Origin of the sequence: Mesorhizobium sp. LNHC209A00 (assembly GCF_000502915.1) — a bacterium.
Classification (GTDB): Bacteria; Pseudomonadota; Alphaproteobacteria; order Rhizobiales; family Rhizobiaceae; genus Mesorhizobium.
Window position 1 is genome coordinate 1 of sequence record NZ_AYWT01000017.1, and the last position, 57,061, is coordinate 57,061.

At 60.7% G+C, this 57,061-nt stretch carries 56 protein-coding genes and 2 pseudogenes; 37 read left to right on the forward strand and 21 right to left on the reverse strand.

Annotation, left to right across the window (positions count from 1 at the left end; genetic code table 11):
- The 4 genes and pseudogenes from X739_RS0135425 to X739_RS140890 all read left to right on the forward strand — a co-directional run.
- Positions 1-233, forward strand: a pseudogene (locus X739_RS0135425) (5-aminolevulinate synthase); the annotation flags it as partial.
- Positions 234-352: 119 nt separating this feature from the next.
- Positions 353-787, forward strand: a complete 435-nt coding sequence (locus X739_RS140900) for a DUF2267 domain-containing protein (RefSeq protein ID WP_023795796.1) — start codon at positions 353-355, stop codon at positions 785-787.
- A 3-nt stretch (positions 788-790) separates the two neighbouring features.
- Positions 791-1,477 (forward strand): phosphoribosyltransferase, encoded by a 687-nt coding sequence (locus X739_RS140895; RefSeq protein ID WP_023795797.1) that lies wholly within the window; start codon positions 791-793, stop codon positions 1,475-1,477.
- A gap of 19 nt (positions 1,478-1,496) precedes the next feature.
- Positions 1,497-1,943, forward strand: coding sequence for a pyridoxamine 5'-phosphate oxidase family protein (locus X739_RS140890; protein ID WP_023795798.1), 447 nt, complete (start codon positions 1,497-1,499; stop codon positions 1,941-1,943).
- 82 nt (positions 1,944-2,025) lie between these two features.
- On the opposite strand, the gene X739_RS140885 is transcribed toward X739_RS140890, so the two are convergent.
- Positions 2,026-2,862, reverse strand: a complete 837-nt coding sequence (locus X739_RS140885; protein WP_023795799.1) for a universal stress protein — start codon at positions 2,860-2,862, stop codon at positions 2,026-2,028.
- Positions 2,863-3,028: 166 nt separating this feature from the next.
- On the opposite strand from X739_RS140885, the gene X739_RS140880 reads away from it, so the two are divergent.
- Entirely contained in the window at positions 3,029-3,430 is a 402-nt protein-coding gene (locus tag X739_RS140880) for a cytochrome c (RefSeq protein ID WP_023795800.1), read from the forward strand.
- A 50-nt stretch (positions 3,431-3,480) separates the two neighbouring features.
- Complete coding sequence (locus X739_RS140875) at positions 3,481-5,034, forward strand: bifunctional aminoglycoside phosphotransferase/ATP-binding protein (RefSeq protein ID WP_023795801.1); 1,554 nt, start codon at positions 3,481-3,483, stop codon at positions 5,032-5,034.
- 23 nt (positions 5,035-5,057) lie between these two features.
- Here X739_RS140875 and X739_RS140870 read toward each other — a convergent pair whose 3' ends face one another.
- Positions 5,058-7,739: a bifunctional acetate--CoA ligase family protein/GNAT family N-acetyltransferase gene (locus tag X739_RS140870; RefSeq protein WP_023795802.1), complete on the reverse strand. Its 2,682-nt coding sequence runs from the start codon at positions 7,737-7,739 to the stop codon at positions 5,058-5,060.
- 154 nt (positions 7,740-7,893) lie between these two features.
- Between X739_RS140870 and X739_RS140865 the strand changes: the two genes are divergently transcribed.
- From X739_RS140865 to X739_RS140840, 6 genes are all read left to right on the forward strand, one after another.
- Positions 7,894-8,280, forward strand: coding sequence for a DUF302 domain-containing protein (locus X739_RS140865; RefSeq protein ID WP_023795803.1), 387 nt, complete (start codon positions 7,894-7,896; stop codon positions 8,278-8,280).
- A gap of 32 nt (positions 8,281-8,312) precedes the next feature.
- Positions 8,313-10,166 carry a heavy metal translocating P-type ATPase gene (locus X739_RS140860; RefSeq protein ID WP_031252347.1) on the forward strand — a complete coding sequence of 618 codons (1,854 nt, stop codon included), beginning with the start codon at positions 8,313-8,315 and terminating at the stop codon, positions 10,164-10,166.
- 28 nt (positions 10,167-10,194) lie between these two features.
- Positions 10,195-10,644: a thioredoxin TrxC gene (gene trxC, locus X739_RS140855; RefSeq protein ID WP_031252348.1), complete on the forward strand. Its 450-nt coding sequence runs from the start codon at positions 10,195-10,197 to the stop codon at positions 10,642-10,644.
- A gap of 13 nt (positions 10,645-10,657) precedes the next feature.
- Positions 10,658-11,908 (forward strand): MgtC/SapB family protein, encoded by a 1,251-nt coding sequence (locus tag X739_RS140850; RefSeq protein WP_023795806.1) that lies wholly within the window; start codon positions 10,658-10,660, stop codon positions 11,906-11,908.
- Positions 11,909-11,995: 87 nt separating this feature from the next.
- Positions 11,996-12,382: a hypothetical protein gene (locus tag X739_RS140845; RefSeq protein ID WP_023795807.1), complete on the forward strand. Its 387-nt coding sequence runs from the start codon at positions 11,996-11,998 to the stop codon at positions 12,380-12,382.
- Positions 12,383-12,414: 32 nt separating this feature from the next.
- Entirely contained in the window at positions 12,415-13,005 is a 591-nt protein-coding gene (locus X739_RS140840) for an NAD(P)H-dependent oxidoreductase (protein WP_023795808.1), read from the forward strand.
- 173 nt (positions 13,006-13,178) lie between these two features.
- On the opposite strand, the gene X739_RS140835 is transcribed toward X739_RS140840, so the two are convergent.
- Positions 13,179-13,676 (reverse strand): sulfocyanin-like copper-binding protein, encoded by a 498-nt coding sequence (locus tag X739_RS140835; protein WP_031252349.1) that lies wholly within the window; start codon positions 13,674-13,676, stop codon positions 13,179-13,181.
- 257 nt (positions 13,677-13,933) lie between these two features.
- On the opposite strand from X739_RS140835, the gene X739_RS1000000168510 reads away from it, so the two are divergent.
- The 8 genes from X739_RS1000000168510 to X739_RS140795 all read left to right on the forward strand — a co-directional run bounded on the left by X739_RS1000000168510 (position 13,934) and on the right by X739_RS140795 (position 21,091).
- A complete protein-coding gene (locus X739_RS1000000168510; protein WP_023795810.1) occupies positions 13,934-14,212 on the forward strand; it encodes a PepSY domain-containing protein in 279 nt (92 codons plus the stop codon).
- Positions 14,213-14,255: 43 nt separating this feature from the next.
- A complete protein-coding gene (locus tag X739_RS140825) occupies positions 14,256-14,786 on the forward strand; it encodes a cytochrome b/b6 domain-containing protein (protein WP_031252350.1) in 531 nt (176 codons plus the stop codon).
- 269 nt (positions 14,787-15,055) lie between these two features.
- Entirely contained in the window at positions 15,056-16,522 is a 1,467-nt protein-coding gene (gene arcD, locus X739_RS140820; RefSeq protein ID WP_023795812.1) for an arginine-ornithine antiporter, read from the forward strand.
- Between the two features lie 13 nt (positions 16,523-16,535).
- Positions 16,536-17,750 carry an arginine deiminase gene (locus X739_RS140815; RefSeq protein ID WP_023795813.1) on the forward strand — a complete coding sequence of 405 codons (1,215 nt, stop codon included), beginning with the start codon at positions 16,536-16,538 and terminating at the stop codon, positions 17,748-17,750.
- Positions 17,751-17,767: 17 nt separating this feature from the next.
- Entirely contained in the window at positions 17,768-18,769 is a 1,002-nt protein-coding gene (argF, locus tag X739_RS140810) for an ornithine carbamoyltransferase (RefSeq protein ID WP_023795814.1), read from the forward strand.
- A 1-nt stretch (position 18,770) separates the two neighbouring features.
- Positions 18,771-19,694 carry a carbamate kinase gene (arcC, locus tag X739_RS140805; protein WP_031252351.1) on the forward strand — a complete coding sequence of 308 codons (924 nt, stop codon included), beginning with the start codon at positions 18,771-18,773 and terminating at the stop codon, positions 19,692-19,694.
- A gap of 122 nt (positions 19,695-19,816) precedes the next feature.
- On the forward strand, positions 19,817-20,464 hold the full coding sequence (locus X739_RS140800) for a helix-turn-helix domain-containing protein (protein ID WP_023795816.1): 648 nt from the start codon (positions 19,817-19,819) through the stop codon (positions 20,462-20,464).
- Positions 20,465-20,569: 105 nt separating this feature from the next.
- Positions 20,570-21,091 (forward strand): GNAT family N-acetyltransferase, encoded by a 522-nt coding sequence (locus X739_RS140795; RefSeq protein WP_031252352.1) that lies wholly within the window; start codon positions 20,570-20,572, stop codon positions 21,089-21,091.
- On the opposite strand, the gene X739_RS140790 is transcribed toward X739_RS140795, so the two are convergent.
- From X739_RS140790 to X739_RS140770, 5 genes are all read right to left on the reverse strand, one after another.
- A complete protein-coding gene (locus tag X739_RS140790) occupies positions 21,092-22,297 on the reverse strand; it encodes an acetate/propionate family kinase (RefSeq protein ID WP_023795818.1) in 1,206 nt (401 codons plus the stop codon).
- A gap of 51 nt (positions 22,298-22,348) precedes the next feature.
- On the reverse strand, positions 22,349-24,772 hold the full coding sequence (locus X739_RS140785) for a phosphoketolase family protein (RefSeq protein WP_023795819.1): 2,424 nt from the start codon (positions 24,770-24,772) through the stop codon (positions 22,349-22,351).
- 106 nt (positions 24,773-24,878) lie between these two features.
- Positions 24,879-26,486, reverse strand: a complete 1,608-nt coding sequence (locus X739_RS140780) for an MBL fold metallo-hydrolase (protein WP_031252353.1) — start codon at positions 26,484-26,486, stop codon at positions 24,879-24,881.
- A gap of 11 nt (positions 26,487-26,497) precedes the next feature.
- Entirely contained in the window at positions 26,498-27,334 is an 837-nt protein-coding gene (locus tag X739_RS140775) for a universal stress protein (protein WP_023795821.1), read from the reverse strand.
- A gap of 475 nt (positions 27,335-27,809) precedes the next feature.
- Positions 27,810-28,559 carry a GntR family transcriptional regulator gene (locus tag X739_RS140770; RefSeq protein ID WP_051410637.1) on the reverse strand — a complete coding sequence of 250 codons (750 nt, stop codon included), beginning with the start codon at positions 28,557-28,559 and terminating at the stop codon, positions 27,810-27,812.
- Between the two features lie 279 nt (positions 28,560-28,838).
- Between X739_RS140770 and X739_RS1000000170755 the strand changes: the two are divergent.
- From X739_RS1000000170755 to X739_RS140755, 5 genes and pseudogenes are all read left to right on the forward strand, one after another.
- Positions 28,839-29,172: pseudogene (locus X739_RS1000000170755) on the forward strand (IS1 family transposase); the annotation flags it as partial.
- 457 nt (positions 29,173-29,629) lie between these two features.
- Complete coding sequence (locus X739_RS1000000167250; protein WP_023795824.1) at positions 29,630-31,525, forward strand: PAS domain S-box protein; 1,896 nt, start codon at positions 29,630-29,632, stop codon at positions 31,523-31,525.
- Entirely contained in the window at positions 31,522-31,908 is a 387-nt protein-coding gene (locus tag X739_RS140765) for a response regulator (protein WP_023774691.1), read from the forward strand. The genes X739_RS1000000167250 and X739_RS140765 overlap by 4 nt, the downstream gene beginning before the upstream one ends.
- 52 nt (positions 31,909-31,960) lie before the next feature.
- Complete coding sequence (locus tag X739_RS140760) at positions 31,961-33,331, forward strand: sensor histidine kinase (protein WP_023795825.1); 1,371 nt, start codon at positions 31,961-31,963, stop codon at positions 33,329-33,331.
- 180 nt (positions 33,332-33,511) lie between these two features.
- Complete coding sequence (locus tag X739_RS140755; RefSeq protein WP_023795826.1) at positions 33,512-33,913, forward strand: response regulator; 402 nt, start codon at positions 33,512-33,514, stop codon at positions 33,911-33,913.
- Between the two features lie 531 nt (positions 33,914-34,444).
- Here the strand turns inward: X739_RS140755 and X739_RS140745 are convergent.
- On the reverse strand, positions 34,445-35,650 hold the full coding sequence (locus X739_RS140745) for a cation:proton antiporter (protein WP_031252357.1): 1,206 nt from the start codon (positions 35,648-35,650) through the stop codon (positions 34,445-34,447).
- Positions 35,651-36,017: 367 nt separating this feature from the next.
- Here X739_RS140745 and X739_RS01000000166565 point away from each other — a divergent pair, with 367 nt between their 5' ends.
- Positions 36,018-36,452 carry a gluconate 2-dehydrogenase subunit 3 family protein gene (locus X739_RS01000000166565; protein WP_280940064.1) on the forward strand — a complete coding sequence of 145 codons (435 nt, stop codon included), beginning with the start codon at positions 36,018-36,020 and terminating at the stop codon, positions 36,450-36,452.
- A 35-nt stretch (positions 36,453-36,487) separates the two neighbouring features.
- Here X739_RS01000000166565 and X739_RS140740 read toward each other — a convergent pair whose 3' ends face one another.
- The 10 genes from X739_RS140740 to X739_RS140695 all read right to left on the reverse strand — a co-directional run bounded on the left by X739_RS140740 (position 36,488) and on the right by X739_RS140695 (position 44,752).
- On the reverse strand, positions 36,488-37,132 hold the full coding sequence (locus X739_RS140740) for a hypothetical protein (protein ID WP_348625777.1): 645 nt from the start codon (positions 37,130-37,132) through the stop codon (positions 36,488-36,490).
- Between the two features lie 107 nt (positions 37,133-37,239).
- Positions 37,240-38,685: an adenylate/guanylate cyclase domain-containing protein gene (locus tag X739_RS140735; RefSeq protein ID WP_023795832.1), complete on the reverse strand. Its 1,446-nt coding sequence runs from the start codon at positions 38,683-38,685 to the stop codon at positions 37,240-37,242.
- A 121-nt stretch (positions 38,686-38,806) separates the two neighbouring features.
- Positions 38,807-39,616, reverse strand: a complete 810-nt coding sequence (locus tag X739_RS140730; protein WP_023795833.1) for a DUF2182 domain-containing protein — start codon at positions 39,614-39,616, stop codon at positions 38,807-38,809.
- 60 nt (positions 39,617-39,676) lie between these two features.
- Positions 39,677-40,315 (reverse strand): DUF1326 domain-containing protein, encoded by a 639-nt coding sequence (locus X739_RS140725; protein ID WP_023795834.1) that lies wholly within the window; start codon positions 40,313-40,315, stop codon positions 39,677-39,679.
- Positions 40,316-40,645: 330 nt separating this feature from the next.
- Positions 40,646-40,888, reverse strand: coding sequence for an NAD(P)H-dependent oxidoreductase (locus X739_RS1000000167255; RefSeq protein WP_051410632.1), 243 nt, complete (start codon positions 40,886-40,888; stop codon positions 40,646-40,648).
- 235 nt (positions 40,889-41,123) lie between these two features.
- Positions 41,124-41,603 carry a DoxX family protein gene (locus X739_RS140715; protein ID WP_023795836.1) on the reverse strand — a complete coding sequence of 160 codons (480 nt, stop codon included), beginning with the start codon at positions 41,601-41,603 and terminating at the stop codon, positions 41,124-41,126.
- An 11-nt stretch (positions 41,604-41,614) separates the two neighbouring features.
- Entirely contained in the window at positions 41,615-42,400 is a 786-nt protein-coding gene (locus tag X739_RS140710; RefSeq protein WP_023795837.1) for a DNA-binding domain-containing protein, read from the reverse strand.
- Positions 42,387-43,415, reverse strand: a complete 1,029-nt coding sequence (locus tag X739_RS140705; protein ID WP_023795838.1) for a DUF692 domain-containing protein — start codon at positions 43,413-43,415, stop codon at positions 42,387-42,389. The genes X739_RS140710 and X739_RS140705 overlap by 14 nt, the downstream gene beginning before the upstream one ends.
- Before the next feature lie 42 nt (positions 43,416-43,457).
- Complete coding sequence (locus X739_RS140700) at positions 43,458-43,727, reverse strand: DUF2282 domain-containing protein (protein WP_023795839.1); 270 nt, start codon at positions 43,725-43,727, stop codon at positions 43,458-43,460.
- Positions 43,728-43,957: 230 nt separating this feature from the next.
- Positions 43,958-44,752 carry a patatin-like phospholipase family protein gene (locus X739_RS140695; protein ID WP_245273947.1) on the reverse strand — a complete coding sequence of 265 codons (795 nt, stop codon included), beginning with the start codon at positions 44,750-44,752 and terminating at the stop codon, positions 43,958-43,960.
- Between the two features lie 304 nt (positions 44,753-45,056).
- On the opposite strand from X739_RS140695, the gene X739_RS140690 reads away from it, so the two are divergent.
- The 5 genes from X739_RS140690 to X739_RS140670 all read left to right on the forward strand — a co-directional run bounded on the left by X739_RS140690 (position 45,057) and on the right by X739_RS140670 (position 48,937).
- A complete protein-coding gene (locus X739_RS140690; protein ID WP_023795841.1) occupies positions 45,057-45,311 on the forward strand; it encodes a hypothetical protein in 255 nt (84 codons plus the stop codon).
- A gap of 240 nt (positions 45,312-45,551) precedes the next feature.
- Positions 45,552-46,466, forward strand: a complete 915-nt coding sequence (locus X739_RS140685) for a LysR family transcriptional regulator (protein ID WP_023795842.1) — start codon at positions 45,552-45,554, stop codon at positions 46,464-46,466.
- A 193-nt stretch (positions 46,467-46,659) separates the two neighbouring features.
- Positions 46,660-47,142: a cupin gene (locus X739_RS140680; RefSeq protein WP_023795843.1), complete on the forward strand. Its 483-nt coding sequence runs from the start codon at positions 46,660-46,662 to the stop codon at positions 47,140-47,142.
- Positions 47,143-47,232: 90 nt separating this feature from the next.
- On the forward strand, positions 47,233-48,435 hold the full coding sequence (locus X739_RS140675) for an MFS transporter (protein ID WP_023795844.1): 1,203 nt from the start codon (positions 47,233-47,235) through the stop codon (positions 48,433-48,435).
- Between the two features lie 76 nt (positions 48,436-48,511).
- Positions 48,512-48,937 carry a DUF302 domain-containing protein gene (locus tag X739_RS140670; RefSeq protein WP_245273948.1) on the forward strand — a complete coding sequence of 142 codons (426 nt, stop codon included), beginning with the start codon at positions 48,512-48,514 and terminating at the stop codon, positions 48,935-48,937.
- Between the two features lie 62 nt (positions 48,938-48,999).
- Here X739_RS140670 and X739_RS140665 read toward each other — a convergent pair whose 3' ends face one another.
- Entirely contained in the window at positions 49,000-49,911 is a 912-nt protein-coding gene (locus X739_RS140665) for a LysR family transcriptional regulator (RefSeq protein WP_023795846.1), read from the reverse strand.
- A 272-nt stretch (positions 49,912-50,183) separates the two neighbouring features.
- Here X739_RS140665 and X739_RS140660 point away from each other — a divergent pair, with 272 nt between their 5' ends.
- The 4 genes from X739_RS140660 to X739_RS140645 all read left to right on the forward strand — a co-directional run bounded on the left by X739_RS140660 (position 50,184) and on the right by X739_RS140645 (position 54,637).
- Complete coding sequence (locus X739_RS140660; RefSeq protein ID WP_023795847.1) at positions 50,184-50,966, forward strand: 3-hydroxybutyrate dehydrogenase; 783 nt, start codon at positions 50,184-50,186, stop codon at positions 50,964-50,966.
- 23 nt (positions 50,967-50,989) lie between these two features.
- Entirely contained in the window at positions 50,990-52,147 is a 1,158-nt protein-coding gene (locus X739_RS140655) for a patatin-like phospholipase family protein (protein ID WP_023795848.1), read from the forward strand.
- A 36-nt stretch (positions 52,148-52,183) separates the two neighbouring features.
- A complete protein-coding gene (locus tag X739_RS140650; protein WP_023795849.1) occupies positions 52,184-53,578 on the forward strand; it encodes an NAD(P)/FAD-dependent oxidoreductase in 1,395 nt (464 codons plus the stop codon).
- Between the two features lie 354 nt (positions 53,579-53,932).
- Positions 53,933-54,637, forward strand: coding sequence for a peroxiredoxin-like family protein (locus tag X739_RS140645; RefSeq protein ID WP_023795850.1), 705 nt, complete (start codon positions 53,933-53,935; stop codon positions 54,635-54,637).
- Here X739_RS140645 and X739_RS140640 read toward each other — a convergent pair.
- Positions 54,621-55,526, reverse strand: a complete 906-nt coding sequence (locus X739_RS140640) for a LysR family transcriptional regulator (RefSeq protein ID WP_023795851.1) — start codon at positions 55,524-55,526, stop codon at positions 54,621-54,623. The two genes, X739_RS140645 and X739_RS140640, sit on opposite strands and share 17 nt — an antisense overlap.
- Positions 55,527-56,382: 856 nt before the next feature.
- Here X739_RS140640 and X739_RS04185 point away from each other — a divergent pair.
- Both X739_RS04185 and X739_RS0135455 read left to right on the forward strand, forming a co-directional pair.
- Positions 56,383-56,703, forward strand: a complete 321-nt coding sequence (locus X739_RS04185; RefSeq protein ID WP_023795853.1) for a hypothetical protein — start codon at positions 56,383-56,385, stop codon at positions 56,701-56,703.
- Between the two features lie 65 nt (positions 56,704-56,768).
- A complete protein-coding gene (locus X739_RS0135455) occupies positions 56,769-57,023 on the forward strand; it encodes a hypothetical protein (RefSeq protein WP_023795854.1) in 255 nt (84 codons plus the stop codon).
- The last annotated feature ends 38 nt before the right edge of the window (positions 57,024-57,061 follow it).

A 57,061-nucleotide genomic window follows, 5' to 3' on the forward strand; every position in this document is an offset into this window, starting at 1 on the left:
GCGTCCACGGCATCTACATCCAGCCGATCAACTACCCGACCGTGCCACGCGGTACCGAACGGCTGCGTATCACGCCGACGCCGTTCCATTCCGATGCGTTGATCGCCGAACTGCAGGACGCGCTGGTCGAAACCTGGGACGCGCTCGGTATCCCTTACGGTTCGGCGGGACGGCCCTCAGTGGCCAAGAGCGACCGGATTATTCCGCTGCTGGTGCAGAAATCCGGCGGCTGAAAGCTGCCGCCTGCTCAAACGGCCTTCATCTCCTTTGCCTATGGGCAATTTGATCCTGCTCAATGCTCAAAGCCTTTCGATGCCTGAGAATGGGATTCAAATATTCGAGGAGCATCGCCATGGGTCATATTTCCCACACGTCCTTTGCTGACTTCACGCACGCCGGCCAGCAGGCGCAACAATGGGTCAAGGAGCTCGCCAAGGATCTTTGCTGGAGCGAGCCGAGCGCGTGCCGTCTCCTGAGATCTGTCCTGCACACCGTGCGGGATTGGCTGTCGCCGGCGGAAATGGCCGATCTCTCGGCGCAACTGCCTGTTTTGGTCCGCGGCATCTATTTCGAAGGCTGGAATCCCTCGGCGCCTGCGCGTGAACGCACGAAGCGCGACTTCATTGTCAGCGTCAGAAACAGTTTCGGCTATGATGAGGAGATCGATTTCGATGTCGCGATCAGCGCCGTGTTCAAGCTTCTCGACCGTCACATTTCGCATGGCGAGATCGTGCAGGTCAGAAACTCGATGAAGAAGTCGCTGCGAAAACTGTGGCCGGTGGATTGATCGATGTTCAGTGACCGGGAAGACGCTGGAGTGAAGCTTGGCCTGGAATTGAGCAGGCTTCAACTGCATCGGCCCGTCGTACTGGCATTGCCACGTGGCGGCGTGCCCGTCGCTGTGGAAGTGGCCAAAGCCCTCAACGCTCCTCTTGACCTGCTTATCGTCCGAAAGGTGAGCGCCCCGGGCAATCCCGAGTTGGCTGTTGCCGCAATCGTCGATGGCGACCCTGGGGAGGTCGTGCTGAACCGTGAAATTGTCGAGACCTATGGCCTCAACGATGACGCTTTACGTGTCTTGATTGCAAATGAGCGGCCTGAACTCGAACGCCGGCGCGTTGCCTATCGAGGTAAGAATAAAGCGATGTCGATCGCGGGAAGGATCGCGATCATCGTCGATGACGGGGCCGCAACCGGTACGACCATGAAAATCGCGATCCGCGCCCTCAAGCGCCGATCACCGAGGGAAATCGTCGTGGCAGTTCCCGTTTCACCGCAAGAGACGGTCGCCGCGCTGGAGCAGGAAGCGGACCGTGTGGTCTGCCTTAGTCAGCCGGGACAGTTCCGGGCCTTGAGCCATCACTATCTGCGGTTCCCACGACTCTCTGACAACGACGTTGTCTACGCTATGGACGCGGCTGCCCAGCTGTACAAAACTGGCCAGCGGCACGTTTCCGGCCTGATACAAAAGCCGTGAAGAACAGGAGATCGCACTGATGCAAATCCGCACGCTTTCTGCTTTGGAATGTACCAAATTGCTGACGGCCAATCGCGTGGGCCGTCTTGCATGCGCGAAGGATGGCCAACCCTATGTTGTGCCCTTCTACTACGCCCATTCGGACGCTCATCTTTACGCGTTTTCCATGCCGGGCAAAAAGATCGAATGGATGCGGGCCAATCCGTTGGTGTCCGTCCAGGTCGATGAACATGGCCGGGGGCGAGGATGGAAAAGTGTCGTTGCCGACGGCCGATACGAAGAGTTGCCGGATCGAATAGGCCACAAGCTTGAGCGGGATCATGCTTGGTCGGTCTTGAGTAAGCACGCCGACTGGTGGGAGCCTGGCGCACTCAAGCCAGTTGTTCCTCCTACAACCGACAGTGCACCGCACGTTTTCTTCCGGATCCTGATCGAGCAGGTGTCTGGACGAGAAGCAAGCGAGTAGTCGCCCCATCTCGTCGTTCGAGAAAAGAACTGAAAGGGCCGGCGCAATCTGCACCGGCCCTCTTTTCTTTACCGTTGAATTGCTATCGCGCCATCAAGACCGGCAGCGATTGACCCTCGAGCATCGACTTGGTGACCCCGCCGAAAATCCGCTCGCGCAACCGGGAATGGCCATAGGCGCCCATGACCATCAGCTCGGCCGCAATGTCGCCGGCATGCTGGCGAAGGACGTCGGCAACCGAATGGTTCGCGCTCGGCAGCCGCTCGACCGTAACCTTCACGCCGTGTCGGGCAAGATAGGCCGCGGCATCTGCACCTGGCTCCTCGCCATGATGGAACTCATCTTCAATTGGATCGACGATGACAAGGCGCACATCTTCGGCACCTTTCAGCATATGAAGCGACTCACGAACGGCGCGCGATGACTCAAGGCGGGCGTCCCACGCAACGAGGATGCGTTTCGGCTTCAGCGTCGGGCGCGAGCCCTCGGGAACGAGCAGAATGGGCTTTCCCGACGAAAACAGCGTGCCCTCGATGACTTTGTTCTTCAGCGTGTGGCTTGCCAGCAAATCCGGTCCGAGAATGGTCAGATCGGCGTAGCGGGCACGCCTTCCGATAACGTCGTCCGCCCATCCCATGTCGGGATAGTCGTCGCTCAGATCGGCCGATACGGCGGTCTGGGAGAGAAAGCCGGCGACGTCTGAAATTCGTTTCTCGAGCCTTTTCAGTTCGGCCTGGCGTTCCTCCAGCCAGGCCGGTGAGACGACAGCCGCATACTCACCGCCAGAGGGCGGTGCGGCCAGCTCGAGAACGAGCACGGAGAGATGAGCGCCGATCTGTTCGCACAGATTGGCGGCGAGCTTCAGGTCGCCCTCGCCCTGTTTCGGTCCGGTAACCGTAAGCAGAGTCTTGAAAGTCACGGCGGCAACTCCTGTAGGTTCAATCGTTGCTGAAGCGTAGGCGAGAGGGGCCGGTGCGTTCCTTGCGCTGGATCAAACACGTTGGCTCCGACGGGCATTTGATCCGCATCAACGTGAAGGCAAACCAAGGTTGTAGGGTCGCGCTGATCAATCGGGGGAAACGCAGATGAAATTCCTGCTCGCGGCTGCTCTTGCAGGCATGACCTTTCAGGCGGCCGCCGGCGCAAAGGAACTCGGCAACGGCGAGACGGAATACATGAACTCATGCGCTGTCTGCCACGGTCCCGACGGCAAGGGCGATGGACCGCTGGGCGATGAATTGGTTAAACGCCCGGCTGACCTGACGCGTCTTTCGAAAGACAATGGCGGCGCGTTCCCTTACTGGCGCGTTTTCGCGGTGATCGACGGCCGCACCATGGTGCCAGAGCATGGCGATCGCGACATGCCGGTCTGGGGCCGGCAATTCCTCCCCGATGACGTCCGGAAATACGGCCCGAACGCCGGAGAAATCGTCACCCAGGAACGGATCCATGAGTTGGCAGGTTATGTCCAGACATTGCAGCAATGAGCTACAGATCACGGAAACGGGTTGCGCAAGACACATCAAGGAGGCAGGCCATGATCGTTGACGACCAGCAAGCCGCTGCCGCGCTTTTGCTCGATCCTGCTTCGTATGGCGCGACCGGACCTGTCGAGGCGATCGAGACTCACATTTCGCGTATCTTCCTCGTTGGCGAACGCGCCTACAAGATGAAGCGGGCCGTAAAGCTGCCCTATGTCGATTTCTCGGCGCCGGCCCTCAGGCTGGCCGCTTGCGATAAAGAGGTGGAACTCAACTCGAAGACCGCACCCGGCCTCTATCTGAGGGTGCGTCGCATCACGCGCGAAGCCGACGGCAAACTGGCTTTTGACGGCATGGGCCAAATGGTCGACGCAGCGATCGAGATGGTCCGCTTCGACCAATCGAAGCTTCTCGATCGCATGGCAGCCGTCGGAGAATTGACGCCGGCGCTGATGACTGCGGTTGCGCGCATGATCGTCGGCTACCACCGTACCGCGCCAGCAATTCACAATGGCAGCGGATCGTCCAATCTGGCGGGCGTGCTCGACATCAACGAGGCCGGCTTTGCCACCAGCCATGTTTTCAAGAAATCGGAGATGGACAGCTTTGCCGAAGCCTGCCGCTCTTCCCTCACCCGACATTCCGGATTGCTCGACCGCCGCGAAGCAGCGGGCAAGATCCGCCGGTGCCATGGCGATCTGCATCTGCGCAACATCTGCCTTTTCGACGGTGAGCCACGCCTCTTCGATTGCATCGAATTCAACGACCAGATCGCCAGCATCGACGTCCTGTACGACCTTGCTTTCCTTTTGATGGACCTGTGGCATCGCGGTTTTCCGCAGCTCGCCAATCTTGTGATGAACCGCTATCTCGACGAAGCCGATGACGAGGATGGTTTCAACCTGCTGCCCTTCTTCATGGCCGTACGAGCTGCTGTTCGTGCGCATGTCACCGCAACGCAGATCGCGGAAGGCAGTGCCAATTCCGACAAATTGACTGCCGAGGCCCGGTCCTATTTCGACCTTGCCCGAACATTTCTCCACGAAACACCGCCGCGGCTCGTTGCCATCGGCGGCCTCAGTGGATCCGGCAAGACGACCGTTGCCGAGGCGCTGGCCGCTCACGTCGGTGCGCCGCCCGGTGCCCGAATTGTCGAGAGCGACCGCATCCGAAAGGCGATGCATGGGGTGCCCGCGGAGACTAGGCTTCCGGACAAGGCTTATCGGCCGGACGTTTCGGACCGCGTCTATCGCGAAATGGCCTGGCGCGCCGGCCTGATCCTTTCGGAGAGCGGTTCGGTTGTCGTTGATGCCGTGTTTGACAAGCCTGCTGATCGTGAGCGGATCGAGAAAGCGGCGCGCAGCCGGGCTATCAGATTCTCCGGATTTTGGTTGGAAGCGGACCCGCTCGTCCTTTGGCAGCGGGTCAGTGAACGCAAGGGCGGTCCTTCAGATGCAACGATAGATATCCTCTCGCGGCAATTGCAGCGAAATGCCACCCAGTCTAGTTGGCAGAAGATCAACGCCGATGGAAAGCTCGCCGACACTGTCGCGGAGTTGAGAAGGTTGTCCGAGAGCGATGCGCCCGAAATCCTGCGCACAGCCTCCTGACTGGTGCGGCAAGGCGATCGGCCTCAACGGAGTTCGAGAATAGCCTCGACAAGGCCAGGTTCACTCGGATGACGCCTTATCGAGAAGCCGAACTCGCGGCACATGGCCAGCATCCTCGTGTTCTCGCTGAGCATTATCCCTTCAATTCGACATATCCCATCGGCCTTCGCATAATCGACGATCTGCCTGAGCAATTCCCAGCCCAGACCATGACCCTGCAGATCAGTGCGCACCAGCAAGGCGTATTCGGCGACGGCGTGGTCCGCATCGCAAGACAGGCGGCTGATGCCGCCCAGTGCGCCGGAGCTTGTCTCCAGGGCGACGAAAGCCATGTTGCGGTCATAGTCAAGCTGGGTGAGCCGCTTCAACATCTGGTCGGAAAAGCTTTTGCGCGGCGACAGAAAACGCAGGCGCAGATCGTCAGGCGAAATTCTATCAAGGAATTCCGGATAGAGCGCGATGTCGACCGGCTTGATCGGCCGGATGTGATAGCCAGCGCCGCCTGCCGAAAACGCCTTCTCCCAACCCGCGGGATAGGGCCTGATCGCAAGCGCCGGGTTTGGCCCTAGCTCCTCCACGCTTCCTGGCTCGATCTCGATGCGGGCGTCGAGTGCAATCACGCCGTCGGCATCGGCTAGCAGCGGATTGATGTCCATCGAAACGACGCACGGAAAGTCGACGATCATCTGCGACAGGCCGTTGAGGGCTGCAATGATGGGCTGCCGGTGCGCCGGCCTGCGGTCGCGGAAGCCGGCCAGCAGGCGACCGATCCGCGTTTGCCCGATCAGGTCACCGGCAAGAATGTCGTCGAGCGGCGGCAATGCTATCGCTGTATCGTCCATCGCCTCGACGGAGACGCCGCCTGCTCCAAACAGAATGGCCGGCCCGAAGATCGGATCCCGGCTCATGCCGAGAATGAGTTCCTGCGCCTGTTTCCGCACCAGCATCGGCTGAATGGCATAGCCTTCAATATGGGCTTGCGGTGCGTGCTTGCGCACGCGCGCCTCGATAGCGCGCGCCGCCTCCCCGGCAGCGGCGGCGTCGGCAATGCCAAGCACCACCCCGCCAATGTCCGACTTGTGCGAGATCGCCTTGGACAGCAGCTTGACGACGATCTGTTCAGACGTCTTGAGGAGCCGATCGGCCGCTGCTTCGGCTTCGGCGGGAGATCTGGCGACGATCGTCTCGGGTACCGGGATGCCGTAGGCGGAAATCGCTGCCTTGGCTTCGGGCTCGGTCAGCATTCGCCGCCCGTCCTTCGCGACCTGACTGAATATGGCAAGCACAGCCTCCCGATCGCTCGTCACATCCTCGCTGCTGCTTGAGGGCGTGCGCATCAATGCCCGCTGGGCACGCGACCATTCGCTCAGATAGGAGACTGCCGTTGCAGCATCAGCGGGCGTTTCGAAACTGGCAATGCCGGCATCTTGCAGGATTTGCCGCCCGGCGCGCGCCGTGTGTTCCCCGAGCCAGCAGGTCAGGACCGGTTTGCCGGCGATCATCCCTTCCCTTGTGAGTTCCGCCACCGCGCTTGCCGCGGCAAGCGGCGAGCCCAGACCAGTTGGGCAATTCATCACCAGAACGACGTCCGTTCCGGGGTCGGCCGCTGCAGCTTCGACGGCGGCCTTGTAGCGCTCCGGCGAGGCATCGCCGATGATGTCGACCGGATTGGCGTGCGACCATGTTGGAGGCAATACGGCATTCAGGCGTTCGATGGTGGCGGGTGATAGCGCGGCCAGTTCCCCTTGGCAGTCCATGAGTTGATCGACAGCCAATACCCCTGCCCCGCCGCCATTGGTGACGATGCCGACGCGGGCTCGTTTGAGCGGAGTGAAGCGGGCGATCGTTTCAGCGGCATCAAACAGCTCGGTCAGGCCCTTGACACGCAGGATGCCTGCGCGCAGCAATGCCGCATCGACGACACGATCGGCCCCCGATAGCGCTCCGGTGTGGGTCGCAGCCGCTTTGGCCGATTGCTCGTGCCGGCCCGACTTAATCGCGATCACCGGCTTGATCCGCGCCGCCGCACGGGCGGCCGAGATGAACTTGCGCGGATTGGGAATTGTTTCAAGATACATCACGATGGCGCGTGTGTGTGTATCGCCCGCCAGCATGTCGAGACAATCTCCCACGTCGACATCCGCCATGTCACCGAGGGAGACGATCTGCGAGAAGCCGACATTGTTGTCCGCGGCCCAGTCGATCAGCGATGTGGCGATGGCGCCGGATTGCGACAAAAGCGCGATGTTGCCAGGCTTGGCAGCCATATGCGCAAATCCCGCATTGAGTTTGATGGGCGGGATCATCAATCCGACTGTATTCGGCCCGATGATCCGGAAAAGGGTGGGCCTGGCGGCGTCAAGCATCGCCTGGCGATGGCCGTTTTCCCGTGTCAGCCCTGCCGTGATGACCACGGCCGCTCGCGTACCCTTGTCACTGAGGTCGCGCACGATGCCGGGAACAGTCTCTGGCGGCGTGACGATAACACCAAGGTCTGGAATACCTGGAAGATCGGCCGCTTTGGCATAGCAGCGTCGCCCAGCCACTTGCGAATATTTCGGGTTGACCGGCCAGACCGTGCCCTCGAAGCCGCCGCTGACGATGTTGTCGAAGACGACACGGCCGACGGAGCCGTCGCGCACCGACGCTCCGAAGACCGCAACCGACTTCGGGGCGAACGCATGTTCGAGATTCCGGATCGTCACCCCTGGTGCCTCCTATTCGTGGCGATCATCGCCGGTCGATCTTGCCCGTTCGTTGCGGTGGATCAAAGCGTTCGCCGCTTATCGCGATTAGCTCTGGCGCGAGGTCGCTCGCAAAGGGGCGACGAGCTGTCGGGATCAACGATCGGAGAGTTAGGTGAGCTACTATTTCAGCAAGACCGTCGCCATGCCGTTCACAGCGGCAATCAACCACGTGACCAACAAGCTCGCAAGCAAGGGGTTTGGCGTTCTGACCTCGATCGATGTCCAGCAGACCATGAAGGCCAAGCTTGGCGCAGAGTTCAGGCCCTACGTGATCTTGGGGGCTTGCAATCCGCATTTCGCGTGGCGTGCGCTTCAGGTCGAGGACAAGATCGGAACCATGCTGCCCTGCAACGTCATCGTGACGGAGGTCGAGCGAGGAAAGGTGGAAGTCGCAGCGGTGGATCCGGTCGCTTCAATGGGCGCTATCGGCAATCCCGAGCTTGCGCAGGTCGCGAACGATGTGCGTCGCCTGCTCGAGGAGATGGTCCGCGAACTCTAGCCAAGGGGGCCATCATGATTGAGGGACATCGCATGAACGAGTCTGCTCTACGACGCGCATTGCTGATAATCGCCATTATGGGCCTCGCCGTTGGAATCAGCGTCTGGCGAACCGGGCTCGGCCCCCTTGAGGCCGACACGATCTGGACCGTGGCGACTTTGCCCGTGGTGGCGGCCCTTGCCATCTCCATTCTGCGTGACTTCTGGATCGGCCGCTTCGGTGTTGATGCGATTGCGCTGGTGTCGATGTCCGCGGCGCTGCTGCTCGGACAACCCCTGGCGGCCGTTGTGGTTGCGATCATGTATGCCGGCGGCACGGTGCTTGAGGATTTCGCTCGCGGCCGCGCGGAACGGAGCCTCAAAGCACTGACCGACCGCTCGCCGCGTGTCGCGCATCGGACGTCAAAACTGGGGACAGAGACCATCTCCGTCAAAGACGTTGCTGTCGGCGACGAGCTGTCGGTCAGGGCTGGTGAGCTGCTCCCCGTCGATGGTATCCTGATTGACGCTTCGGCCACGCTCGACGAGTCCGCGGTAACCGGAGAACCACTGCCGGAACGGCGGAGCGCTGGGGATGTGCTGCGCAGCGGCACACTCAACGCCGGTGAGTCCTTCAGCATGCGGGCTTCGGCCGTGGCAGAACAAAGCACCTATGCGGCGATCGTGCGCATGGTGGCTGCGGCGCAAACCGCGAAGTCCCCGTTCATCCGCATGGCCGATCGCTTTGCGTTGTTCCTGCTGCCGGCCACTTTGCTGGTTTCCGGTGCCGCCTGGTACATCTCCGGCGATCCGATCAGAGGATTGGCAGTGCTGGTCGTCGCGACACCTTGCCCGCTCATCCTGGCGGCACCGGTTGCTTTCATCGGCGGCATATCGCGCGCCGCGCGAGCCGGCATCCTTATGAAGGGCAGCGCGGCTCTGGAGGCACTTGCGCAAGTCCGAACCGCGATCTTCGACAAAACGGGGACCTTGACCATTGGCGGCGCCGAGCTCATCGAGATCGAAGCAGCACCCGGCAGCAACGCCGACCATCTGCTGCAACGACTGGCATCCTTGGAACAGGCTTCGCACCACGTGCTCGCCGATTCGATCATCCGGGCTGCGCGTGGCAAGCAGCTCATGCTTTCCCACCCGCATGATGTGTACGAGACCCGCGGTGCTGGCCTCAAAGGTCAGGTCGACAACATGTCGATCGCGGCAGGTTCTCGGGCTCTTGTGCTGGCCGGCAAACCGCTGCCCAGATGGGCGAAAGGCGGTGAGGTTCGATACCAGGACCAGCCAGTGCTGAGGGTTTTCGTTACACTCGACAATCGTCTTGCCGGCATCTTTACCTTCGGCGATGCGCTTCGTCCTGATGCACGCGACACCCTCGCCGATCTGCGCTCAGCTGGCATCACGCGCATGATCATGCTGACAGGTGATGATGGTGCGGCAGCCAAGCGTATCTCTTCCAAGCTGGGTCTGGATGTCATCGTCGCCGATGCCAATCCTGCGTACAAAGTCGCGACGGTAGAAGCCGAGAAAGCAATCGCTCCAACAATGATGGTCGGCGATGGCATCAACGATGCACCCGCCCTTGCCGCCGCTACGGTCGGCCTCGCCATGGGTGCGCGCGGTGCGACAGCTTCTTCCGAGGCGGCGGATGTCATTGTTCTCGCCGACCGGCTGGAGCCTGTTGCCGCGGCGGTGCGGATTGCCCGACATACGCGCGCGATTGCCCTGCAAAGTATCATTGCCGGGCTGGCGCTGTCGGGGCTAGCAATGGTTGCAGCGGCCTTGGGACAGATTACCCCCGTTGCCGGAGCGCTGCTTCAGGAAGGGATTGACGTGGTTGTCATTCTGAATGCGCTGCGCACTCTTGGCGACGGACATCTGTGGCGCGCATAGTGGACGACAGCAAAATCGGTGAATGGCCATGGCACAGCAGAATCTGGTGGTTTGCAGCAAATGCGGTGGGGTCAACCGTCTGCCGCCGGCCCGCAATGCCAAGGAGGCGAAATGCGGAAAGTGCGGGACCAAGCTGTTCTCGGGGCATCCTGAAGACGTCGACGCAGCGACTTTCGATCATCAGGTTTCGCGCAGCAGCCTGCCCGTTGTCGTCGACATCTGGGCACCCTGGTGCGGCCCCTGCAAGATAATGGCGCCGGCATATGAAGCGGCGGCAAATGAACTGGAGCCGCATGTTCGCCTGATCAAGCTCAATTCCGAAAACGAGCAGGCTGTCGCCACAAGGCTCGGAATTCGCAGCATCCCAACGATGATCCTCTTCCATGGCGGGCGCGAGATTGCACGCAGATCCGGCGCAATGACGGCAGGCCAGATCGTCAGGTGGGTTCGCGACCGTCTGCCGACGGTCGCCGCCTGAAGTCGCCGCGCCAATGGATCCGCTCATCGCCCGGCTTGGGCTCGCCCTGGCAATAGGTCTGCTTGTCGGTTTGGAGCGTGGCTGGCAAGAAAGGGATGCACCCGATCGCAGCCGCACGGCCGGCATTCGGACATTCGGCATATCCGGCCTACTCGGCGGTGTTCTCGCCGCCTTGGCCAACGCGCTCGGCGCGGTATCCGTGCTGGTCGGCGGTTTCGTTGCCTTTGCGGCAATTTTCGCCTGGTACAAGGCGCGTGAGGCTGCCCATGATGAGGATTTCAGCGTCACGAGCGTGATCGCTGGCCTTGGCGTTTTCGCGCTTGGCGCGCTTTCCGTCGCCGGCGATTATCGCGCGGCTGCTGCCGGTGGGGCGGCATTGGCGGCAATCCTGGCCAGCCGAGAGGTCCTGCACGGTCTTTTGAAGCGACTGACCTGGATTGAACTCCGTTCGGCGCTGATCCTGGCGGTGATGACGGCAATCGTCTTGCCCTTGCTGCCAAACCGGACGATGGACCCGTGGGGCGGTTTCAATCCCTGGGAAATCTGGTTCCTGACGGTGCTGATGGCCTCGATGTCTTTCGCCGGCTATGTGGCCGTTCGCATCCTGGGAAATACGCGTGGTCTGCTGGTCAGCTCGCTCGCCGGTGCGGTCGTCTCTTCCACCGCCGTGACCTTGGCGCTTGCCCGCAACGCCGCCTCGGCAAGCAATCCACTGCCACTCGCCGGGGCGGCATCGCTGGCTGCAATGGTTTCGTTGCTTCGGGTCTGCGCCGTGGTCTTGATCGTCGAGCCAAGCGTGTTCGCTTCGGTCGGTATACCGGCGATTGGTGCTGCGCTCGCCTTCGCTTCCTGCGGAGCATTGCTGCTGGCTCGCGACAGCGGGGGTGGCGAAAGTAGCGCTATCGTGCGCAATCCATTCGAACTGGGCCCGTTGCTGCTCTTCGCCTTGCTCTTTGCGATCGTCGCAACCGCGAGCGCTGGATTGGCAGCTCAATTCGGCGGCCGTGGCTTGCAGGTAACCTCGGCGCTGGCAGGCACGTTCGATGTCGATGTCTCGGTGCTCAGTGCCTTGCGGCTGGTCAAGCAGTCGGTCCCTGTCGAGACTATCGGTCAGGCAGTGCTTGGCGCGCTGGCGGCAAATGCGATCGTTCGCCTGCTGCTCGCAATCTCCACCGGTCCGTTCCGGTTCTGGTTGCCGCTGGCCGGCGCAACCCTCGCCGCCGCGACCGCGGGCACCTGCGCCATGTTGTTGCTCAGCCCTTGATTGAAACGTTTTCTTGAGCCTTCCTTGATGCGGATCAAGGGCCAGGGTCTGCGACCGCTCTATGGAATTCCTTGAAAGGAGTTCGCCATGACAGATTTGAAAGACCTCACCCCGAAATTCCGACATGTTCGGCTGCTGCTTGCCCGCGAGAAAGATCATCCGGAAGGTGACCGTGAGGAGGGCTACGACGTGCTTGCACCGCTGACCGGCGAAGGCCGGCTCGATGCGGAAGAGTGGAAATCGCACAGGGCCTCTTGTCGCGTTCGCCGGTTTCGCACCGGCGAGCAGGATCTGATAGGCAAGCTCCGGCGTAAGCCCGGCGGCCAGTGGTTTTTCGACTACGCCGAAGGCGATCGTGACGACGAGATTGGCTTCCATCTCAGCGACGAACGGTTCGTGACCGGTGAATATGTGTCGATCGAGCGCAACGGCGCCATGCACACCTATCAGGTAGCAAGGGTCGAGCGTCCCTAACGCTGCAACGCCAGGCTCCCCCGGGGCACACCATGTCGCGACGCATCCTCATCGTCGTCGGTCATCCCGACCCGTCTCCTGACCGGCTCTGCCGTGGTCTTGCGAAGGCTTATAGGGAGGGCGCGGAACAGTCGGGACATGTCGTCCGCCGAGTCGATCTGGCAGGGCTCGATTTTCCGATTCTGCGAACGATGCAGGAGTTCGAACACGGCGCGATCCCGGGCAGTCTCAGGGATGCCGTTGAAGCGATCGTCTGGGCCGAGCACATCGTGTTTGTTTTTCCGCTGTGGCTCGGCACCATGCCGGCAATGCTCAAGGCATTTCTAGAGCAGGTGATGCGACCAGGAGCGGCGTTTGCCTACCCAGAAAAGGGCGGCGGGTTCACCAAAACGCTGCTTCGCGGCCGCTCTGCTCGCGTCGTGGTGACCATGGGCATGCCTTCCGTTCTTTACCGGTTATGGTTCTTAGGACACGGCGTCGCTGGCATGCGGCGAAGCATCCTCCATTTTGTCGGTATCACACCGGTGCGGCAGACCCTATTCGGGACGGTCGCGGGCGCCAGTGATGCGAGGCGGGCGAAGTGGATCCGGCAAATGCGCAAGCTCGGCGAGCGAGCGCTTTAGCTGGCGATCCAGAAACCGGGACAGCGGTTCAAAGCCATTTTTTGCCGGCGTCGCAAACAAAGCCAGAGCCACCAGGCCCTATGCAGCGCCCAAACCGGCAAGACGGCGACCCAGGCAAGCTTCGAAACTGCGACGGTCGCAGGTTCCGGCCAAGAGGCTGCCAACTCTAGTGCCTATGGCTCGACGGTGAATTCGGCCCACATGCCGGCGCCATAGTGGCCTGGCACGTTGCAGATAAGCAGGTATTTTCCAGCCTTCAGATCGACGGTCAATGTGCCTGATTTGCCGGGATCGAGCTCCGACACCTCGCCCTTGTCGCCGGCCTTGTCCTCGTCGACCCGGTTCTCGGCCTCAACGTAAGGAAGCGGCTTGCTCGGATCGGCAAGGTACATCACGATCATCTCGTGAACGGCGTCCTTGGAGTCATTTTTCACATTGAATGTGACCGCTCCGGCCTTCACCGCACCGGGCAAAGCCTTGATGCCCATAGTCGCCTTGGCGAGATCGAGTCCTGGCGCTGCATATGCAAGCCCCATCGGCATCTCCGTACTCGCGCCCTTGTCCCACAGCGAGACCTGTACAAGCGAAGCAGCGTAGACGGCGCCGGCACTGCCGGCCATGAGCATTGCGGCAGCAAACCCGAGCACTACTCTCCTGGATATGGTTTTCATAGCGATCCTCTTTTCAGGACGGCAGCAGAAGCGCTCGTCATCCTGCCGTCATCCTGCTTGCGGTGTCACCCGCCGTCCTTGCGCCAGATCAAATCGTCCGGCGCGAGCCCGATCGGTGACGCCGATCGAGCTGTCAGCCAGTTGTCAGGTTGAATTGGTTATGCCGCACCAATGACGGTCGTGTCGCCGTCTGACTGAAGCCCGAAATCCCATCCACAGGCGCAACATCCGCGCCCACTCTTGAAAATGGAGCCATCATGTACCGCACTCTTGTTCTAGCCGCCCTCGCGGGCTTGATTGCAGGGCCAGCACTCGCCGCCGGCGGTAGCTGCAGCACTGCCCCGAAATCACAGTTCAAGCCGAAAGCAACTCTCGAGGCGCAGTTGACCGGCGAAGGCCTCACTGTCCGACAGATCAAGGTGGAGAAGGGCTGCTACGAGGTCTATGCGGTCGACAAGGCCGGCAAGAAAGTAAACCTGGCCTACAATGCCGAGACCCTTGAAAAGCTCGACAATGCCGAAGCCGGCGAAAACTGATCTGAGCGCTTCGGCAGCCGCGGACGCGCAGCTATCTCCTGAGATGGTGCGGGTCTGGGATCGGGTCGTGCGAAGTTTCCACTGGACACTGGTGCTCAGCTTCGTCACGGCCTGGCTCACCTCTCATTCCTCGGAGAATATCCATCACTGGGCTGGATACGCCGCTGCCGGGCTGGTCGCGATGCGGCTCGTGTGGGGCGTTCTGGGCTCGCCCTATTCGCGTTTCTCACAATTCGTGCGGCATCCGGCGACGGTGCTACGCTACCTCTTAGCGTTGCTGAGCGGTCGCGAAGCCCGCTACATCGGCCACAATCCGGCTGGCGGCGCGATGGTAGTTGTGTTGCTGGCTGCAATGGCTTTAACCGCGCTGACCGGCTGGCTGATGACGACGGACACCTATTTCGGCGTGGCGTGGGTCGAAACGGCGCACAGCCTGAGCGCGCACTGCTTACTTGTGCTGGTCCTTTTTCATATAGGCGGCGTCGCGCTGGCAAGCTTCCGCCATCGCGAAAACCTGGTACGTGCCATGATCACGGGGCGAAAACGCAAAGCCGAGCCGGCGGACATCGCCTGACGACCTACCAATAGACCAAATCCGATTTGCGCTGGCCGATTTCGGGGGCGCAAGTCGGTCGCTCCTTGTTCAACATGGCCTGGAAGCGCGCGATGTGACGTGGGCGGAGCGGACAAGATAAGAGCAGGCATTGGTGCGGCGACCCAGAAACCGGAACACCAACGCCCACTCTTTTTATTCAGCAACTGCTTATTGACCCGCATCAAAGCTGCCTCCCCAATCTCCTGTTAATTGCCTCCCATCAGAGCTTTCAAATTGGGGAGAGCATCATGACTACGGCTGACATCAACATCCCTGTTCCGAAAGTAGCGACCGAGGCGCCAACGAAACTTCGACTGGGTTCCCTGACCGCATTGGTGATCGGTTCCATGGTCGGCTCCGGGGTGTTCAGCCTGCCGCAGAACATGGCAGCCGGTGCCGGTCCTCTCGCCATCCTGATTGGCTGGGCGATCACCGCAGTCGGCATGCTGGCACTGGTCTTCGTCTATCAATCGCTTGCGACCCGCAAACCCGAGCTCGATGCCGGGCCCTACGCTTACGCCAACGCCGGCTTTGGACCCTTTATCGGTTTCAACAGCGCCTGGGGCTACTGGATCAGCGCCTGGGTCGGCAACGTCTCGTACGCGGTGATCGTGTTCAGCGCCCTGTCCTATTTCCTCCCAGCTTTCGGCGACGGAAACACCTGGCAGGCGGTGCTCGGCGCTTCGATCCTGCTGTGGCTGATCCACGTCCTGGTTCTCGCCGGTATCCGGCAGGCTGCCGTCGTTAACCTCATCGTCACGGTCGCAAAGATTGCTCCGATCGTCCTGTTCGTCGGAGTTGTTGCCGTTGCTTTCAAGCTTCAGGTCTGGTCTCTCGACTTCACTGGCCTCGGCAATGCCAGCCTCGGCTCGATCACCGCGCAGGTCAAAAGCACCATGCTTGTGACGCTCTGGGTGTTTATCGGCATCGAGGGCGCCAGCGTCTTCTCTGGTCGGGCGGAACGCCGCAAGGATATCGCCATGGCGACAGTACTCGGCTTCGTCACTTGCCTCGCGCTCTATGCCCTGGTGTCGTTGCTCTCGCTTGGCATCCTGAGCCAACCCGAACTTGCCGCGCTGAAGAACCCATCAATGGCGGGTGTCCTGGAGGCGGTTGTCGGCCCCTGGGGCGCCATCCTGATCAACGTCGCGCTTGTCGTGTCCGTGGTGGGCGCCTTCCTCAGCTGGACGCTGCTGGCCGCCGAAATCCCGCATGTCGCCGCCAAGGATGGCACGATGCCCAAATTCTTCGGCCATGAAAGCGAGCGCGGCGTGCCTTCGACCTCGCTTCTGATCACCAATCTGCTCGTCCAGGCCTTCCTGGTGATCACGCTTTTCGCCCAAAGCACCTACCAGGCGCTGTTCTACATCGCGTCGGCCGCAATCCTGGTTCCTTACATCTTTTCCGGAGCTTACGCGGCCAAGCTCGCGCTGACCGGCGAGAGCTACGAAAGTGGCGAGCAGCGCATCGGACCGCTTTTTGCCGGATTGCTAGCAACCGTCTACGGGCTGTGGCTCGTATACGCGGCGGGACCTGCCTACCTGTTCATGTGCGCGATCCTCTATGCGCCTGGCATTATATTCTACATCTGGGCGCGCCGCGAAACCAACCAGCGCGTGTTCCATCCTGCCGAAGCAGCCCTCGCCGGAACCCTCATCGCTGTCGCCATCCTCGCCGTCTACGAGATGTGGACCGGCGCCATCAGCCCGCTGTGAGAGGATTGGCGCGATGACAAGCCTGGGTGTGCATTCAGAAGTCGGCCGCCTGCGCGAGGTGATGGTCCACCGTCCGGACCTCAGCCTACGCAGGCTGACACCGGAAAACTGCAAGGCGCTGCTCTTCGACGACGTACTGTGGGTCAAGCGAGCCCGCCAGGAACACGATGTTTTCGTCGATGCGTTGCGCGAACGCGGCGTACTGGTGCATTCCTTCGGGGACCTCCTGGCCCAGACGATGAGCCTTGCCAAGGCCCGCGACTGGCTTCTCGACCGCCGGGTTCATCCAGGCGTCGTCGGGCTCGACATGGTCGACGAGCTGCGCGGATGGCTCAACGAGATGCCATCCGACCTGCTGGCGTCTTACCTCGTCGGGGGTATTGCCCGGGCCGAGCTTCCCTTTGAGCCCAAAGGCCTGACTGGAAGAACGCTGGCGCCCCAGGATTTCGTGCTGCCGCCGCTGCCGAACCAGCTTTTCACCCGCGACAGCTCCTGCTGGATCTACGGTTCTGTTTCGGTCAATTCCATGTACTGGCCGGCACGGCGCCCTGAAGCGGCCAATGTCGAAGCCGTCTACCGCTTCCATCCCCGCTTTCGCGAAAGTGGGATACCCTTCGTGTCGCCAGACTTGGGTGCCGGTACCAGCCTTGAAGGCGGCGATGTCATGCCGATCGGGGGTGGAACGGTCCTCGTCGGCATGGGGGAGCGCACCACGCCGCAAGCCGTGGGCGGCCTCGCGCGCAGCCTGTTCGCGGCTGGTGAAGCCACGCGCGTGATTGCCGCACTGATGCCGCGCGACCGCAGTTTCATGCATCTCGATACCGTCTTCACCTTCTGCGATCGCGATCTGGTGACCATGTACCCGCCTGTGGTCGACCGGCTGCGCACCTTCTCGCTGCGGCCGGGGGATGGAGAGGCAGCGGTCGAGGTCACCGATGAGACAAAGCCGTTCACGACGGTGGTCGCCGAAGCCCTTGGGCTGAAGTCGCTGCGGATCATCGCCACTGGTGGCGACCGATACGAGGCCGAGCGCGAGCAATGGGATGATGGCAACAATGTCGTTGCGGTCGAGCCCGGCGTGGTCATTGGTTACGACCGCAACGTCTACACCAACACACTTTTGCGCCGTTCCGGAATTGAAGTGATCACCGTCGAGGGCGCCGAGCTCAGCCGCGGCCGTGGTGGCGGGCACTGCATGACCTGTCCGATTGTCCGCGATCCGAATTGACTCGAAAGGAAATCTCCATGTCGATCAACCTTCATGGCCGCTCCGTCTTGACCCTGGACGATCTCACGGCAGACGAGATCCGCTTTCTTCTCAGGCTGGCGGCCGATCTCAAGGCGGCCAAGCTCGCCGGTCACGAAATCCCGCGGCTTGCCAGAAAGAACATCGCCCTGATCTTCGAAAAGGATTCGACACGCACGCGGACGGGGTTCGAGGTGGCGGCCTATGACCAGGGTGCCCACGTCACTTACTTCGGCCCAACCGGCAGCCACATCGGCCACAAGGAATCCATGAAGGACACGGCGCGCGTACTCGGCCGCATGTATGATGCGATCGAGTATCGCGGCTTTGGCCAGCACCAGGCCGAACTGCTTGCCACGTATGCGGGTGTGCCCGTCTACAACGGTCTCACCGACGAGGCGCACCCGACGCAGATCCTCGCCGATTTCATGACCATGCGTGAATTCACGCACAAGCATCTTTCCGACATGACCGTCGCCTTTGTCGGCGAGGGCCGGGACAATGTCGCGCTGTCGCTGGCGCTGGGTGCCGCCAAGGTCGGCATCGACATGCGCATCGCCTCGCCGAAGGAGCTCTGGCCCGACCGGGAGTTCTGCGCTCACGTCCAGGACCTGGCGGAACGCAGTGGTGGACGCTTCCGGCTCGACGAAGACGTGAAGGGCTGCGTCCAGGACGCCGATTTCATCTACACCGACGTCTGGATGTCGATGGGCGAGGACAAATCCGGCTGGGCCGACCGTATTCGTCTCTTGACGCCGTATCGTGTCAACAGCGAGGTGATGGCTGCCGCCGGCAACCCCCACGTCAAATTCATGCATTGCCTGCCGGCATTCCACGACACCGATACAGAGATCGGCGCCTTCGTTGCGAAGGAATACGGTATCGACTGCATGGAGGTTACCGACGAGGTGTTCGAGTCGGCTGCGTCGATCGTCTTCGACCAGGCGGAGAACCGCATGCATACGATCAAGGCCTTGCTCGTCGCCACGATCGGCAACTGAGATGCTTATCGTCGTTGCGCTCGGCGGAAACGCACTGCTACGCCGTGGAGAACCTATGACGGCCGGGAACCAGCGCGCCAACATCGTGCGCGCTGCGGCTGTATTGGCCAAACTCGTCGGCGAAGGGCACTCGATCGTAGTCACGCACGGCAACGGTCCGCAGGTGGGACTTCTGGCCCTGCAGGCAGCGGCCACTTCGGATGGCCGGACATTTCCACTCGACGTGCTCGGCGCCGAAAGCGCAGGCATGATCGGGTACGTCGTTGAGCAGGAACTCGGCAACCTCCTCAAAGAGAGGCTATTTGCGACCCTGCTGACGCAGGTGAGGGTCGATCCGCATGATCCTGCTTTCGCTCATCCGACGAAGCCAATCGGCCCGGTCTACGATCAGGCAACGGCCCGCGGGCTTGCCGAGGAACGCGGCTGGCAGATTGCGCCCGATGGCGACAAATGGCGCCGTGTTGTGCCCTCGCCCAAGCCGCTGGAGATCCTGGAAGCTTCCGTGATCTCGTTCCTTGTCGAACACGGTGTGATCGTCATCTGCACCGGCGGCGGCGGGGTTCCGGTGATAGCCCGGGATGACGGCAGTCTCCGCGGAGTCGAGGCCGTTATCGACAAGGATCTGGCAAGTTCGCTTCTTGGACGTCAATTGAGGGCCGACATGCTGCTGATGCTGACTGACGTCGACGCCGTTTATGTCGATTACGGAACAGCGACTGCTCGGGCGCTCCGGCGCGTGAGCCCCGGGGAAATATCTGAAAGAAATTTTCCAGCGGGCTCTATGGGGCCGAAGGTCCGTGCCGCATTCGAGTTCGCTAAAGCAATGGGCAAGCCTGCCGTCATCGGCAAGCTGGATGACGCCATCAAAATTGTCAAAGGCGAGTGCGGAACGTGGTTCGAAGCCGGCGCGCCGCCTCACCCGTGACATCGATGTTTTCAACCCGACGTCCGCTCCGTCCTAAGTAGTTTCCCGTAGGGATATAACCGAATTTCGCGGCCTGCGGATTCGCGCGATTGCTGTGTCACGGAACAACCGGGAAAACAGCCATGCACGCCTACACAGCCTCCAGGATTTCGTTGTCGTCGCACTCTGCTCAGCCAAGCCTGCCGGACGCGTTCGACCCCGCGCCTCTGCAGCCGGTCAGCTTTTTTCCCGCCGGCGCGGAAATCTATGCCCAGGGTGAGAAGGCCGGTGCCTTCTATCAGGTGGAGTTCGGCGCCGTGCGCATCTACCGCCTGCTTGCCGACGGCCGCCGGCAGATCAGCGCCTTTCACCTGGCTGGAGAGACATTCGGCTTCGAGGCTGACACGACACATCATTTCTTTGCAGAGGCAATCAACGCGACCGCTGTCCGTGTCTTGCGACTCACTGCCGGCGCGGACATATCGCGCCAGCTGCTGCCCTTGGCGCTCAAGGGTTTGACCCGGGCCCAGGAACACCTGCTGGTTCTCGGTCGCCAGAACGCCATCGAACGCGTGGCTGCATTCCTTATCGACATGGCGGAGCGCCAGGGCGGCTTGCGGCAGGTGGAACTGCCAATGTCGCGTATGGACATCGGTGACTATCTCGGCCTCACCATCGAGACCGTCTCACGGGTCTTCACCCGGCTGAAGGACAAGGGCGTCATCCGCCTCCTCAACCTGCGCAGCATCGAAATCGTCAAGCACGACGCGCTCCATTGCATGAGCGAATGACAAGACATCGTCGAACGGTGGTACCGAGATATCCATAGGAAGCCATATCCACTTGATTCCGCGGCATCCGGCCATTCAGAACAACTCAGGATTAGAGTTCCACCCATGTCCACGAACGGCGCAATTACCACACGTACTGGATTTCGTTTCGGAGTACGCCTTGCTCGGCCCGAGGACGAGCCAACCCTGGCGGAATTCTTCACCCATGTGACTCCGGAAGACCTGCGCTTCCGCTTCCTCGGCGCCATGAAGGAAGTTTCGCATGAACGGCTGGTGGCGATGACGCGTTCAGACGACGCGCATATCCATAATTTTCTGGCCTTCTCGACCGACGGGATGCTGATCGCCGTTGCGACGCTGGCAAGCGATCGTGCCGACCGAACCGGTGAGGTCGCGATCTGCATTCGCGCGGATCGCAAGCATCTGGGCGTTGGCTGGGAGTTGCTCGCCTATATCGCGAAATATGCCGAAGACCTTGGCCTCGAAGCCATCGAGTCGATCGAGAGCCGTGAGAATCGTGCCGCGATCGAGGTCGAGCGCGACATGGGTTTCACCGTCACGACCGATCCCGACGATGCCACGCTTGTTCTGGTTCGGCGGGAGTTGGGGGCGCGATCAGCGGCTTAGCTAACGCGGTCCTTCGCGGGCCATTGTGGACGCGGCAGATCGAAAGACGAGAATTTCCGCGGCCACAGCTCTTTCTTCATCCGCTGGAATGACAAGGACATCGACGCGGGAAGTCGCATTGCTGACCACCTCCTCGCCTTCTCGGTTTCGCTCCTCGTCGAGACCGACTCCAAGCCAGGCAGCGGCAACGCAAATCCTCTCCCGGATCAACGGCGCGTTTTCTCCGATGCCGGCCGTGAACACCAGCGTGTCCAGTCCTCTCATGGCAGCGGCCAGCGATCCTATCTCACGTCCGATTCGATAAACGAATAGATCGACAGCCTGGGCGGCGGCGGGATCCTCTGAGGCGATCAGTGTTCGCATATCACCCGATATTCCAGACACTCCAAGCAGTCCGGATTGCTCGTAGAGAAGCGTGACCAATCCTTCTGCAGACATCCGCCGTTCCTGCAGCAAGTGAAGGATGACGCCTGGGTCGAGCGCGCCGCAACGCGTGCTCATCACCAGGCCGTCGAGCGTCGCAAACCCCATCGTCGTGGCGACGCTTTGTCCGGCGTGCATAGCGCATAGGCTGGCGCCGCTGCCGAGATGGGCGACGATGGCCCGACCGCCGGCCCGTGCGCCATATCGGCCACGCAGCTTCGCAGCGACGTGGCTGTAGGACAGCCCATGAAAGCCGTAGGAAACGATGCCCGTCTCAGTCATCGCGCGCGGCAGCCCGTAGATTTTGGCGAGCTCCGGCCGGGCTGAATGAAACGCCGTGTCAAAGCACCCTATCTGGAGAGCCTGCGGCAAGAGTTTCGTGGCCAGCGCGACAATCTCGAGATTGATCCGTTGATGGATAGGCGCCATCGGCTCGAGCAGGCGCAGTGCTTTGAGCGTGCGTTCGTCAAGCAGCGTCGCTTCGGTGAAGTCACGGCCACCGTGAACGATCCTGTGTCCTACCCTGGCGATGCGACGCAGGAAACCGCTATCGGCGAGCACGGAGGCGACCGCCGCGAACGCCTTGTCCATGTCGATCGGTGCGTCACCCAGGCTTCTGTCGATCTCGGACCTGTTGGCCGCGGCCTCGACGCGCAGCCGCGGTTGTTGACCGAGAGAGGAGACATTGCCGCGCAGCAGCAGCGGTAATTGCTCACGTCCCTCGAAGACGGCGAACTTCAGGCTCGAAGAACCGCCGTTCAGGACAAGGATCGCACCCGTCATGAAGCCATCCGATACGTTGCCGTCCCTGTGTGCTTGCCGACGGGCATCCGCTCAATCTGGACGCTTCGGCGCCGCATCAGGATCCTGTTCCCACTTCCACTCAAGGATCTCCGGCATATCCTGTCCATGGGCGCGAATATAGGCTCGATGTTCAAGCAGCTTGCTGTCCATCGCCTGCTTCAGGCCGACCCGCATGCTCTTCAATCGCGGAACCCAGTCGAGGACGCTTTTGACGATATGAAACCGGTCGAGGCCATTCAACACCGTCATGTCGAAGGGTGTCGTGGTCGTGCCCTCCTCGTTGTAGCCGCGGACATGGATGTTGTCATGGTTGGTGCGTCGATAGGTCAGGCGGTGGATCGTCCAGGGATAGCCGTGATAGGCAAAGATGACCGGCTTGTCGGCGGTGAACAGCGCATCGAAATCGCGATCCGACAGACCGTGCGGATGATATTCCTTTGGCTGTAGCGTCATCAGGTCGACGACATTGACCACCCTGATCCTGAGATCAGGAACCTGTTGCCTGAGGATCTGCACGGCGGCCAGAGTTTCGAGGGTTGGAACATCGCCGGCGCAAGCCATTACGACGTCAGGCTCAGCCCCATCATGTGTCGACGCCCAGTCCCAGATGCCGATCCCTGCCCTGCAGTGAACGATTGCCTTGTCCATCGACAGCCACTGCCATGACGGTGGCTTGCCGGCGACGATGACGTTGATGCGGTTCCATGTCTGCAGCAGGTGGTCGGTCACGCACAGCAAGGTGTTGGCGTCCGGCGGCAGGTAGACCCGCACGACATCGGCCTTCTTGTTGAGAGCAACGTCGATGAAGCCGGGATCCTGATGGCTGAAGCCATTGTGTTCCTGATGCCAGACATGGCTCGACAACAGATAATTCAGCGATGCGATCGGCCGCCGCCAAGGGATGTCGCGGCAAGCATCCAGCCATTTCGCATGCTGGTTGAACATGGAATCGACGATGTGGATGAACGCCTCGTAGCAGGAAAACAGGCCATGGCGCCCGGTGAGCAGGTAGCCCTCCAGCCAGCCCTGGCAGGTGTGCTCGGAGAGGATTTCGAGCACCCGGCCATCACGCCCGAGATGAACGTCTTCGGGCAGGGTTTTTTCCATCCAGCCACGCTCGGTCACTTCAAACACGTCCTGAAGGCGGTTTGAGGCAGTCTCGTCCGGGCCGACGATCCTGAAGTTCTTCGAGGCCTCGTTCAACTGCATGACATCACGCAGGAAGCTGCCCATAACCCGCGTCGACTCGGCCTTGATGGCGCCAGGGCGCCCGAGCGCAATCGCGTGATCTTGCAACGCCGGCAGATCGAGAGACCTGCGCAGCAGGCCGCCATTGGCATGCGGGTTGGCGCTCATCCGTCTTGATGCCTGCGGTGCCGTGGCGCTGATCGAGGCGACAGGAGCGCCGGCGGCATCGAACAGCTCTTCTGGGCGGTAGCTTTTCAGCCACTCCTCAAGCAGCTTGAGATGGGCGGGGTTCTCCGCAAGACTTGACAACGGAACCTGGTGGGACCGCCAAAAGCCCTCGGTCTTCAGGCCGTCAACCTCTTTCGGCCCCGTCCACCCCTTGGGGCTGCGCAGCACGATCATCGGCCATCTCGGCCGTGACGCGATCGCCGCAGATCCTTTGCGTGCCGCATGCTGGATAACCTGGATCCGATCAAACGCATCGTCGAGCATGCTCGCCATTCGCTCATGCATAAGGGCCGGCTCATAGCCCTCTACGAACAACGGCTCATAGCCGTAGCCAACGAACAGCGACCGCAATTCGTCTTCGGGAATGCGGGCCAGGATGGTTGGATTGGCAATCTTGTAGCCGTTCAGGTGCAGGATCGGCAGAACCGCCCCGTCGCGCGCGGGGTTGAGGAATTTGTTGGAATGCCATGCGGTGGCGAGTGGCCCTGTTTCCGCTTCACCGTCGCCGACAACACAGGCAACGACCAGATCGGGATTGTCGAAGGCGGCGCCATAGGCATGCGAGAGCGAATAGCCCAGCTCGCCGCCCTCATGGATCGAGCCGGGCACGTCTGGTGCGGCATGGCTCGGGATGCCGCCGGGAAACGAGAACTGCCGGAACAGTTTGCGCATTCCCTGCTCATCCATCGAAATATCGGGATTGAGCTCACTATACGTGCCCTCGAGATAAGTGTTCGCCACCATTGCCGGGCCGCCATGGCCGGGGCCGCAGATGTAGACCACATTCGTGTCCCTGAGGCGGATGATGCGGTTGAGGTGCGCGTAAATGAAACTTAGACCCGGCGACGTTCCCCAGTGGCCGAGGAGACGCGGCTTGACGTGCTCCAGCCGCAACGGTTCCCGCAGCAGCGGATTGTCGAGCAGATAGATCTGGCCGATCGTCAGATAGTTGGCGGCGCGCCAATAGGCATCAATGTCGCGCAGCTGGCGCTCTGAAAGCCGGTCGCCGGAAGCTGGTATTGTCTTATGCTCGGTCATGTCTGGCTCCCATCGCCTGTTAGCGCCCTGTCGCCTGGACTGCGACATGAGCCAGTGTTCGTCGATCTGCAGCGAATGGACACCAACGCGCGCGCGCGCGCGGCCCCTACGCGTCCTTGTCCTCAAGCGCCCTGCGCATCCTCCTGATCATCGCTGCGCGACCCCGTTCGTCGGCTGCGGCGCTGACCGCCTCGTTTACGTCAAGGAGAAGGTTTGAAAGGTCATTGTGCCAGTCGAGGCGGGCAATCTTTTCTGGTCTCAGACGGCGAGGCTCGTTGACCTCGACCGGCAAACTGCGACCGGGGGTCAATTGGAAAGCATCGTCTAGCCTCGGGATAATGATCTTGTAGTTGGGTATCAGTCCTGCAAGCCTGCCACGCAGGCCGTTGAGTCCAGCCTCCTCGCCATGCGTAAGGAACACCTGCTGCCTCACCGGAGTTCGAGCCTTGAGCCATGCGACTAGTTCGCCGGCGTCGGCATGGCCGGAATAGAGGTCGAACAGACTGATACGCGCCTTGACCTCGACCTCTTCACCCTGAATGCGCACGCGACGCGCCCCGTCGAGCAGTATCCTGCCGAGAGAACCTTGGGCCTGGAACCCGGCGATCATCACCGTAGCGTTCCTGCGCCAGAGATTGGCCTTTAGATGATGCCGAATACGCCCCGCGTCGCACATGCCACTCGCGGCGATGACCACGAAGAAGCCGTTCAGGCGATTGATTGCCTTGCTCTGCTCCACCGTCTCGGTGAAACGCAACTCCTTTGAGTTGAGAGCTTGGCGCAGCACGTCACCCTGTTCGATTTCGTTGGCGTGCCGCTCGAAAATCGCACTGGCGCGCGTCGCCAGCGGCGAGTCGACGAAGACTGGAGCTGTCGGCACGGCGCCGGTCGTCATGAGCAGATGGAGATCGACCAGCAGTTCCTGCGTGCGCTCCACTGCGAAGGACGGAACGACCAGCGGGCCATGTTGATCGGCGGCGCCACGCACCACGTCGCCGAGCTGCGATCGCCGCTGCTCGGGCGAGACATCGGGCCGGTCCCTGTCTCCGTAGGTCGATTCGCAGATCAGATAGTCCACCCCGGCTGGACCTTCAGGATCGGTCTGGAGCAGCTTGTGGCCGGGCCCGATATCGCCCGAGAATATGATACGCAGCGGCGCATCCTGTCCGTCGATGTCAAGCTCGACCGATGCCGAACCAAGCAGGTGGCCGGCGTTCCAGAAACGTGCGCGAAGGCCTTCGGCGACGGTAGTCCATTCGCCGTATTCAACTGCCCGGAACAATGTCATGCACGCGGCGGCATCCTGCTGACTGTAGATCGGCTCGACGGGCGGCCGCCCGCGCTGCGCGTTGCGGCGATTCAGGTGTTCCACTTCCATTTCTTGGATATGCGCCGCATCTGGCAGCATGACCGAGCAAAGATCGATTGTGGCGCGAGTCGCATGGATCGGACCAGAAAAGCCTTGCTTGACCAGTTTCGGCAAAAGGCCGCTGTGGTCGATATGCGCGTGCGTCAGGATGACAGCGTCAATCGCGTCCGCTGGAAACGGGAATGCGCCGTAGTTCAATTCCCGCTCGGACTTCGATCCCTGAAATAGGCCGCAGTCGACGAGAACCCGCCAGCGAGGGGTTGCGAGTTCATAGCATGAGCCGGTGACACCATGGGCTGCGCCGTGGAAACGCAGAATAGGGTTTATGTCGCGAATCCCTTTCATGACGCCGCGACCTAGTGCGACAGCAGGACAGGCAGACGCAGATCCGCGAGAATGCCTTCCGTCGCACCGCCGAGAACGAAGTCCCTGACGCGGGAATGGCCATATCCGCCCATGACAAGCAGGTTGCCGCCGATCTTGAGCGCGTGCTCCTGCAGCGCTGTTGCGATCGAACTGTCCCCAGCCTTGATTGAGGCAGCCTCCGCCACCAGACCGCGCGCCCTCAAGCCCAGCGCTAGTCGTTCGCCAATGCCCTGGCCCGGAAGCGGCTTTTCGTCGGTCACCGTCACAATGGTGATCAAGGAGGCACGTTCGAGAAACACCCTCGCGTCTGCAACGGCACGTGCGGCCACGCGGCTGCCATCCCAGGCGATGACGATATGTCCTAGCACCCCAACGTCCGTGGAGTCGGGAAGAAGTAGGGTCGGCCGCCCCGAGCCGAACAGAATCGCCTCAGCCATCATTCGCTCCGTCTGGTTGGCAGGCGCCCAGCCGACAAGACAGATATCGAAATACCGGGAATACTTAGCGGCCACATCGCCCATAAGAGCCAATGGCGCGGACAGTTCCCGCGTATCCACGGTTACCTCGCCCCGCGAGGCTTCCTGGAGGATTGCCTCAAGCAGAGCTTTGCCCTGCTTGCGACTGGTCGCCTCTGCTTCCTGTATCTTGAACGGAAGATCTATCAAGTAGGTTGAGAGCGCATTTGAGACGTCTGGAATGTCGACGTTGACGGCAATAGCATGAAGCGTGGCGTCGATCTGCTTGGCAAGGGCAACCGAGTTCGCTGCGATTTTCGGGGAGTTCGCGTCTGGATAGGTCGCCAGACAGAGAGATGCCATAAGCTTCATCGGATTTCGCCTCCATTGCGGCAAGGGGCGGACGCCCACCTTCGCGACATTTGTAGTCACAACGGGCGAGGCCAGCTTTGATTCACCGCAAATGCGTCCCAATAGAGGGTGGGCGCGATGGCGCGCAAATTGCAACGCCGTCGCCCTGGCCAACCGCTCGATGTGATCACGATAGCCTTCGCTCAGCCTTAGTGGGGAAAGGCGGTGGCGCTCTCCAGCTACCATCCTCAACCGCCAGTTTCGCCACTATTGGGCCCTCACGCGCCGCTTCTCGGTGAGCCCGACTGTCCTACCGCACGTCCTCAATGCAGACGGTACGGTTACCGCGCCCGGCTGTGAGACCGAGCAGGAGGTATCGGCCCTGGTTCGACCGCTATCCGCATCATATCACGGCGGCGGCATTAGGCACTGACTAACCGCAGCGGGTGCGCCGTTTTCGAGCTTGGTCCGCGCCTAACTGCTCAGATGGCTCGCGTCAGGCGGATTGACCGGCCGCATTGTGGACCCGAACACATTCAGGCGGGTTTGATCTGCTGGGCTCTCTTTGCAACACACGCTCCATGCACCTGGCTGCGGACAGCTCATAATGGTGTATCAGCGCCTCGATGGCGCCGCTGGCGTTACCGTCGACCGCCAGTTCGGCGATCAGCCTGTGTTCGTTCAGGCAAAGGCCGTGCTCGTTTGCGTTGTCTTTGGCAATGACCCTGTAGCGGTAAACCTGATCGGCCAACTGGTCACAGAACCTAGCCAGCCAAGCTGACCCGCAACCCGACAGCAGGGTCCGGTGGAATTGTCGATGCAGCTTCTCAAAGTCCGCGTTGAGCGTTCCTGCCATTTCCCCGCGCGACGCGCGTTCGAGGCGGTGAAGCGCGAGAACGACATGCTCTTCCCATGCGAAAGTGCGCGCAGCTATCGAATTCTGCAGGGCGATGGCTTCCAGCCAGCAACGCGTTCGGGTCAGTTCCTCGAGCTCGGCGGTGCTGACCGGCTTGATCGCGAAACCCCGCTGGTCGTGGTGTGAGATCAGCCCCTCAGATGCGAGACGATTGAGCGCTTCCCGCACAGGGGTGGCCCCTGCCCCGTAATGAGAAGCGATCCATCCCACCCTCAGCTTGCCCTTCGCTCCCAACTGGCCTTCCAGGAGGTCTTCGCGAAGCCGGCAATAGACAGAGCTTGCGAGCGTACTCCTGGCAGGGCCTTCATCTCCGATCCGCTTTATGACCATCAAGTCCCCTGCTCTATTTGACCCTTTTCTGATCCCAACACCGGCCCGAAAAACGCCGTAACTCTCCAAGCGAATTTCGTAAGACATGGATCGCCACATTATATTAGCCTCCACGAATAGTCTCCGGGAGCCGCCGACCATCCCCAATGTTTTGATGGGCCGGTTGCGATCGGCAACGTTGCAGGCGGCATACCTCCGACAGGATCCCTGCCCCAACAAGCCATATCCGGGCTGAGATCAAGCAATGCTCACGCGGCGCCAAACACGCGTGATAGGCATAGCAAGAACACAGTCGCCAAGCTGCTTCGGACGCTGGTGCGGTGTGCGCCGCCTTTCAGGACGAAGAGCTTTCCAACCTGACCGGTAAGCGCATTCAGGTCGATGAAATCTGGTCGTTTACCTACGCCAAGCAAATGAACGTCGCGGTAGCCAAAGCTGCCCCGGAAGGCGCTGGCGACACATAGACATGACGGCATCGATGACGCCACCAAGCTTGTCATGTCGTGGCTGGTCGACGGGCGTGACGGCGAATGCGCGATGGGCTTCATGGACGATCTTTCGCCTCGCGAATCGCGAGCAGCCAACCAGCGACGGTCATAGGGCTTACCTAGAGTTCAAGATCAAGTTCGCCAAGATCCTTGGATCTTCTTGCCGAGGACCACGACAACATGGAAACGGTCGCTATCGAGACGCCCGCCAAGATGACGGATTTTGAAGCTGTGACGGTCGCGGATTTGATCTGCGACTTTTATTATGAGTTGACCTGATCCCGGATGAAGGCGCACCACGATGCGAGCCTAGCGTCAGACGAGATATGAGATGAATGCAGGCGGCCTTGGTAGCGGTTGCTCGCAATGCAGGTCATCTAGCCCCTCCGGACTGGCCGGACAACGGTCCGCCCCGGTAATGCAATGCTTACCTTATGATCTGACCGTAAGCGTAGCTCACGCCACCTGTGCGGACTAGTGCGTTGGATGGGCCAAGCGGCCATTTATTTGCGAACTGGAACCAAGACGCGGCGTCTTCGTTATATGCCGTCGTGCTAATTTGTTCGCCAAGGAGGGGAGGCGATGCAGATACCGGGGGGCGAGAAACTCACGGAACGGGTGGATGAACTCAGCGCGCTTTACGTGCTGACAGACCGCCTGTATCGGGCGAAATCCAATCACGAAGCTTTCGAGGCTGGCCTGGATGCCATCCGTGATGGGCTCGGGTGTCGAAGGGCGTCAATGTTGCTTTTCGACGACGCAGGGGTAATGCGCTTCGTGGCGTGGCGTGGCCTGTCCCATTCCTACCGACACGCGCTGGCGGGACATTCGCCTTGGAAAGCGGGCGAACGCAATGCGGAGCCGATCCTTGTAACGGACATCGCAGAGACCTCTGAACCGACCAGCGTCAAAGACAGGATTGCCAGCGAAGGCATCGTTGGTTTGGCGTTCATTCCATTGATTGCGCAAGGCGAAGTGGTGGGCAAGTTCATGACCTACTACGAGCAGAAGCATTCCTTTGCCGGCCACGAGCTTGATCTTGCGATGACGATCGCCCGGCAGATCGGATTCTATCTCGAGCGGACCAGGGCGGAAGAGGCCCGCAAACTTGCCGAAGACGAGTTGCGAGCATCCGAACAACAGTTCCGCCTGATGTCCGAACATGCGCCGGTCATGATCTGGACGTGTGACGCATCCGGCAAGTGCACCAATTTGAACAGCATGCTGCGCGAGTTCTGGGGTGTCAGGAGCGAGGAGATCCCGACCTTCAGTTGGCACCCGACCATCCACCCGGACGACGCTGCCGATATCGGAGCCCGGATGATGGACGCGCTGACGACACAGTCTAGTGTCACGGTCCAGGGTCGCTACAAGAACCGCAAGGGGGAATACCGCGTCCTGCTCACCGTCGCCCGCCCCCATTTTTCCACCAAAGGCCAATTTCGCGGACTGATCGGGGTCAATGTCGACATAACGGAAAGCGAGCGGGCGGAAGCAGCGCTACGCCACAGCGAGGAGCGATTTCGATCGGCCGTGGAGGCGGCCCCCAGCGGCATGGTCATGACAGACGGGAACGGCCGCATCATCCTCGTCAACCTGCATGCCGAAGCCGTTTTTGGTTATGAGCGGGAGGAGATGATTGGCCAGGGCATCGAAATGCTGGTACCCGAGCAGTTTCGTAGTTCGCATCCCCTGTTCCGCGGCAAGTATGGAAGTCGCCCCCTGGCGCGACCGATGGGTGCGGGCAGAGACCTGTATGCCCGGCGCAAGGACGGAAGCCAAGTGCCGGTTGAGATTGGAATCAGCCCAATCCAGACAAGCGAAGGCTTGATGACACTCGCCTCGATCGTCGACATCAGCGAGCGAAAACGGTCAGAGACCCAGCGAGACCTGCTGATGGCTGAACTCAACCATCGTGTGAAGAACACGCTGGCGGTGGTCCAGGGAATCGCCCATCAGACCTTCAGGGGAACTCCGGCCACCGAGGCTCATGCCGCCTTTGAGGGTCGCCTCATGGCTCTCTCCGCCGCGCACAACATCCTGACCCAGACCAGTTGGGAGCATGCATCATTGGACCAACTGGTTTCCGACAGTCTCCAGATACGAGGCACGTTTACCAACCGGGTCACAACGAGCGGGCCAGCGATTCGTTTGCAGCCGAACCAGGCCCTTTCCGTCGCACTCGCGCTTCATGAGCTGCTGACCAACGCAGTCAAGTATGGTGCCCTTTCCAACGATGCCGGCAAAGTTTCGGTCGAGTGGGCTCGCACCGAAAATCCCAAGCCCCGGCTGAAGCTAATTTGGAGCGAATTGGGCGGTCCCGCAGTGTCGTCTCCATCGCAGCGGGGATTTGGCACGCGGCTGATTGTCGGAGGCCTGGCGGCAGATTTGGAGGCAGAAGTCGCAATGGAGTTTCAGCCCCAAGGGCTTGTTTGTAAGATTGATGCTCCGCTGCAAGAGGGGATACTCGCACAATGACGACACTGTTGGGCAGACGCGTCCTCCTGGTTGAGGATGAATCCCTGATTGCCATGATGGCAAACGATTTTCTCACCGACCTTGGGGTAGAGGTCATTGGTCCGGCCACGTCGATCGACGCCGCTTTGGACCTGATTTCGGCCCACAATATCGACGCGGCCGTGCTGGACCTCAACATTCGCGGGGAGTTGAGCCATCGCGTCGCAGACGCCCTGAGAGAACGGCGCATCCCGATGGTGTGCACGACGGGCTACGGTCAGGGCGCCGCTGACTTCGCAAGAGGAGCTCCGATCATCGACAAACCCTACTCCAAGGAGAAACTGGCCAACTCGTTGCATTCCGCCCTGTCGGGACGCCAGGGATCAGCGGGCCCGTCAGCATGAGTTTCGTAGCTGAGACCAACGTCGTGTAAACTTGGGCTGTCTTGGGGGAACCGTGCGTCGACCGCTTGATAAGTTCAGGGATGATAATCTGAAGCTGAGGCTGGCGCTCCGCGCCGCTCCCCTAGGCATTTGGGACTGGAACCTCGAAACCAACGAGATGAGCTACTCGCCCCGGGCCCGGGCGATTTGTGGGTTTTCTCCGGACGAGTCGATCACCATCGAGAAAGTTCGCGCCGTCACCCACCCAGCTGATTTGCCGGTCACCAGCGAGCAGGCCCGCATGGCGCTGGACCCTGAGATCAGGAACAACGAGCCATACGAATATCGGCTCGTGCGCGCCGACACCGGCGAGATCCGTTGGGCTCTGGCCTACGGCGAGGTGGTGTTTCAACGGAGCGGCGACACCGTGAAAGCGGTGCGCTTCCTCGGCACCATCGAGGATATAACCGCTCGCAAGCAGGCTGAAAATGCGCTGCGAGAGGCCGAACTCAGACAGCGACTGGCCATAGATGCCGCCAGAATGGCGGTGTGGGAACTGGATGTGCCAGCGGACCGCTTGATGGTCACCCCCGAGCTCAACCGTATGTTCGGCCTGGCGGAGGATTCCTGTCCGACCGTTGGCGAACTTCGCACGTTGTTGGGTCCAGATGACCTTGAGAGGATCACGGAAATCCGCAGCAGAGCGGCCGACCTTGCTGATCCGTACTTTGAGGCAGAATTCCGTTGCCGATTTCCCGATGGCTCATTGCGTTGGAGACTGCTCCGGGCCGAGGTTCAAAATTTTCCGTCTGGCGAGCCGAAGCGCATCATCGGCGTGTTGATGGACATTGACGAGCGCAAGCGCGGTGACGAGCAGAAGCACTTGCTGCTGCGCGAGGTCCATCATCGTGTGAAGAACTCGCTCAGCGTGATCCAGGCGCTTGCAACCCAGTCGTTCGGACGAGGTGCTGCCAACCCAGCCGCGCTGAACGGCTTTCTGGGCAGGCTCGCTGCGTTGGCCAAGGCGACTGATCTGGCTGTTGCGCAGCAGGGACAACCCTTTAGCCTAACTGACCTGATCGTGGGCGTTGCGAGACCCTTCTTGTCCCCGAACAGATTTGAACTTCACGGCGAGGACATTAAACTGCCAGCGCGTATGAATGTGCCGCTAGCGCTCGTCTTCAATGAGCTGTGCACCAATGCCGCCAAGTTCGGCGCACTTTCGAACGCGGAAGGAACTGTCAGTATCGAATGGGAGACCACGGCCAGAGGGATCGAGCTCCATTGGCGCGAAAGCGGCGGACCTCCTGTTCCTACAAAGCTTGACCAAGGGTTCGGCTTGAGACTGATCCTGGACGTGCTGCCTGTAGAATTTGGTAGCGCCCAAATTGACCCGCTACCTTCCGGAATTTCCTGTCACATCCTTATTGCCAATCCCGGCTAGGGTGGAGAAGCAGCGCCCGCGACCTCGACAGTTGCGCCCTCCAGCCCCTCACATGCAGCCCAGCGAGCAGCTGCTCGGCAGAAGAGCTTAAACGAGTGACGCGTAATTGTTAATGCTCGATACATTAGATGGCACTAAAGTGTGGGTTGCGCGTCGTGGCGACGGCTGTATGGGTCCAGCATGGAGAACAGTTTCGTTCTGGTCGTTGAAGACGAGCCGTTGATCTTGCTCGATATCGAAACGGCCTTGGAAGAGGCCGGGTTTCGAGTTGTGGCAGCTCGCAATGCTGAAGCGGCCATTGAGGCGTTTAGCGAGAAGCCGGGAAGTTTCAGCAGCCTGGTTACCGACATTCGACTAGGTCGAGGAAAAACCGGATGGGAACTAGCCAAGCACCTGAGAGGCACCAATCCCGCCTTTCCTGTGGTGTACATCAGCGGGGATAGCACGGTTGACTGGGGCGTAGAGGGTGTTCCGGGAAGCATTATGATCGCCAAGCCGTTCGCGATGCCCCAGATCATCACGGCCTTGGCTGCACTGCTTAATCAGCATCATCGGATAGCCCCAAGCGAAACGACCGCTTAGTGGGTCTGGCACGGATGGGTAGCGCTGAAAAGCCCGCCCTGGGTCGGTACCGTGGCGGGCTTTTCATTAGGCGCGGCTACATCCAGAGGAATCGACCGCTACCATTTTAACGAGTTGGACAGGCTCAGGTTCCATTTCTCGGATCTCTTAAGTGTGCGTCGCGCAGCATTCAAAGCGTCGCGTAAGCGGTTCAGATATTCTTCGTCCTTCTCAATGGGGAGTCCGCACTGGCGATTGTGTTCAATGAGCCGATCCTGAATCGAGATCGCGTTCTCATAATGGCGGATGATCTTCGAATAGTGCTCTTGTATGGAAGCCATAGCTTTCCTCCCGTTGGGGCGAAAGCATGCTGATCACTTCCAAACGCTCGATTGCCGGAAACCGTCACGGGCGACGAGGAGAGGCTACGCGCTATCCTGGGCGATAGCTACAGCCGATTTTAGCAAAGTTCGAATGTTGGCCTGTCGAATTCCTACTTTCCGTTTAGGGTTGTCAACGACATAATCGCCACTTCTTCACCGGCTGCTACGGTCACGTGCTGGTCGAACCTCCCCTTTCGGCGGTCAGCCCCATCCGTCTGATAAGCCACGGCATGCTCAACCCCTGAATAAAGATTGAGAAAGCTACGACCGCGAACGCGACAACGATTATTTGACTGCGCTCGGCGACGTCATAAGGAAGTGCAAGCGCCAGGGCCAGAGCGAGGGCACCGCGCAGCCCGCCCCAGACCAGAATGTGCTGATAGCTGGCATCCACCTTCAGCGGCGTCACTGCGAGTAGGGCACAGAAAGGATAGATAGCCAATGTCCGGCCAACCAGCACCAGCATGATGGCGACCGCTGAGGTGCCTGCGAATATCCCAAGTGGCTGATGGGCTTCATGGCCGCCGATCAAGATGAACACGATCGAATTTGCCAGGAAGGCCGCATACTCCCAGAACGCCAGAACGTGACTTCTGGCATTCGCGGAAATAGCGCCTTTCCAGCCGACGTTGCCGACGATCAAGCCTGCGGTGAGAGTAGCCAGCACGCCCGACATGCCAAGATCCTCAGCAAGCAGAAACGAACCATAGGCCGCGATGGTCGTCAGGGTTATTTCAACAAGATGGTCTTCGGTCCGGCCGGCAATCAAAAGCAGCACAGCTGCCACCGCCGCGCCGGAGGCAATCCCACCCGCGACCGTCCAGAACAGCGACGCAGCAATGCTCAGGGGCGTCGCTTCGGCGCCTGCCGCGATTGCCGCCAGGATGCCGAAGCCAACCGCGGCTGCGCCGTCATTGAGGAGACTTTCCGATTCGACAAGCAGAGCAAGGCGGGGCTGAACCTTCATCTCCTTGAAGGCCGCGATAACCGACACCGGATCGGTCGCCGCTATCAGCACGCCAAACAGCCCGGCTCCGATCCAGGTCCATCCGAGCAGGAAATGCATGCCAGCCGCAACCACTGCGGCCGCAATAGCGACCCCGGGAAAAGCGAGCAGAACTGTGACCGGCAGATTCAGTCGGAAGTGACGCCATTCTATTGCAAGTGCGGCCTGGAAAATCAGCGGCGGCAAAAAGACCGTGAAAATCAGATCCCGACTGAGGGGAAGTTCGACGACGCCGGGCATGAAGCCAAGCGCGATACCTGCCGCAACAAGCCCGACGCTGTAAGGAAGTTGCAGCCGTCTGGAGATCATCGCCACCAAAGAAGCGGTGAGCAGGATCATCCCCAGGGTGAGGATTGAGAGATCGTTCATGGCGGCCCTAGGTAAGGTCTGGTCAGGACAACTAGGGCTCTGAAGCCCCAGTGGAACGGCCGGTGCGAAGAAGTTCGCGTAGTCCGAACGGGAGATATGAACAGAGCAGATCCGGATCCGTCCTAGCCGATACGCCGCCCCATGTCGCACCTGCCGTGAGAAACCTACGGCGGCTCAACAAGTTCGGCTTCATGGCGGAGACAGCATCGGCCACGATTGGGGCGGCTTCGGCGCGAGACGTCAAAGGCGGCGACGGTGACAGATGGCTGCCACATCAGGCGGACGCGCCAAACCCGCTCGAGTCGGCTGACTATAAAGTCTTCACCGCCGATGAGGCCGCCTTTGTCGAGGCCCGACCGAAAGGCTGATCCCTGAGGATGCTCTCGGCCCGGGTGCCCGCGGCTGTGGTGTGCCGCTGTTTATCGACCATCAGCTCGCTGTCGCGTATGGACGCGGCGGCAGCTGGTACATGCAAGGCCCCTGGGACAAGGGCGAGGAGACGCAGGGCTACCAATCGCGCATGACGCCTTCCGCGCTCTACCGCGCAGCGATCACTGCGATTGACCAGCATGCAGTCGCTTCGCAAGGCGGCAAGCGTTTCGCGGAGCTTCCGCCCGAAGCGCAGGATGCACTCCTGTCTGGTCTTGAGAAGGGAAAGCTTGATCTCGGCGGCGTCGATGCCAAGACATTCTTTCAAATGCTGTGGCTGAACACCAACGAGGGCATGTTCAGCGATACCATCTATGGCGGCAACAAGGACATGGCCGGCTGCCCTCCAGAGCTTGCTGGATGCGGAGGATGATGCATCCGGATCAAGACTGGACGTGGACCAGACCTTCACCGGTGGTCGCGTTTCGTTACGGCCCGGGAAGGGCATAGGCGGCAACCTGATCGCCGAGTCGCGGGGCACGGAGACGAAGGCGGCTTGTCCAGAGGCCGCTTCTCCAACTGCGCCAGAATGGATTTGCGCATCGCCTCGGTGAACCCGGTGCCGACGCGGCCGCGGTAGATCAGCTTTCCGTCCTCATAGGTACCAAGGATCAGCGATGCCATACCGCGGCCAGTGTCGCTTGGGCGGTAGCCGCCGACGACAAATTCCTGTCGTTTCGTGCACTTGATCTTGAGCCAGGCGGCAGTCCGGTCGCCGACATAGCGGCTGTCCGCGCGCTTGGCGATGACGCCCTCGTGGCCACCGGCGCACATGGTCTCGAAAACTCTCTCCCCATGATCGGCGATATGGCTGGAAAACTGCAGAGCGTCATTGGGATCGCGTTCACCTAAAAGCTCCGCAAGTTCCTTGGGCTTGAGGAGCGGTTGGTCCGAGAGATCGCCGCCGTTCAGTTCCAGCAGGTCGAAGGCGTAGAACTTGAGCGGCATGCCGGCAGCAATGCCAGTCTTGAGCATGGAGAAATTCGTGCGGCCCTGGCTGTCGATTGCGACGATTTCACCGTCGATCAGCGCCGAGCCTTTGGTGAGTTCAATCCTCGCGCAGGAGTGTCCTCTTCATTGAAATGCTCACGACCTTGACGGACGCCCTAGACTAAGTTCCGGTTTCAGACCGTGCGAAATGGTGTGGGACGCAATCGTGTCTATCCCCTCATAATGCGATAGACAGTAGCATCACCCTCCACACCCCGAAGAGCCGCGTCAAAGGCCTTGACGTCATGGCCGGCAAGCATTTCGCTGACCCCTGGCGCGGAGTAGAGCGCCTCGGAAATGCAGATCTGTCCGCCTTCTGCCAGGGACTGCACGCGCGCGGCGACATTCACGGTCTGGCCGAAATAGTCGAGGTTTTCGTTGAGCGTTACGGCGATCGATGGTCCGCAGTGGGCCCCGATCTTGAGGATGATCCCCGGCCTGTCATGGTCGCCGTTGAAGCCATCGATCTCGTCAAAAATGTGGAGTGCAGCCGAGATCGCATCCGACGGCTGCGAAAATACAGCCATCACCGCATCACCAATCGTCTTGACCACAGCTCCTGAATGTTGCTGAACCGTCGCGTTGACCAGAGCGAAATGCTCGCGGACCAAAGCATAGGCGTTGAGGTCGCCCAAGCGCTCATACATGGCGGTCGAACCCTTGAGGTCCGTGAACAGGAAGGTGATCTGCCGGATGCCGAGCCCCTCCTTCTCGTCGACATGCTCTGACCGGAAGAGCTGGCGGAAGGTTTGCCGCGCAAGCAGCGCTCCACCTGAAACATAAGGGTCGAAATCGAGCGCCGGCTTGGTGGTCAGCGCCAAAAGCTCGGGCGGCCAGTTGATGACAAGCAACGAACCGCGCACTGGCCCAGTATTCGCCACCTCCATGACGATCGGACCGGGTGGAACGGCGGGCAATGCCGGCAGGAAGCGTCTGCCATCATAATCGACTTTCAGAACTGTCGGTGCCGACACCGGATTGCCTGATACTGGCACGGCGAATGCGGCCTGTGTCCGCACGTTTACGCCCGAAAGGGCGCCCGGTCCTATGTCAGCGCGGAGCACTGTGGTGGTGCCGGGCGGCAGAAACGCCACGCCCCTGACGAAGCCGCGCAGAACGTCAAGAAAGCGAACGTCTTGCCCCGGTAGACGCCCATCATGTCCGAAGTGGAGCTTCCAGTGAAAATCCTCGACCGGGAGCGTCTCGGGGTCGTGATACGGCAGGCGGCGTAACTTCGGCGACACTGAGAAGGTGACCTCGATGAAGTCGTCGAGGTCGGTGTCGCCCGATACATCGCACAGGCCACAAACGTAGTGGGTCTTCAGCGTGCGCAGTGCGCCGAAACTATCGAGCACCATCCCGGACTGGGGACAGAGCACATCCCAGCTCATGTCGAACAAGCCACAGCGGGTGGCATGAAGGAAGAGGTCGATTGCTTCAGGCTCGGCGATTGCCCTGTCACGAGCAAAGCTCAGCGGATTGACGCGATAGAGTGAGTGGTCGTCGGCACTCCTGATCAGCGTCTCGAATTTCGAGATGACGCGAGGGCTCCAGGCTCGCGCCTGCTCCACCTTGGTCATGCTGCTTTCGAGAAGACGATCGTCGACTATCGTCACGCCGGACCCTCAACCTTGCCGCCTTGCCGCGCCACACCCTACTAAAAAACCAGCGCGATGCGAATGGGTCACCATCGAAAGCGTCTGCCGGCACAGCAGAGATGCTTATTCTACTGCTCGTCTAGCCCCCCATCCACGGCATATCGATCACCCCGAGCGATACAACGATCCCAAGGCCCACCAGCGCAAGGCCGAAACTACCTTCGAAGCGGCGGCCACGGGGCAGCAGCTTCTCGACGAAGACGGCCAGCGTCAAAAGCAGCATCCAGGCGACGCTCATGACGCCGGTCGCGACCAGCACGGCAAACAGCGCCCAGCAGCAACCAAAGCAATAGACGCCATGGCGCAGCCCCATCTTAAGCGCGCCAACACGCCCGTCGCGCCAGTGCTGCGCAACGAAAGCAAGCGGCGAACGGCAATGCCTGAGGCAAATATGCTTGAAGGTCGTGAATTGGTAGAGCCCGGCGACGCCAAGCGTGGCACCGAGGGCGAGCGGTGCCCATTTCGAACGCTGGGGTGGATCGAGGCTCGTCGCAAACTCGCTGGCGAGCTGGACCAGGACATACACGAGAAGGCCCGCCATCGCCCAGACGAACATGTAACCCGCGATGAAGATCCACGTCGGGACGGCCACCTGCTGCCCGCGCTTGGCCTGCGCCGCCGCGAACATAAAGATCATGGGCGCAGCAGCAGGCAGCATCATAGCCGCCATCATCACAGTCCATACTGTGAGAAAGGTGGCGGCGCCGGCGAGTGACCAGCCGCCGGTCGCAATTCCGGCCATCGCCATGCCGGCCATGCCTTCCATACCCTCCATCCCGCCGCGCACGGCAATACCGATGGGCATATCCATGCTGAAGGTCTGGTAGAGGGTGAGCGCCCACGCCGCTACTGTCAGCCCGGCGAGCGATGCGAGAAGGCCGAGCGGCATGCCACGCAAATTCCGAAGCCGCCACGTTTTCCTGGGGAACGCGTCAGGCATCGGCACGCCCTAGTTCGGGCCGGTCCAGTCGAACGGAATGTGCTTGCTCGACCGGGCCGTGCCGGTCCAGTCGAGCCCGAAGCCTTTGGTGCTTACCTCGACAGAACGCCCCCATGTGGCAACCTGGCCCGGGCCGACCTCCGAGCCCGGCGGGTTGATCGTCTGCACCCGCTTGCCGGGTGGTGTAGTCGGACCCGAAAGCGCTTCCGCGCGCCCAACGACGAGGCCAGGAATATCGACCCGCCAGGTAGCCAGGTCGCCCGCCACCTCGAAAGTGATCGGAACGAACTCCATGCCACGCATCTCGCCGATATTAGCAGCAAAGCCCGCCGGCCAGCCGCCGGCGTGGCCGCCGAAGATCACCTGCAGGGCCTCGCGTTGCGGCTCATTCGCCTTCTCGTCGAGATACATGCCCATCACGGCCTTTGCCTCGCCGGCCCACAGATTGCCTTCGAACTCGCCGAGCGCCACCAGTGTCAGGCCGTCGAGCTTCACGTCGCCATACTGACCCTCGCGCACATGCCAGGCGAGCACGCCGTGGCAGTGATTGCCGGTTGGCCGCTGGGCGAACTCGCAAGGGCAAGGGATATCGCAGCTGCAGATGTCGAACCAGTCGCCTGCGAGCCGCCATTGAGGCACTGCATTCATGGCTTTCCTCCTCGAAATCTCAGGCTATTTATACGTCAAAGGCTGAGCGCGCTCCAGTAGTTCGTGCGTTGCTCGATTTTGATCGATTGAGCCCACATAAGTGGTCGAGCGTTGCACACCAAGCCCGGAGATGGGCCACTTCACGTCGCGTCGGCGGGACCTTTCCGGAGACAGGATCGGTGACGCCGAGAACGCCTCCGAGATCCTCAAGCATGTCGCGCATCGCATCCAAAAGGCCAATTATCTGTGGCCGCGCCGCTGCGGGGTTGTCCAATTCGTTCCATGCACCGACACAGAAGTTCCGGTCGCCGGTCTTGATCAGTGCGGCCTTTAGAAAGCCCTTGACGTCGAGGCTCGTCTACTTGTGTGCATCGATGGATGCCTGTTTCCTGGCCGGCTTGGGATAATCGCGCGCTTTCCTGCGAAGACGCCGCGATCATGCCATTTGCCGCCAACATAGATGCGGCCAGCTACGCGAACACTCGTCGACCAGCTCTTGAGGATTGCCGGCAGTCCGAACCACCAGAGCGGAAACTGCAGGATCAGTGCGTCGCACCAGAAAAGCTTGACCATCCCGCCTGGATATCTGGAGCGAATCCATCAAAGGCTGCCGCATTCGCTTCCTGAGCCTGCTGTCGCTAGTAGTTCGCGTTGCGCACGGTCGTGAAGTTACGGCGACCCGACACCGCATGTGCCGAAGATAGCTGCCCCCCGTGCTGCGAGTGTCGGGGCGCCGTTGAAACTGTTGAGCTCGCGGTGGCATGAACGATGAAAATGCGCACCGTAGTTCCTTCGGTTAGAAAATGTTTCACTTTCCAGATGCCGAAAAAGTCCGCTCGGCGACGTAGTCGAGCGAGAACACGCCGGAGCCGCGTGTCAGCACGAGAAGCAGCAACGAGGCCCACAGAAGATGCTCGGCCCAGTTCTCCGGGAACACGAAGATCTGGATCACTGAAACGACGCCGAGCAGCATCAGCGCGCCAAGACGTGAGAACAGCCCCAGGAAAAGCAGCACCGCCCCGGTGATCTCTGCCGTTGTCGCCAGCGGCGCCGCGATCGACGGATCAATGAGGGGCAGATTGTATTCGCTGGCGAACAGCTGCAGCGTCACCGGCCAGGACGCCAGCTTCGATTGTGCAGACTGCCAGAAGACGTGCGCAATCGCCAACCGAGCTGCGAGCTGGACCAGCGAAAATGGGATACGCTCCGGCAACTTGATCACTCGTCGGTAGAGACCAACAAGGCCGGCAGGGCGAGGCGTGGAATATTCCGGTATTATCGCAGTCATGATCGTCTCCTTCAGTTTGAGAGGGGGTGCACCGGGACGCGAACGTCGGTGACGAGTCTGTCGCGAAACAGACGCACAAGCGCTGCAACCAGGTCGAAGGCCGAGTCGAGTGCCAAGGCGCGGTCAGTGGCATGCTCAAGGCCGAAGCCGTGCTTCAGCGAATGCCAGAAGGCGAAGCTCGCGCGGTCGAGCAGAAAAAGCCGCACGTAGTTCCCCGATCGCCACAGCGCCACCCGTTCGGGCCGCCTTGTCCAAGTGTTTTTTTTGTCGATCGCCGTCCCTTGTTGATGCTCCATCCATACCGATAGGACCGACCAGTGCGAGACGATCAGTCGCAATGAGGGCTGGAGCAGGATATCCGGCGACAGCCCAAGGTCGGTGCTGTCGTATTCCGCAAGGCTGCGGGCCGGCAGCGAAGCTGTATCGAGCGCTTCGGCAATGGCCCATTCGAGCCGCGCCGTCTCGGCGACGATCGGCATGTCGGACAGGGTGGCGATGGTCTTCAGGAAGCGAGGGAAGCCCGCGCCATAACGCGCCAGGCGTGACTCCGCCGGCGGATGCCGTCGAATGAACTCGCTCGCCACAAAGCGGAAGAAACGTTCGTCGACGAGGCGAGCCGTAACGGGGAAGACAGCCATCAGAACGGCAGTCAACGAACTGCGCGTATTGTTCTGGTAGATGCGCAGGCGAGCCATTGGGTCGGCCTTGCCAGCGGTCAGCATTTTCGCGTCGATCAGAGGCTCGATGGCCAGCACCGAGCGCGCCACGATTGTCTGCAAATGTTCAAGCGGCAGCATGATATCCTCCCTCGATTGTCGGTAAAGCCAGGTGCATGGCCGGTTTGGCTCTGGCGGCGGCAAATGCCGCAAGCACAGGCATGCTGGTTCGGGTGTTTTCGAAAGTTGGCAGGCTGGACACCGGCAGGATCAAAGTCGGGGCGGTCTGCCTTGTGGCCTGCTTGCGGCTGAACATGATCGAAGCGGAGAGCATGTCGGCCCACATGGCCTCGCCGAGCAGCACGTCGAGAACCGGAACATCGGTATCCCATTCGATCAGCGTAGGGCGCGGCCCGAGATGGCTGATGGCATGGTGATAGAGCCCCCACACAACTGGCGGCACACGAGAGCCGTGATCGTCGATCAGCACGGTGTCGCGGCCGACGTGATTGGTCGCGTGACCGGCAAGATGAATCTCACCGATGGCATCAGCGGGCAAAGCGTCGATGAAGGTCTTTGCGTCGTATTGCAGATTGTGCGCCGAAACCTGAACGTTGTTGACGTCCAGAAGCAGGCCGCAGCCAGTTTGCGCCACCAGCTCGGCTAGAAACTCAGCTTCATTCATCGAGGAGTCGACAAACGCGACATAGGCGGACAGGTTCTCGATCAGCACCTGCCGCTTCAGCGTGTCCTGGACGGTCGCCACGTTGCGCGCCACGATCGCCAGCGCCTCTTCGTCATAGCGAAGCGGCAGCAGGTCGTTGAGATACGCTCCGTCGGCAACGCTCCAGGCAAGATGCTCCGAGACGAGATCAGGCTGGAACCGCTCGCAGACCTTGCGCAGCCTTTCCAGATGGTCGCGGTCCACCCCCTGTGCGCTGCCCAGAGACAGGCCAACACCGTGAACTGACAACGGATATAGCTGACGCAGCCGTTCAAGCGCCTCGACGGCGGCGCCGTCGCCCATATAATTCTCGGCATGCACCTCAAGCCAGCCGGCGGAAGGCCTGCGGCTCAGCATTTCGCTGATGTGAGGAGAGCGAAGACCGATGCCCGCGGTTGCGGGGACGGCGATATCTTGAAACGCACGGGACATCGGTCTGCTCCATTCCTAGGGGTTGCCTCGAAGTCTGGTTGTTCAGGCTTTCGGCTTGTCGCTGCCGCCGGTGATCTTGGCGCAGCTGCCTGCGGGCACGTAGAGCCAGGAGTCCGGCTGGTTGTCGGCGGTCGAGGTGCCCGCGCATGAATGCGTCGCGGTCTGGCAGTCGTTCTGACCGGCCTTGACGACGCCATAGCACTTCTCGAACGAGAAGCTGGGCTGCGCGGCGGGGCCGCTATAGGCGGCGGTCGCGGCCAGCGTGGTGGCGGCGGCGAGAGCCGATCCGATGAGGTTCTTGGTGTTGATCACGGCGTTTCTCCTGGTTGCGTTTCGAGGGAAGACTGACCTGGCGGCCTGTCTGCAAGCAGTGTCGTCGAACGCGCGATGAAGCTGAAATGCTGTCTCGGCATGGATTTGATACGCCGTCACTATGTTGAAGGATAACGAGCAAAAAGCCCTCCGGTGGGGAACCGGAGGGCTTTGGCGCCTGCAGTTTCGCGAGCGGGGCGAAGCCGGCGCAGCCAGGCGGAGGAAAGCGCCTAGACGTATCGATGTTTGTTGTCGGGGACCGAGCTTTCGCTCAGGCTTGGATGGTCGGCGAGAAGCCAGTCCTCGGCTCGCTGCCGACCGCGGTCACGCATCTCGGTCAATTCGCCCCAGTCGTTGCAAGGCTTGGTAAACAGTGCAGCGCTCGTTGTGTGGTGACTGTCGCAGATGGTGTGGGCAGATGCAGAGTTCACGGCGTTTGCGTCGAGGCGGTAACCGGCACAAGGCGTCATGCAGCCGGAGGACTTGCCGCTGACGATGAGCCAATGCCCAGCCTCGATCGGCTGCACAGGCGGCAAGGCCGACAAATCGCATTCGCCCCAATACGCATCGCCGTCGATTTCCACGGCCGGGAAGAGGAATGGGACTGTCGCTCCCGCCAGGATGGCATCGATCGACAATCGGTCGCCGGAGAAAACCGTCATGGTGTCGGTGCGGACATTCGAAGCCAGGATGTTGAGCTTCAAACGGCAGCTGTTTTTGTGCAACTCGGCAATCTCGATGGACTGCTCCAGGATTGATCTCAGTGGATTGGCTGTTGAGGCCACAGACATCGATGCGTGGCTGACGCGCCGCCAGAAATTGGTAAGCGCCGTCCTTGCCCCACGCCTGCCGCCCAAAGCCAGTCCATAGGCAAGAACCGCTGCTTCCATGCCTCCGAAACCGGATGCGGTGATGCTGCGGAAGAAAAGGCGAGGTTCATCCAGCAAGCGATCGAGCACGCCCCAGACAAATGCGCCGTGCGCGTCGTTTGCCAAGGTAATGTCGATCAGCTGGCTGTCTTCCATCGCGGGTCTTGCACCGGCAATGAAGGTTTCCTCGGTTGCGGCCTGGATTTGCATCTTGGGTCTCCTCCCGAAACGCCAGGCAAGGCGTTTGATGGAGATGCTGCCGCATGATCCTCCATTAGCGAAATGCCAAGGTGGCATGAACTCCATAGGGAGATTGCATTGGCTACAATCCCTTGCGCGCCGCAAGGTTTTGCCAGGCTGGCGAGAATCCCGTGATCTCGCTTTGGGACTGTGGCCAAGACGGTCGCCGGCAGGCCTGCAGCACTAATAGGAGCGTGTCATGAGAATAAAATCAGTCTGTTTGGGGGCTTTCGCCCTTGGTCTTTTGGCCGGGCATGCATCCGCCGATGCCTTTAGCGATCTGGCGTCGCTGCCGTCATTTTATAGCGATGCCCGCATGAAAACGATGAAGCCGATGGCCGGTTTCAAAAAGGCCTGGCTGGCTGCGCCTCGGGGGGATCGGGACACGATGATGAAGATGTGCAATGACGCAGCCATGAGCAAGCCGCACGCTGCGTTCTGCGCCAACGTATTGGCGCTTGGCGGCGCCAACTGAGCTGCTTAGGTCATTCCGGGCAACCCGCGGGTTAGTCACGGTGGCGAGCGGTCTGCTCGCCACCGTCTTTTGGCGGTGGCCAGCTGTAGCGCAACACAAACTGTCCGCAGCGCGCGCCCGTCATGGGCGCCATGACGGACCGCTATCGACTTTATAGCCGCAGTGCATTGGCGCCAAAGCGGGCCTTGCGGCAGTCTCGGAAGCACGAACAGCCTCGTCTGCAACTCGGGACAAATCGGCATGGACATTCACCACATCCGTTACTTCCTGGCCGTGTGTGAGACGCGAAACTTCACGCGGGCAGGCGAAAAGTGCAACGTCACTCAGCCGGCTCTGTCCCGCGCCATCCAGCAACTCGAGGAAGAGGTCGGAGGGCTGCTGTTTCGCCGTGAACGAAGCTTGACCCACCTGACTGACCTGGGAGTGCTGCTCCGCCCCCGTTTTCAGCAGATCCTCGACGAACTGACTGGAGTGCGGCAGGAGGCATCGAGGTTCCTGTGCCTAGAAAACGCCAACCTTAAGGTCGGCGTCATGTGCACGATCGGGCCCCGTCGCTTCACCGGCCTGCTGACCGACTTTAATCGGCGGCAACAGGGCATCCAGCTGCAACTGGTTGAGGGCGTGCCGGCATCGCTCTCCCAACTTCTGGAGTCCGGCGAGATCGACGTCGCCATCATGGCGTCGAGCGACAGTTTTCCGGACCGCTTCGACGTGACACCGCTTTATCGCGAGCGCTTTGTCCTCGCCTTTCCAAACGGCCATCGGCTGGCCCGCAATGACAACGTGGCCATCTCCGAACTCGATGGCGAAAATTATCTCAGACGTCTCAATTGCGAGTATCGCGATCACCTCGCCGGCCTGTGCACGGATCGGGGTGTGAAGCTCAGGATCTCCTACGCCAGTGAACGCGAGGACTGGATCCAGAATATGGTGTCCGGAGGACTGGGCATCTGCTTCATTCCCGAATTCAGTGCGGTGATTCCAGGGTTGCAGGTCCGTCCCGTCATTGATCCTGAGGTCTGGCGGGAAGTATCCCTGGTTGTCGTTGCGGGACGCAGGTTTTCGCCTGCGGCATCGGCTTTCGTAAACAGTGTCAGGGCGCATGGCTGGCCTGAGAGCGCAATCGTCCAGGCGATCCATAAGACCGCTGCCTGAAGCAAGATCGAAGAATTAGGGGATCACGCGAGGCGGTTGCCGCGTGTGGTCCTGATGCAGTTTCTGTGGTCTACCATAGTTTTCAGGTATCGATTTCAGAGCCAGTCAGCATTTCTCTTTTCGGATCGCTCCGGTCACTCTCCCCGTCATGCCCCGCCTCCCGCGTTTGGGCACCGACAAAGGAGAATACAAGATGGCTATCAAGAAAATCACCCTTGCACTTGCGGCGGGTCTGCTTTCGGCAACCGCTGCATTTTCCTCGGCTCCGGCCTTCGCCGGCGACTGCCCTGCCGGCCAGGCTGCAACGACCGATGTTCAGGAACATCCGAGCAAACCGGTTGGCGTTGTCGACACGGTTCTCTCAGCCATCGATCTGAGCAGCAAGGGTGAGGCCTGGAAAGGCAATATGCTGCGTCTTCGCAAGCTCGTCGTTCAGCCGGGCGGCGTCGTGCCGTGGCATGAGCACAATCTGCGCCCGGCCAACATCCTCATCATCGAAGGCTCGATCACCGAATATCGCAGCACCTGTAAAGTGGGTATCGAGCACCCGGCTGGCGATGTGACCGCCGAGTTCGGCCAGCTCGCCCATTGGTGGAAGAACAACGGCAAGGTTCCCGCCGTGCTCTATTCCGCCGACGTCTTGCCGCCCGCGATGCCCGACGACCACATGATGTGATCCGGACATTTCGGCGAACAGTCCACCCTCAGCAACCGAAAGCGCGTCCTCAGGTGATTACCTGGGGACGTCCGGCCACGGAGCCTCGTCATGACCACCAGTGAACAGACAGAGACGGCGCGGCTGCACACGGTGGCCGCCGACAGTTGGCGCTTTGGCCTTGTTGCGTTGATCGCGTTTCTCACGCTTGTCGATCTGTTCGCCACCCAGGCAATCCTTCCTTCGTTGGTGATAAAGTTCGGCGTCAGCCGCGCGACCATGGGTTTCGCCGTCAATGCCAGCACGTTCGGCATGGCGGTAGCCGGGATCGCTGTCGCTCTGTTCGGGCGCGGCATAGATCGCCGCAATGGCATCTGGATCAGCCTCGCCATCCTTTCCATCCCAACGACGCTGCTGTCGCAAACAGACAGCATCGTCGTCTTCGCCCTTTTGCGCGTAGCGCAAGGCCTGTGCATGTCGACCGCGTTCACGCTTACGATGGCCTACCTGGCCGAGCATTTCTCCGCACGGCAGACAACCAGTGCGCTTGCCGCCTATGTGACGGGCAATGTCGCCAGCAATTTTTTCGGACGGCTGATGTCGGCCGCCGTCGCCGACATTTTCGGCATCTCCACCAACTTCCTCACCTTCGCCGCCCTCAATCTGCTTGGTGCCGTTCTTGTCTGGTTCACGCTGCAAAGGACATCTGCAATGATGCGCGCCGACGCGAAGGGCGGTCTCGCCAGCACGACCTGGAAAGGCCCGCTGGAAAACGCCGAGTTGCGCGCTTGCTTCGTGATCGCCTTCCTGATCCTCTTCGTCTTCATCGGCACGTTCACCTACGTAAACTTTCAGCTCGTCGCTGCGCCGCTATCGCTGTCGCCGATGGCGCTGGGGCTGGTGTATTTCGTGTTCCTGCCCTCCATGCTGACCACGCCGCTCGCCGGACGTGTCGCTGCGGGCCTCGGCCTACGGACCGGCATCGGCGCTACGCTTGCGCTGGCGATTCTGGGGTTGCTTCTGCTGCTGACGCCCCGCCTGCCGATCGTTCTTGCCGGGATGGCGCTGGTCGCCATCGGCACCTTCCTGGCGCAGGCCTTGGCTACGGGGCACGTCAGCCGGACCGCCTCGCGCGACCGAGCCGCCGCAAGCGGCATCTACCTCGCCTCCTACTATGCGGGCGGGCTCGCCGGTAGCTTGGTCATCGGCCAAATCTACGACCGGATCGGCTGGACCGCATGTGTGGCGGTGCTCGCCGCGGTCCTCGCCGGTGCGATCGTGGTCGCCCGTATGCTGCAAACGCCAAAAATCTAGCGTTCCGAAATTTGACCTTCCAACAAAGGAGACTGACATGACCACTTACCTCAAAACCTTGCTTGCCGGTGCCGCCATGATTGTGACGATCGTCGTCCCGGCTGCCGCCTCGGACGGCGTTGTCACGGTGAAGAGCGACTATTCCGTCACTGAAACCGTCGCCCGCATCAAGAAGGATGTCCTCAAGAAGAGCATCAAGTTCTTTGGCGTCATCGACCAGGCAAAGCTTGGCAATAGCGCCGGCAACGATGTCAGGCCGTCGCGGCTAGTCATGTTCGGTAACCCGGCGCTGGGCACGACCTTCATCACATCCAATCCCGAAGCCGGTCTCGACTGGCCGGTGCGCGTGCTGGTCTACCAGACTGCCGACGGGACGGTTTACGCGGCCTATAGCGATTTTGACTGGATCGCCAAGCGTCATGGCATCACCGACCGCGCCCCGCAATTCAAGATGGCAACCGAGGTCATCCAGTCGGTGACGTCGACGATTAGGAAAAACTGATCGTGCACATGTGACGGAGATCCATCGCCCGGCATGGGAAAATAACGTGTTGCGCGCAGAGGCTATTCGGCGGCGGACAACCCCTTCGCCCGCTCGCCAAACCACCTCTTCTGCGTGGCCTCGCGCACGAGTGCGCCAACCGCCGGCGAATGCTTGCGACCGCGCACCGTGACGAGATTGACCTCGCGCCAGAACTCCGGATCGGTGATCGGCAACGGCACCACTCCGGGGTGCTTGGCGGTATGCTCCGGCATGAACCCGAAACCAAGCCCGGCGGCGATCATCGCGAGCGTCCAATCGTCACGATCGCTCCAGTAAACGGGACTGACCGTGACGCCCTGGTCGGCCAGAATGGCATCGGCATAACCGGCAAATTCACAATTGTTGCGGTGGATGTAGGTCTCATTGCTCATATCCGTCACCCGCACGCTGCGCTGGTTGGCCAGGCGGTGGCTGAGATGAACAGCCATCACCATCTGTTCCTGAAACAACGGCAAGGAGTGAACTTCCTCATCGGGCACTTTTGAAGGTAGCGCGTAAATAGCTGCCTCAAGGTCGCCTCCGAGCAGCCGCCGTCGCAAGCTCGGTGCGTCAGCGTCGCAAAGATGAAGCTCCACGCCGGGATGATGCGTGCGCACGGACGAGATGAGTTCGATGATTTCATCCGGAGCTATCGTGCTCATGATGCCGACCCGGAGAGGCGTCTTCTTGAGGTGAACGTATTGCTCGGCAATCTGCTTTGCCTGCCTGGAGTTCTCGAAAACGCCTTCGAGATAGGTCTCGACCATGCGACCGAGTTCCGTCAGATGTGTAAAGCGTCGCTCGCGGTGAAAGAGCGCTCCGCCGAACTCGTCTTCGAGCAGCTTGATCGCGCGTGACAGTGCCGGCTGCGTAACGTTACACAGCTCGGCCGCCCTGGTGAAGTTCAGTTCCTTGGCAACGGCCAAGAAATATCTGACCTGGCTGATCTCCACTGCGCGCTCCCCCAGCGGCTGGCATACGGCACTCCGTGTTGCGGGGTGATCTTACTAGTTGCCCCTACGTCACACAACCCGATCTGGTGATGAGGGTCCCAGGCGACAGATTGGCGTCTGACCGTCGGCTATCGAATCCATGTCTCAACGGCATTTCCGCTGTCTCCAGCGGCCCCCCATACTCGGTCTAGAACTTGAGCCCGGGCGCAAAGGCCCGTGCTCCCATCCGTTCGCAGCCATGTCGGCTGCGGCTTCAATCGAAGGAAACAGCGATGCTCAGAGGAAAGACGGCACTGATTACGGGCTCGACCAGCGGCATCGGCCAAGGCATTGCCGAAGCATTCGCCGCGAAGGGCTCCAACATCGTTCTGAACGGCTTCGGCGATCCCGGTCAGATTGAGTTGTTGCGGGCAAAGCTTGCCGCGGAGCATGGCGTGACTGTTCGCTACGACTGTGCGGACATGAGCAAGGGCAGCGCGATCACGGCGATGATGGACAAGGCAATCGCCGAGTTCGGCGTGATCGACATCCTCGTCAACAATGCGGGCATCCAGCATGTCGCGCCGATCGATGACTTTCCGGTTGAAAAATTTGAAGCAGTGGTGGCGATCGATCTCATGTCGTCATTCTACACGATCCGGCGTGCGCTGCAGGCCATGAAAGAACGCAAATGGGGCCGCATCATTAACGTTGCGTCGGCCCACGCCCTTGTCGCCTCGCCCTACAAATCCGCCTATGTCGCCGCGAAGCACGGCATTGCTGGTCTGACAAAGACGGTCGCGCTGGAGGTCGCCGAACAAGGCATCACTGTCAATGCGGTTTGCCCGGGATACGTGCTCACCCCGCTGGTCGAAAAGCAGATACCGGACACGGCCAAGGCCCGCGGTATCACCGAGCAGCAGGTGATCAAGGATGTGCTGCTGGCTGCGCAGCCGACCAAGCAGTTCGTGACGGTTGAGCAGGTTGCGGCGCTTTGCCTGTTCCTGGCGTCGGACGAAGCCGCCTCAATCACCGGCGCCGTCATTCCGATCGAAGGCGGCTGGACCGCTCATTGAACCGGCAACGAGGAGCAAAGACCATGAACAAGATCACCCGAAATCCTCCGACCGCTGAACCTTTGCCGGAGCTCGCCCAACTGGCCGATGCTGCCGTCCACCGACAAACGGTGTTGGTGCTGCAAGGCGGCGGTGCTCTAGGCGCCTATCAGGCCGGTGTCTACCAGGCGCTCGTCGAAGGTGGGATTGAGCCGGATTGGGTCATTGGCACCTCGATCGGCGCCATCAACGCGGCGTTGATTGCCGGAAACGAACCAACGGTCCGGCTCGCGAGGCTTCAAGAATTCTGGGAAAGCGTCAGCCGTGTCAGCCCGCTCGATGAGTTTTTCCGGATGATGGTTCCAAGCAATGTCTTTGCCAATATGGGCACCGTCATGCGCGGCATACCGGGATTCTTCGAACCCAATCCGAGCGCCATGTTTGGAGTGAACCGCGAAGTTGGGGTCGAGAACGCGTCCTACTACACGACCGATCCGCTCAAGCGGACGCTCAATGACTTGATCGACTTCGACTATCTCAACCGGCGTCATACCCGTCTGACGGTCGGCGCGGTCAACGTCAACACCAGCGAACTCAAATACTTCGACACCAGGGAAATGACTCTGTCGGCGGCGCACATCATGGCATCGGGCGCCTTGCCGCCGGCGTTTCCGGCGGTCTGCATCGACGGCGAGCCTTACTGGGATGGGGGCATCTATTCGAACACACCCATCGAGGTCGTGCTCGACGCGCGTCCACGGCGCGACTCGCTGATCTTTGCCGTCAACATGTGGCAGCCCCGCGCAACCGAGCCGAAATCGATCTGGCAAGTCATGGGCCGGCAAAAGGACCTTCAATATGCCAGTCGGGGCAAGAGCCACGTGGCCCGGCAAGAGCAACTGCACCGCCTGCGGCATGTCGTGCGGGAAATGGGAAGGCTGGTTCCCGAGGAGCGCCGTGAGGATCCGATGTTCAAGGAACTTGCCTCATATGGCTGCCCGTCGGTCATGCACCTTGTGCGCTTGCTTTCACCGCGCCTCGACGGCGAGGACCACACGAAGGACATCGACTTCACCCGCGCAGGCATCCGCACGCGCTGGCAGGCCGGATACGAGCACGGGCAGCGCGTCCTCTCGGAAAAGCCATGGGAATGCGACGTCGACATGCTGCAAGGCATCGTCATCCACGAATCGCAAGAGTGATCGGTGCGACGCCGAGAAGAATGACGGAGAACACAGATGGAAATGATCACTCCGGGGATTCGACTGGTTCCGGAAGCCGTGCTCGCCAACAATGCCGCCATTTTCCGTGCGATACAGGAGACACCATCTCACGCGGACAGCTCTCTGCATCGTGTGGTCATTGTCGGCGGCGGCGCGGGCGGACTGGGGCTGGCGACGCGTCTTGGCCACAAGTTCGGCAAGCGGCGGGCTTCCGTCACGCTCGTCGATCGCAACCGCACGCACATCTGGAAACCCCTTCTACACGAGGTGGCATCCGGTGCCCTGAACGCATCGCAGGACGCCGTCGAATATATCGCCCATGCCAGCCGGCACGGCTATCGATACCGAATCGGGGAAGTCGTCGGCATCGACCGTGCCAAACAACAAATCTTTGTCGCCCCAAGCTTCGACGACGACGGGAGGCAGATCATTCCGCCACGTGTCCTGGGCTATGACACGCTGGTGATGGCCGTCGGCAGCGTCAGCAATGACTTCGGAACGCCAGGGGCCGCTCGTCACGCCATCGCACTCGACACGGCCGAACAGGCCGCCCGGTTCAACAAGCGTATGATAGATGCATGCCTGCGTGCCAATGCGCAATACGAGCAGCTGTCGCCTGGTCAACTCCATTGCGTCATCATTGGCGCAGGCGCCACGGGCGTCGAACTGACAGCAGAGCTGCACAAGTCGATGCGGGAGATCGCGTCGCACAACCTCGACAACATCGATTTCGAAAGGCTGATCCGCATCACCCTCATTGAGGCGGGGCCGCGCATCCTGCCGGCTTTGCCCGAGCATCTGGCACGTGCCTCGGCGCATCTACTGCGCGACCTCGGTGTCCAGATACGCTGCGGGATCCAGGTCACCGAGGTGACGGAGGACGGCGTCAGGCTTGGGGAGAAGCTCTTCGTCCCGGCGGAACTGGTCGTCTGGTCCGCCGGGATCAAGGCGCCGGATTTCCTGAAGAAGCTTGATGGCCTCGACGCGGACCGGATCAACCGCCTGATTGTGGACGATACGCTGCGGGCCAGGGGCGACGAGAATGTGTTTGCGATTGGCGACTGTGCCAACTGCGTTCTCCCCGGACAAGATAGCCCGTTGCCGCCGCGCGCCCAGACGGCCCATCAGCAGGCCGATCATATGGTCAAAGTGATCGCCGCACGCCTCGAAGGGCAGGCGGCGCCGGCGTTCCGCTACCGCGACTACGGTTCTCTCGTTTCACTGGCCGACTACGGCACGTTCGGCAGCTTGGTCGGCGGGCTGAAGGTAGAAGGATTGTTTGCCCGGCTGATGTATCGCTCGCTCTACAAGATGCATCTCAAGGCCGTGCACGGGACCTTCAAGACGGTACTGGACACAGCAATCGGTTTCCTGTCACGCCGCGCCAGGCCGCGAGTCAAACTGCATTGAGTCTCGGGAGGCCGAGCACATGCGCTCCTGGGCTGTCGATAGCGATGATAGAGACGCGCAACCTTGCGGGACCGAATAGCGGACGCTTTCCGAAGAAAGTCCTCGTTGCGGCGGCTCACGTGTCAAGAGGTCGAACGACTCAAAAGTCATAATGGCCGACAAGTGGTCTCCGGGCTTTTCGACTTTCGCCTCAGATATCACGAACATGCTGTAACGCTTCGTCTCAAGGTATCGAACAGAAGATGAACCTCCGCAGCTTCGATGCACGCAAGGCATCGACTCCATGCAGGAAAAGCATGGCCGTGCTCACGGGGCTTCAATGATAAGCTGCATGCAAAATGCGAAAGTCCAGACATGGCCGCCGACGAACAGCCCATGACATTCGAACAGTCCGTTCAGGCTGCCATAGAACTCGATGCGCCTCTGAACGAGCGGCTGGCGGTGATCGCGCGTGCAGTTCGCCGACTGAATTCGGACTTCGCTGACGCGGTTGACCGGCTGGTAGCGCGCCTCCGGAAGCAGGGGGCCGGGGCAAGTGCTCCCGCCCCCGGCGACGTCATGCCCGCATTTCTGCTGCCTGACGACGAGGGCAGGCTCGTGAGCCTATCTGAAATCCTTGCCCACGGGCCGGCCGTTATAACCTTTCAGCGCGGACATTGGTGTCCCTATTGCCGCTTGAATGCGATCGGCATCGTCGAAGCCCAACAGGAGATTGCGACACTGGGCGGCCAGGTTGCGGTGATCATGCCTGAGCGGCGCAAATTCGCGAGGGCTATGAAGGCGTCGGTTGGTGCGCAATTTCCTTTCCTGACCGATATGGACAATGGCTACGCTTTGTCCCTCAACCTGGCGATCTGGGTGGGAGCCGAGATGGAGCGTCTGATGGGCCTCGGCCTCGATCTGCCGAACTATCAGGGCAACAACAGCTGGTTCCTACCCATCCCGGCTACCTTCGTTGTCGGAATTGATGGCATCATCACAGATAGGTTCGTCGATCCCGACTACCGTCGGCGGATGGACATCGACGACTTGATCGCCGCACTCAGGCGGGCTCGCTGACGCAGAATGTCGACCAGTCGGTCGATCGCAGCAGGTTGAGGAGCGTCATGGCCACCTGTGAGCGATGTCGACCGGCGACCGCGTAGACGGCGACGATGCGAAAAACATCCAGATCACGCAGCTTGAGTCTGCGGACGTTGGGCGAGCGGGGTGCAGTCGTGGAGACAAAGCCAACGCCTGCATTGGCTTCCAGCAGCGCCAACAGGTCCTGATCGGTTTCAACCTCGTGTGCCGTGCGAGGCGTAATTCCTTTGGCCGAGAGACCGCGCGACAGATCTTCACTCGTTTCCCAGTCGATCCGACTGAGCACCGGTTCAGCGGCCAACTGGCTCAGCGCGACGTCCGCTTCGTTTCGGCGGGCAAGAGGGTGATCGGAGTTCACGACGAGCTCGATCCCTTCCTGGAAAAGTGGCCATGTGTCGAGCCGATCCCAGGCCTGTCCCAGCGGACCGGCAACCGCGAGTTCGACCTCGCCGTTCTTGAGGGCTTCGATGACAGCGGTAGGCGAACCGCGACTGATCTTGAGATGCACGCCTGGGTAGGCCCGGAAAAGCTCAGTGAAGGGTGAGACCAGTAGAGCTATGTTGACGCTGTTGGAAATGGTGACGTTGAGAGGCGCCACGTCGCTGCTCTGCACAGCCTTTGCAAGAGATTTTGCGGAAGTCGCAGCATCGTAGCATTGTTGCAGCAGAGGCAGCATGCGCCGGCCGAGCTCGGTCAGATGGGAGTGCTGGCGCTCGCGCCGAAGCAGCTCCCCACCCAATTCGTCTTCAAGGGTCTTGATTGCGCGCGTCAGTGCCGGCTGCGTGACATTGCACTCTTCCGCTGCTCTGGTGAAATTAAGCGTGTTGGACAGAGCCAGAAAATAGCGGACCTGCTGCATCTCCATGAATTTTCGCCCCCTCAGCGAAATCCGATTCGTCAGCGATAGCTAATTTGTGCCCATGCTAACGCAACAGGGGGCCAAGGCAAAGCCGACGCCTAAATTCGTCTTTGAGGTCACAGGGGCCGGTCATTCTTTAGGTCGTCACAACGCTTACAAAAATGTCGTAAGTCATTGATTTCCCGTTGCGGGTGTAGACGACAACTTCCGATCCGGAGATGGCGACCTGCGGACTGCCGTAAGTCAGAGTTCCCGCAGCGGCGGCCATGACTGGACCCGCCAGTTCAAGGTGGTCCTGCCCGCCCGATAGCCGTCGAACTTCATCTCGAAGAGCCAGGTCGTTCCCACCGGAATGTCGTCAGTCAGCGTGCAGAGCTGGAAGGGGCGAAACTTGGGAAGCGGGTATTTGGAGGTAGATTCTGAGTGCCGGCGCCCAGGCCGCGAACCCGTCCGGACATCGCAAGGATCACCGCGTCCACAACGACCGAGACGATTTTCGTCGTCACCCGCTCGAGCTCGTCCCCACTCGCGGATAGCCGCGTTCTCGTCGGTCTCGATCATGTCCGCGACGCTGCCCGTCCAGGTCCGTAACGTTTGCATCGTTTGAAATTTGCCGCGCGAACGCTATTGTCGCGCCGCGTGCCAAACTCCTATATGTTTTAGCGAGAGCTTGGAGAAGACCCGTGTCCGACCGCGCCCGAGAACTGTTCGACAGTTACGTGGCTAACAGCATCAACCATCCTGACCTCACGTCGCATGTATTCAACCTTACCGCTGCTGTAATGACGCGCATATCCCAACGGCTGAGATTATCGCTGCGGTTGGCCCGCTTGCCCGGGCACCGTTTTTAAGGACGATCCATATGCCCACCGGACCCAAAGGCCGCAAGCGAGCCGCTGACGTGATCGGCAACGTTGTCAACCTATTGCGGCGGGCGAGGAAGACGACGACGATCACTGAAACTATGGCCGGCAAGTATCTGGATCATCTTTTGGAATGCCCCTATTGCCGCATTATCCGACTGCACATTCCCAAAGACGCCCAACCTAGCACGCCGATCAATTGCGTCGGTTGCGGCGAGTATCTTGGCACATGGGATGAGCTACAGACCGACTTCGCACGTCAGGGCGGACAGAACGGCGCGTTTCGTCTCGAAAAGGGGCGCATCAAGAAGCTCGATTGAGGCTGGCTGGCAAATTTCAAACATGGGTCGCGGGAGCGAGTCGCCCTAAGACCGGAAGCGGTCACATGATTGCAGAGCGGGTGGAGTTCGAGACCGGACCGTTGTCGGTGTGGTTCTATCATGCCTTGAGCGCCGAAGGACTTCCGGCGATCTGCATCGACGCCGGGCATCCCAAGTCCGCGTTGGACATGACACCGAACAAAACGGACGCCGCCGATGCCGGGCGCTCAGGACGGGCCGAGTTCCGCGTCGGGACAGTCGAAAATACGCCGTTGCCGGATGTGGCATTCGACAAAGCCCTCATCGTTCACGCGATATAATTCTGGCAAAGCCTCAGAGATGGATCTGCGGAGCTCGC

Bases quoted from the DNA above. Each gene is read 5' to 3' on its own strand.
- X739_RS140715 (WP_023795836.1), bottom strand. From the start codon at position 41,603: ATGACTGCGATAATACCGGAATATTCCACGCCTCGCCCTGCCGGCCTT.
- X739_RS140765 (WP_023774691.1), top strand. From the start codon at position 31,522: ATGACGACACTGTTGGGCAGACGCGTCCTCCTGGTTGAGGATGAATCC.
- X739_RS1000000167255 (WP_051410632.1), bottom strand. From the start codon at position 40,888: ATGGTCAAGCTTTTCTGGTGCGACGCACTGATCCTGCAGTTTCCGCTC.
- X739_RS140840 (WP_023795808.1), top strand. From the start codon at position 12,415: ATGTCGCGACGCATCCTCATCGTCGTCGGTCATCCCGACCCGTCTCCT.
- X739_RS140895 (WP_023795797.1), top strand. From the start codon at position 791: ATGTTCAGTGACCGGGAAGACGCTGGAGTGAAGCTTGGCCTGGAATTG.
- X739_RS140730 (WP_023795833.1), bottom strand. From the start codon at position 39,616: ATGCCGCTCGGCCTTCTCGCATCGCTCGCCGGGCTGACAGTAGCGGCG.
- X739_RS140650 (WP_023795849.1), top strand. From the start codon at position 52,184: ATGGAAATGATCACTCCGGGGATTCGACTGGTTCCGGAAGCCGTGCTC.
- X739_RS140775 (WP_023795821.1), bottom strand. From the start codon at position 27,334: ATGAAGCTTATGGCATCTCTCTGTCTGGCGACCTATCCAGACGCGAAC.
- trxC (WP_031252348.1), top strand. From the start codon at position 10,195: ATGGCACAGCAGAATCTGGTGGTTTGCAGCAAATGCGGTGGGGTCAAC.
- X739_RS140695 (WP_245273947.1), bottom strand. From the start codon at position 44,752: ATGGAAGACAGCCAGCTGATCGACATTACCTTGGCAAACGACGCGCAC.
- X739_RS140850 (WP_023795806.1), top strand. From the start codon at position 10,658: ATGGATCCGCTCATCGCCCGGCTTGGGCTCGCCCTGGCAATAGGTCTG.
- X739_RS140890 (WP_023795798.1), top strand. From the start codon at position 1,497: ATGCAAATCCGCACGCTTTCTGCTTTGGAATGTACCAAATTGCTGACG.
- X739_RS140675 (WP_023795844.1), top strand. From the start codon at position 47,233: ATGACCACCAGTGAACAGACAGAGACGGCGCGGCTGCACACGGTGGCC.
- X739_RS140800 (WP_023795816.1), top strand. From the start codon at position 19,817: ATGCACGCCTACACAGCCTCCAGGATTTCGTTGTCGTCGCACTCTGCT.
- X739_RS140780 (WP_031252353.1), bottom strand. From the start codon at position 26,486: ATGAAAGGGATTCGCGACATAAACCCTATTCTGCGTTTCCACGGCGCA.
- X739_RS140835 (WP_031252349.1), bottom strand. From the start codon at position 13,676: ATGAAAACCATATCCAGGAGAGTAGTGCTCGGGTTTGCTGCCGCAATG.
- X739_RS140880 (WP_023795800.1), top strand. From the start codon at position 3,029: ATGAAATTCCTGCTCGCGGCTGCTCTTGCAGGCATGACCTTTCAGGCG.
- arcC (WP_031252351.1), top strand. From the start codon at position 18,771: ATGCTTATCGTCGTTGCGCTCGGCGGAAACGCACTGCTACGCCGTGGA.
- X739_RS140680 (WP_023795843.1), top strand. From the start codon at position 46,660: ATGGCTATCAAGAAAATCACCCTTGCACTTGCGGCGGGTCTGCTTTCG.
- X739_RS140755 (WP_023795826.1), top strand. From the start codon at position 33,512: ATGGAGAACAGTTTCGTTCTGGTCGTTGAAGACGAGCCGTTGATCTTG.
- X739_RS140795 (WP_031252352.1), top strand. From the start codon at position 20,570: ATGTCCACGAACGGCGCAATTACCACACGTACTGGATTTCGTTTCGGA.
- X739_RS140745 (WP_031252357.1), bottom strand. From the start codon at position 35,650: ATGAACGATCTCTCAATCCTCACCCTGGGGATGATCCTGCTCACCGCT.
- X739_RS1000000167250 (WP_023795824.1), top strand. From the start codon at position 29,630: ATGCAGATACCGGGGGGCGAGAAACTCACGGAACGGGTGGATGAACTC.
- X739_RS140785 (WP_023795819.1), bottom strand. From the start codon at position 24,772: ATGACCGAGCATAAGACAATACCAGCTTCCGGCGACCGGCTTTCAGAG.
- X739_RS140825 (WP_031252350.1), top strand. From the start codon at position 14,256: ATGGTGCGGGTCTGGGATCGGGTCGTGCGAAGTTTCCACTGGACACTG.
- X739_RS140670 (WP_245273948.1), top strand. From the start codon at position 48,512: ATGATTGTGACGATCGTCGTCCCGGCTGCCGCCTCGGACGGCGTTGTC.
- X739_RS140655 (WP_023795848.1), top strand. From the start codon at position 50,990: ATGAACAAGATCACCCGAAATCCTCCGACCGCTGAACCTTTGCCGGAG.
- X739_RS140705 (WP_023795838.1), bottom strand. From the start codon at position 43,415: ATGTCCCGTGCGTTTCAAGATATCGCCGTCCCCGCAACCGCGGGCATC.
- X739_RS140860 (WP_031252347.1), top strand. From the start codon at position 8,313: ATGAACGAGTCTGCTCTACGACGCGCATTGCTGATAATCGCCATTATG.
- X739_RS0135455 (WP_023795854.1), top strand. From the start codon at position 56,769: ATGATTGCAGAGCGGGTGGAGTTCGAGACCGGACCGTTGTCGGTGTGG.
- X739_RS140770 (WP_051410637.1), bottom strand. From the start codon at position 28,559: ATGGTCATAAAGCGGATCGGAGATGAAGGCCCTGCCAGGAGTACGCTC.
- X739_RS140875 (WP_023795801.1), top strand. From the start codon at position 3,481: ATGATCGTTGACGACCAGCAAGCCGCTGCCGCGCTTTTGCTCGATCCT.
- X739_RS140710 (WP_023795837.1), bottom strand. From the start codon at position 42,400: ATGCTGCCGCTTGAACATTTGCAGACAATCGTGGCGCGCTCGGTGCTG.
- X739_RS04185 (WP_023795853.1), top strand. From the start codon at position 56,383: ATGCCCACCGGACCCAAAGGCCGCAAGCGAGCCGCTGACGTGATCGGC.
- X739_RS140640 (WP_023795851.1), bottom strand. From the start codon at position 55,526: ATGGAGATGCAGCAGGTCCGCTATTTTCTGGCTCTGTCCAACACGCTT.
- arcD (WP_023795812.1), top strand. From the start codon at position 15,056: ATGACTACGGCTGACATCAACATCCCTGTTCCGAAAGTAGCGACCGAG.
- X739_RS140725 (WP_023795834.1), bottom strand. From the start codon at position 40,315: ATGAATGCAGTGCCTCAATGGCGGCTCGCAGGCGACTGGTTCGACATC.
- X739_RS140845 (WP_023795807.1), top strand. From the start codon at position 11,996: ATGACAGATTTGAAAGACCTCACCCCGAAATTCCGACATGTTCGGCTG.
- X739_RS140900 (WP_023795796.1), top strand. From the start codon at position 353: ATGGGTCATATTTCCCACACGTCCTTTGCTGACTTCACGCACGCCGGC.
- X739_RS140815 (WP_023795813.1), top strand. From the start codon at position 16,536: ATGACAAGCCTGGGTGTGCATTCAGAAGTCGGCCGCCTGCGCGAGGTG.
- argF (WP_023795814.1), top strand. From the start codon at position 17,768: ATGTCGATCAACCTTCATGGCCGCTCCGTCTTGACCCTGGACGATCTC.
- X739_RS140790 (WP_023795818.1), bottom strand. From the start codon at position 22,297: ATGACGGGTGCGATCCTTGTCCTGAACGGCGGTTCTTCGAGCCTGAAG.
- X739_RS1000000168510 (WP_023795810.1), top strand. From the start codon at position 13,934: ATGTACCGCACTCTTGTTCTAGCCGCCCTCGCGGGCTTGATTGCAGGG.
- X739_RS140645 (WP_023795850.1), top strand. From the start codon at position 53,933: ATGGCCGCCGACGAACAGCCCATGACATTCGAACAGTCCGTTCAGGCT.
- X739_RS140660 (WP_023795847.1), top strand. From the start codon at position 50,184: ATGCTCAGAGGAAAGACGGCACTGATTACGGGCTCGACCAGCGGCATC.
- X739_RS140685 (WP_023795842.1), top strand. From the start codon at position 45,552: ATGGACATTCACCACATCCGTTACTTCCTGGCCGTGTGTGAGACGCGA.